We start from the raw sequence: 57,406 nt of genomic DNA, 5'->3' as shown, positions 1-57,406 counted from the left end.
CTGCTGCCAACGTTGAGGCATGGGCCGGCGTGGTCGTCGACGGCGTCGGCGATGCCGCTGACGCCATGTCCGACTTCGTCGCCAGCGGCATGCGCGACTTCGACAACCTGTGGGACGACCTGAAAGATACCGCCAAGCGCGGGCTGCGTGACCTGACCCGCGAGTTCCTGCAGCAGAAGATCGTGATCCCGATCCAGACGCAGATCCTCAACGGAATGAACGGGCAGGGCGGTGGCTTGAACCTGCAGAGTCTGATGGGGTTGTTCGGCGGCAATGGCTCTGCGGCCGGCGGCCAGAACGTGAGCACGGTGGCCGGGCTGCTTTCCAAGGGCCAGGGCCTGTTCGGGTTCGGCCGTTCCGCCGGGGCCGCAGCGGGAACCCTGACAGGCTTCGGCGACGTGACCAGCATGGCCGGGATGACCGGTTCCAGCTTCTCCGGGTTGATCGGTGGTGGCAGTGCAGGAGCCGGCGCAGGTGCGGCGGGTGCAGGCGCTGCTGGCTCGGCAGCGGCGGCGGTCCCCATCATCGGCTGGATTGTCGCCGGCATGATGAAGAACGCCCAGTTGTTCGACCAGGGCTGGAACATCGCCAATGGTGAGAGCTGGGCCGGCAAAATCGCCACCGCCGGGGCTGTCGGCTTGGCCGACAAGGGGTTCCGCGCCTTGGGCTTCAACGACAAAGTCGCGTCGATCCTGTCCGGCTCCAGCATCCACGCGAAGCTGTTCGGTCGGCAGGCTCCCAAGGTCACCGGGCAGGGCATCACGGGTAGCTATGGCTTCGGCGGATTCGATGGTCAGAGCTATGCCGATATCAAGGCCAAGGGCGGTCTGTTCCGCAGCGACAAGAAGTGGACGCAGTTCGGCGCGCTGGACCCCGGCATCGATCGCACGTTCGATATGGCCGCGCGCCAGGTCCGGGGCGCTGCAACCGATCTGGCCAAGCAGCTGGGTGTGGATCTGACCCAGAAGCTCGGCAGCGTGAAGGTGGACCTGGGGAAGCTCCAGTTGTCGGCCGACTCCACTGAGGCCAAGGCGCAGCTGGAGGCATACCTCAGCGACATGACCAATCGGTTGTACACCGAGGCGGTCAAGGCGGCGGGGTTCGGTGGCCAACTCGACGGCTACTTCGAATCGGCGGACGTCTTCACCGCGCTCAGTGCGTCGATCGCGCTGGCCGTTGGCAACGCCGATGAGTTGGGCCGGGCGCTCAATGGCCTGGAGGTCGACAAGGTCAACAAGGCGGTCGACTACTTCCAGGATCTAGCCGCCGTTGCCGGCACGGACCTGGCCACCCAGGTGCAGAAGGTGACCGGGCTGCTCGGGAACTACGCCAGCCTCATGGCCGACGTGAGCACTCAGCTGATGACGGCCAACCTGACGCAGTACCAGTCGCAGGCACTGTCGATCGAGCGCACGTATCGCCAGCAGGTGAAATCGGCGAACGACTACGCCAAGGCGCTCGGCTTGTCTGGCGCTCGGGCGGAGGACCTGGCCAAGATCGAGGCGCTGCGTGCCACCAACATGGGCAAGCTGCAGGCGCAGATCGACAAGGACAAGAAGGCCATGCAGTACGGCCTGTCGATCAGTGACCTGTCGCCGCTGACGGACCAGGAGAAGCTGGGCGAAGCGATGAAGGAGCTGGAGCGGGCGGTGTCCGGTGGCGACACCAGCGCCGCGCAGGCGGCCGCTCAGGCCGCACTGGGCTTCGGACGGAACCTGTACGCCAGCGGGCAGGACTACAACAGCCTGTATGGCCGGGTCACCGGCCTCATCAATGGCATGAAGGTCGGAGATCTCAATCAGCCTGACGGAACCAGCATGGGTGCGCTGGCCGACGCCATCGAGGCGTTGCCGGACAACTTCAGCCGGGCCGTGTTCGACCTGGTCGTGAACAACGACGCTCAGACGCAAACCACCGCCGCCATACAGCAGAGCAACGCTCTGCTCGCCGAACAGAACCAGCTGCTACGCCAGCTCGTGTCTACCACTACCCAGGGCGTACGCAACGCGAGCAGTTCAGCGCTGCGCGAAGCACTCAACGCGAGGTAATCAGCAATGCAAGCAAGGAAACTCACGCTGGTAGAAATCGGCGTGGGCGGGCTGCCGTCCGCGTCTCCGGTGGCGCCGCGCTTTTCCACCTGGTTCCCGGTGCCCTTCAAGGCGCCGGACGTGCCGCCGGCGAACGGGGTCAATCCCACGCCGGTAGCCGACGGCGTCGTGCTCGAATGGGACGCCGTTGATCTGGAGGGTGTGATCTACGTCATCTCGCGCAGCGAGAGCCAGGACGGTCCTTGGACGGAGATCCACCGCACCACCGAGACGCGGTACGTCTACAGCGACGGCAGCGGGAAGACGTGGTGGTTCCAGATCACCCCGACCGTACGCGGCAAGACAGGCACCGGAACCGTAGTGGGCGTTGTTCCGCCGACTACGTCCAAGGACCTGGCCGAACAGCAGGCCAAGCTGGCGGCGGAGATCAGTGCCCGCATCCAAACGATCGCGGACGAGGCGGCGGCTCGCGCCGCCGGCCTGGCACAGGCCGCACAGGACTTGGTCGCCGAGGCGCTGCTGCGGCAGCAGGGCGTGACTGAAGCCATGCAGGCGATCAGTGCCGAGGCCCAGGCGCGGATTGATGCGCTCCTGAACGAGAAGATGGCGCGCGAGGCGGCGATCAGCCGCGAGGAGCAGCTGCGGCAGAGCGCCGACGAATCGTTGGCGCGCGCGGTGTCGGAGGTTGCGGCCGGCAGCGGGACGCAGTTCGACAGCATCAAGCTCTGGCCGTTCAATCAGACCATTGAAGGGTGGACGGGCAACGGCGCGCCAACCCTCGTGGATGGCTGGCTGCGGCCCGCCAACCACGCCACCGCGCCCTGGGTGCAGTCGCCGGTGGCCTTGGCCGTAGACGGCAGCGCGTACCGCTTCGTGAAGCTGCGCGTGAAGCGCGTTGGCTCGCCGACGTGGAACGGATTCCTCCAGTGGATCACCACCACGGACCAGGCATGGAACACGCAGAAGCGTGTGGCCATCCCGGAACCGGCGTGGGACGTGAACGGCGTGGCCACCGTCGACGTGCAGGACATTGCGTGGTGGCCGGCCACGGTGGATGCGATTCGCCTGCAGCTGGGGGCGGCGCAGACCGTCGCCAACTACTACCTGATCGACTACATCGCCGTCGGTCGCCCGCAGCCCGGCGCGTCGGTGGCGTTGGTACAGGAAGAAACCCAGGCGCGTATCACCGCAGATGCCGCCGAGGCTCTCCAGCGCAACACGCTGGCCGTTCAGATGCGTGGCAACTACACCGGAACGGATCCGCTTCAGCTGACTGCAGGGCTGGCCTACGAGGAGCTGAAGGCCCGTGTGGCTGCGGACTCGGCGCAGGTGCAGCGCATCAGCACGATGGAGGCCCGCATGCCGGCCGGTGCCGGTTCGCTGGCAACTGCTGCATCGGTTACGGCGCTGCAGGAGGCGACCGCCACCACCACGAGCGCGCTGGCTCAGTCGATCACGACGATCAACGCCACATTGCCGGCGCTGATCTCGCAGGGCAGCAACATGGTCCTGAACGGCAGCTGGGATCAGGGTAATACCGTGGGCTGGTCGTACAGCAACATGGGCGGCGTCAGCATTGTGGCTGAAGGTCGAAACGGTAAGTGCCTGAAGGTCACCGCACCCAGCGGTAGCCGCAGCATGACCGCAAACGGTGCCACGGACCGCAACATCCCGGTCGTAATGGGAAAGAAATACCGTATCAGCGCCTATTACAAGACCGATGCGGCGTACAACGGGACCAGCGGCAACGGCAAGATTCGTATCGCCAATCAGGATGATGGGCTGATCGCAGGGCTGGCGTTCGCTGCCAATCGTACCGAGTGGACGCGTCTGGAATCCACCGTCACCGCAACCACCATCAGCGCACTGCGCGTGTACGTCAACAGCGATCACACAGCTGGTACGTTATGGGTTGACGACGTTGTGCTGGAGGAAGTGACCGAGCTGCTGGCGAATGCCCAAGCGATCTCGGACCTCAGCACCAGCGTGACGCAGCTGGGTGACACGCTCACCTCCCAGGCTGGGCAGCTGACTTCGCTTCGCAGCGACCTGACCAGCGTTTCCGGCAAGGCGGACGCCAACGCATCGGCGTTGCAGAACCTGACCACCCGGGTGACTACCGCCGAGGGCAAGATCGATTCCACCTCGACCAGCATCACCAAGCTGCAGAGTGACCTGTCTACGTCGATCCTCAGCGGCGCTAACCTGATTCAGGACGGAAGCTTTGAGACGCGTAAGGCGGGTGACGCCTATGGCATAGGGCGCATCACGGACACGTTCGCGCGTTCCGGGACCAAGGCTCTAAGCCTGACCGCCACGGGGGCGATCCGTGACGTGTCCCTGATCGAGTTCCGTACGAACGGCAGCCGCGTGTTCTACGCGGAAGTCTGGGTCCGCAACGATCCTGCGAACCCACTGACCACCGGATCGGGTGACGGCACCGTCGGACTGCAGGCTACCGTGCGCCGCAACAATGGCACGGTGGCCTATCCGAACGTCCAGGTGATTCCTGCAAAGAACGTCGGGTCGGAATGGACCAAGCTATCTGGGTACGTGCCCGTGGGGGACGACGTTTGGAGCTTCATCGTCCGTGCCACAATCCGCGGCGGGGTGACCAGCGGCGACGTGATCTACGACGACGCGTTCGTCATCGACGTAACCGACGCGTACACCGCCCAGCAGGGGGTCAACGCCAATGCCGATGCCGTGACCGGCCTGACCACCCGTGTTACGGGCGCAGAGAACAAGGCGGCGGCGCAGGCGGAGCAGCTTACCGTCCTGTCCAGCACCCTTAATGCATCCTTCAACCGAGGCGAGAACCTCAACGTCAACGCGATGTTCGACGGTGACATGGCGCCGTTCGTCAAGGGGAACAGCAATCAGCAGAACGGTGATGTGACTTGGGTCTCTGGTGGCGGACAGCAGGGCAGCGCAATTCAGATAGTGCACAAGGCAGGTGCAGCCGGCTCGCCGTTCGTTTACGCCAACGGCGGTCGCTGGGTTCCACTGAAGACGGGGCGCACCGGTCGCAAGCTGCGCACGGTGATCGTCGCCAAGGTTGTGTCCGGTGGTGCAACGCTGACCGCGCGCTGCCGGGCTCGGGATACCACAGGCGAGGGCAACAACGACCAGACCACACCGAACCTCACGAGTTCCTGGCAGCGTTTTGTGCTGGAGCACCCAGTGGGCGACGCCCGCACTGAGGTAATGAGCCAGGTGTGGATCACCAACCGCGGAACTGGCGACGCAACGGTCCTTGTCGATCGCATTGAGTTCTACGACGTGACCGACGAGCTACTGATCAGCGCCAATGCTTCGGCAACGGCAGGGCTGACCACGGCGGTGAACCAGCAGGGCAGCAAGCTGGACGCAACCGCGCAGGACCTGGTGAGTCTGAAAACGCAGGTGGGGGACGTCAACGCCACGGCCTTCAGTCAGATGCAGTCGACCGTGCAGCAGCACGACGGGAAGATCAACGCCAATGCAATCGCGATCCAAGGGGTGCAGGCGGGACTCGGTGAAAAGGCTGACGCTGCCGTGGTGCAGACCATGGAAGTCCAGGTTCGGAACCAGGGTTCGGGCGGCAACCTCTTGTCCAATTCCACGTTCCCGAACTGGACGGCGACGCCGTGGGCATGGCTGGCACCGGGGGGGTTTGGCAACTTCGGAAACACTTCCGGCAACGCGAACTACATTCCGCAGGGGATGACCAGCGCGCTGTCGGCGATGCGGCCCGGGATGTGGGCAAATGGTTCGAACGCCTTTGCCACCGCTGGAGATACCCTGCCGGCAGAGGCGGGAAAGACCTACTGCATTTCGGCGGTGGTCAACTCGCACCGTTGCCGGGTGCTGTTCTATGCCGAGTTTCTCAACGGATTGGGGCAGATCATCGGCAGCGTCGGCACGCCGAATATGGAACCTGCAGGCTTGACCAGCGGGCCTATCTCGACCTTCCCGCGCGGGTTCGGCATCGCCAAGGCACCATCGGGAACCGTGTCAATGGTGGTGCGCCTGCGCATCCAGGGAATGGGGCAGGCAGACCCCTATTTCTGGATCATGCGGCCGATGCTGTCCGAAGTGGCCGAGGGTGCAACCCAGCCGCCCACATGGTCACCGGGCGGCAACGAAGCCAGCGCCCGCTGGGGCGTGGACGTTCGAGCGGACAAGAAGATCGCAGGCATCGCCTTGGCAGCAACGGGAGAGATCAGCTCGTTCGATGTGCTGGCAGATATGTTCCGCGTCTCGTCTTCTTCGGGTGGCCAGCGCACGGAGTACAGCGACGGGCACTGGCGCACCTACTACCCGAACGGGCAGCTCGCCACGCGCATGGGCTGGTGGCAGTAGCAAAGGGCGGGAGGCGCCAAGGCCCTCCCGCCAATCATTAGGGAGCATCGCATGCCGGCAGGCATCCAGACCTTCAATCTCGACGGGTCGCTGGAGATCGACTACACGACCCGCTTGGGGCTTTTCATCGGCACGATTCAGACCGACTCCGTGCACGGTAATTCGACGTGGGTAGGGCCGCTACCACCTGGGGATTTCCTCTTCTACGTGGTGCCTCCGCCTGCGCAGCCTGGCCGCACGCCAACCGTCTGGTACTCGGATGGCCGGGTCTACTGGGGAACGGATGTGGATGCCAACGGGCAACCAGTCTTCTCCCTGGTCCCTGCAACTGTGCTGTACGGAGTGCACTGATATGCCAGCAGGCTTTGAGGCGTACACCCCATCTGGAACAGTGCAGGTCCGCAGCGACCTGCTCAACTTCCACCTGCGCCACAAGTTCGATATCAACGAGGCGGGCGCCGTTGCCTACCAGGTGTCGGGGATCGTAGTAACCCGGTACGTCACGCGTGACTTCCAGGCCAAGAGCCCGGTGGTCGCGGTCACGGGTCCGAACAACAACTTCGGGCTCAGCGTGATTCTGACCAATATCGGCGGCAACAACTGGCGCGTGTCAGCCTACACAGGTTCATCGTTGGTGTTCGGCACGGTGTGGGTATACGACTCGGTTGTGACTGGAACGCCGGGCAAGACCGGCATCGAGGTCTACCGAGAGCACACCGGCGAGCTGGCTTTCGCTTCTTGGGCAAAGCCCCTTCGTATCGTAGGCGTGACAACCGCCCCGTTCGGGGCGGCAGAGGGGGCCTACATGCAGGTCCCGGCTGGTCGGCGCTACGCTGTGATCTCGTCTCGTTCGTGCCAGCGGATCGAGCGTGGTGTGGGGTTCCGGTTGACCGGGCCGCAGGGGGATGGAACGGGCGCAGCGGGGTCGGGACGCTTCTACTATGCCGGCGCGACTGCCCTGATACCGCAGTCAGACAACGCCACGCAGTTCAGTGCATCCGGCCACTTCGTGCTGATCGACGTGACCGGGCATTGACTTCGTAAAGGCAGCGTCCAGCCGCAGGTTCCGTCGTGCTTCGGTTGAACGCTATGCCACGGGTTGTAGTAGATCCTCGCGGTTGTTCCGCGGCGTGTTCACCGCGCGGGTCACCCGATAGGCTTCCATCGCCGGCGGCTCGCTGGCCAGCAGCATCGCCATCGCATCGTCTGGACTAGCGGCCATCCACTCATCGATCTGGCCGGCATGCAGCCACACCGGCATGCGGTCGTGAATGTCGGCCGAGACGCCGCTGCTGTCGCCGGTGATGATGGTGAAGGTGCCCAGGTTGCCGTCGGGCAGCAGGGGGCTGGTGTCCTCCCACAGGCCGGCGGCCAGCAGCGGCCCGGTCGCGTGGATGAACCACTGGTCTTTCTTCCCGTCCTCGGGGCTGACCGACCATTCGTAGTACCCGGCCATGGGGATCACGCAGCGGCGCTTCTTGAACGCCGACCGGAAGGCGGGCTTGGTGTCCACCGTCTCGATCCGCGCGTTGATGGTTGAACCCTGGAGTCCCTTGGCCTTGGCCCAGAAAGGCAGCAGGCCCCACGCCAGCCGGGTGACCTGCCGGCCTTCGCCCCGGTCCAGGATCACCGAGGCGCGCTGCGTAGGCGCGAGGTTGTAGCTGGGCTGGATCTCGGCCAGGCCGGGGGCAAGGTCAGCCAGCCCCGGCTGGCCGAAGTCGATCACGGGGAGCTGGACGAATCGGCCGCACATGGCCGGAGGGTAGCCCGGCCGGCCGTGCCCGGGGCGTGTAGGGACAGCCCGACCCGACAAGGCGAGGTTGCCCGATGGTGTCGGCGGGGCAGGGCGGGCATCCTGACTTCGCCGGATCCGGGGCCGCAGGCAGCTCAACCCGGGGGCGCGTGAGCAGCGCCGCGCCGGCACCGGGGCTAGTTGGAAGAACCATATGCTGTTTCCGCGTAGTTGGTGCCAAGTGGGCTCCATGGCGCTAGCATGGCCCTAGAGCACCTGACCGAGATGGCCGGACTGGATCATGGAAGAGTTGCCAAAGCGCAATAAGAAGCCCCGCCGTAAAGACGGCTTCCCTTGGAAGAGCTTCATCGCCGTGGTGGTGATCGTCAGCGTTGTCCTTGCCGTAGCCGAAATGGCACGGATTGACCGCGAGTATCGATTGCAAGCGAATCGCCAAGCAATTGAGGCCCTAGAAGGCGTGACCCAAGATCCGGCGTTTCAGGTAAGACAGGCGCTGGAACGGGCTCAGGCCAGCGACGCGGCCTTGAGAGAGCAGGTCAAGGAAGAGTCGCGAGCTACGACCGAAAAGAATTGAAGGGCCGTGTTGCATCAGGCCGGAAGCGCCTGAGCCTCGCCGCGCCGGCACAGAGTCGAGTCAGGCTCGACCCTCCGATTCGGGCAAATTGACGATTTCGTCAAATCGCCGGTGCGTGGCTTAACAATTGCCCTTCCGCAATAGAGCTGAGCCCAGGCTCGGCTCTGCCCGAACGATTCAGGCAGGTCGCCGCCGCGTTCGCAGGATCTGCGACTGCCGGCCGTATCCTTCCGGCCATGCATTCCTCCCACGGCTTCCGCACCGCCCCAATTCCATCTGGCTGGGTCCAGACGGGTGAGCGCTGGGCGCTTTGGTACAACGGCCGGGAGACAGCCAGCGTCACGCCCGACGGCGGTCCCGGGGTGCGGCTATGGATGGAAGGCCAGAAGATGTGGCATGTGAAGCAAGTCCGCGCCGCCAACGTCCGGCAGGCGAAGCGCTACGCCGAGCGCTGGTGTGCCGCCAGGCTGTATCCCGAGCTGCCTCTGCGTGAGGCGGTCGCCCGGCTGACCGACAGCACCCCGATCCAGCCGGAGCCGCCATTGCCCGGCCTGCCTCCGACCCGCGAGCAGCGGCAACAGGCCAGGCGTCTGGCCGAGGCCGGGGCAAGGGAAATCGAGCGGATCAAGGCAGCGCTCGAACCGCGTAAGCCGCCGGCAGAGACGAAACCCCGAGCGAGGGACGTCCGCACCAAGGCGTGGCTGAGGGCAGGACTGGAGCAGCTTCGGCGGAGCGTCTGAGAGGTTCGGGCGCGCTCCGCAATTGCTGCGGATGTTGTGTTTCTCTCGGTAAAAATGACCCTGCAACTGGGCGCATTGCGGAGCGGAAATCAGGAATAACCCATTGAAGCGCATGTATTCCTGACGAGCTTCCCAAGCTACTGACGTGGGTTCGATTCCCATCGCCCGCTCCAATCAACACCGAGATCCGCGCTAAGTGTCTGGAGGCGCGAGGGTTTTTGGATTGGATAACGGCCTCTCAAACGACCTTCCTGGGTATCGTTTGAGGTATCGCCAAACATGCCAAAGCCATTGCTTTTGGCCAGACCAAGCGGGGTCTATGCCCGTTTTCTCGTCCCGAAAGACTTGCGAGCATTGGTTGGCTCGCGCTTCCTCGTTCGTCCGTTGCACGCTCCCTTCGGAGACGTGGCCAGGCTGGTCGCTGCCCGCATGGGCATGGCACTCTCTCAGGCATTCCAAGCATTGAGACAGGGGCAGGCGGTGGACATCGACGAGGTGTTACGCAGGGTGCGGCGGAATGGCGTTCAACAGCTGATCTTGAAAGGGATCACGTTCCCCAACGGCGCGGGCGTGACCGAGGTGTAGATCAAAACGCCGGAAGACATGGCGTTCTGGCGCGAGACCCTCGAAAAGATGGCCAGCGCCGATCCAGTAGAAAGCATCGGCCTGCTTCCTGAGCATTTTCTGCTCAAGCAGCAGGAGACGCATGCGAAGAGGGAGGCGACAGGTCGTTCGGTTGGACTGTCACTGTCTAAGGCCATCGAAAACCACCTGACGGATCTGACCAACGCGAAGTTGCAGCCAAAGACGATTCTGGAGAGCCGTCACACGTTGCGGTTGTTTGCTGGCGCGGTAGGGGAAGATCTGCCTGTGTCCGAGCTTGCGCAAGATCACGTGCGCGAGTTCTTCAGCGCAATTCGATGGTGGCCTTCGAATGCATCCAAGCGGCCTGCTTACCGAGGAATGCCGGTGCTGGAGGTGATGGCCTTGGCAAAGGCCAACGATGAGCCCGAGCCGGCCGCCTGGACCATCAAAAAGCACCGCCAGCGTCTGTCGGTGTTCTTTATCTCCTTGGTCGAGGCCAAGCGAGTGGAGGTCAATCCATTGGCAGGCGTTCGAGCGGTGGCGACCCCAGACGAAGAAGACAGGGGATCTCCCTTCACCGACAGCGAGTTGGGCGCCATTTTTGGAAGCGCGTTTGTTCCCTGGGCGTCGAAGTATCCGCATCGGTGGTTTGGTCCGATGCTCGGGCTCTACAGCGGTGCTCGGGTCAACGAAGTGGCTCAGTTGCAAGTGGATGACATCGCAACGGTCGATGGCGTTCCCGGATTCTACGTCCGGGTGGTGGCCAGGGGCCAACGGATCAAGGGCAAGCATTCGCGCCGTTTTATTCCCTTGGCGCAACCCGTGCTGGAGGCCGGGTTCCTGGACTACGTGCAGGAGGCCAAGGCCGCAGGCCATGTGCAGTTGTTCCCCAATCTCCCGAACAGCACCGGTCTGGGATTTGGCAGGCAGCTGTCACGCCAGTTTTCCACCTACATCAAGCGGCAAGGCGTCGAGGAAAAGGGGCAGGGCTTTCACGGTTTTCGCCACACCTTGGCCGATCGCCTCGACGCCGCAGGTGCGTCGCCAGCGGCCATCGGCGCGGTCACCGGACATGCTGCGGGGCAGACGGTTTTGGAGAAGCACTACATTCACCGCTCCACCCTGCCGGACCGCGTGGCGACGTTGGGCAGGTTCTCGCCTCCGGTTGTGTTGCCGCGCTATCAACCGGGGCAGTTTGACTTGGCGTTGCGCTCGGCCGAGCAGAAGCTGCGGGAAGTTGGTCGGCGTGGAGGAAAGAAAAAGGCCCCCAGCTGAGCGGGGGCCTTCCTGAAGCTGAACTGGAACTTCTACTCACTTGCTGGCGCTGGCGCTGGCGTTGAGCAGAGCGGTTACCGCTCTACAAGCCCATGCTTACTCCAGCGGGCGAGGAGAGCGCTCCACGCCGCCTGAGAACGTCTCCAGCAGCCCTGCCGCTCGCTTGTCTGCTGACAACAGTTCAGCGGTGCCAAGTTTCGGACGATCCAGCAGTTCCGAGGCCCTTGAGTCACCCAGCAGGTAGGCAACCTTGAGATACGCGGCGCTATCCACCAAGGAGCCGTGGCTGGGGTCGTCATAGTAGATCTTGGAAAGCCCGTAGTAGGCGAACAGGTTGCCTGATTTGGCTTGCTCATAGAGAAGCACGGAGCCTTCCGTGAACTTCCCGGCTTCCAGAGCAATTCTCTCCGCGTAGACAACGGCGGCCGGCCTATTGCCGGACGCTGCCATCTCTTGGAGGGATTGCAGGCTGGCGGCATGCAACTTGGCGTTCTCCTGTTCAGAGGGATAGCCATGCTGAATCAACCACTGGGCCTCGGCTGGAGAGCGGGCGCTCAGTGGGCCGGCGCTCGCACAGGACGGATCCACCGCAGGGCACAGCCTCTGCTGAATTTCGGCAGATCGATCGGCCGCGTTTACGCCGGCGTTGGAGGATGGCGTGGGCCGTGACGTCTCGCCTTTTGGTGTCTGGTCGCCCTGCTGGGCTTTCTGTTCAGTCGTTTGAACGTCCGCTGCGGGGGAGGACTTGTCCGCGCAAGCGGAAAGTGCGCAGGCAAGCATGGCCACGATTGCGAAGTTTTTCATGCGCTCACCTGTCAAGGAATTGAACATTGCTGTTGGTCCAGTTGCGTCCACCATGTTGAGCACTGGGCATCTTCAGAGACATATTTCCATTTCTCTTTCAGGGATTTCTCCAGCTCAACCGCACCTGCCCCTTGCGGCGTGATGTATTCCTCCACGGGCACGCCGTAGCGACGTGCCCACTCTACGAAGGTCTCAACGAGACCGGGAGCCCCCACCTCATCGTCTATCGCCTTAAGGATGCTGAGACAGTATGACTCAGGAATGGTGATGTTGATGCCAGCCCTGGTCGCACTCGATGCTTGAAGCTGCTGTTCGCATGCATGCATAACCGCGTAGCGAAACTCCCCGGTCGCGCTGTCGAAGTCCTTTGTCAGGTTGGCGTAATTCTGGGTCTGGCGTTCCAGGGCGTCCTTCATAGAAGCCTGAGCGTTCGGATCAGGCGGCACGGTTCGACCAAACCCGTGCGTTCGGCCTTCGCTGAAGGAAATCGCCATCAGGACAGTGGACTTTGCCCCCCAAGAAGCGCCAGGCAAGCGATCTTTTGCGTAGCTGGCCCCCGATGGGAACGGGATGCGCGCAGGGCAGGAGGCGGGCTTCCTGGCAATGTGTTCTGCACAAACCCGCTGTTTCCAAGTGTCTGCTGAGGGGGGAGAAGAGTTGCCCCCACCACCACCTCCTTCGCCTGGGTCGTAGCCCCCAACTCCGGGAAGTGAGGGGGGATCCATGGGGGGGATGTAAGGAGGCGGTATCGCATCAACCGGAGGAAGGTTGGTCGTTCCTCGATCGTTGGTGGTGTCGGCCATGCCTGATTGGGCTGCGAGCAACGACCCGCCCACGATCAGCGATATGCGAAGAATGTCGCGGATCTGGCGTTTGAGGTTCTGCGATGTGGAGATGTCTTCGGGAGTTAACGTCGGTTTGTTCTTCATGAATCACCATCAGTCCTTGGGGGCTTCAAAGCGGGCGATGCGAGCTTCTTGCACGTTCCAATGCATGTTTGAATGGCTTCTTCGAGGTCTCTTTGGGAGGGGAGGGAGGATGCGGCGTAGGTCGAGGCAATTCGCCGGGCCAGCGGTGGGGAACAGTTCTCGCTGACGGCCCGCACGGCGTCTTCGGTCACGGCTCCTGTGAACAGCAGGGCGTCAGTTGCCCTGACGTCTAATTCTTTTCGTGCTTCTTGCCACACGGAGACTAGGGCGCGCGCCGCTGCCAGCCACCGCTCCATCCTTGCGGGCTCGGGCGTGTGCTGCCCGGTGAGGGAGGCGTCGTTCCACGAAGCAACGGTTGCCAACTTGTCAAACATCAGCAGCCAGCAAATGTAGAGCGGGAACAAACTGCGTTTGCGAGCGGCGAGCTTGATCAGCAAGGAACGTGTGATCCGTCCGTTTCCATCGGCCAATGGGTGGATCGTCAGCAGTTGGTGCGCCAGCGCCTCGTCGAGGTGCTCATTGCAGTTGGATTGGTGCTGGGAGAGGGTGGTCAGGAGATTGGCGAGCAGTGGATCGACGACCGCGACCGGTGGCAGCACGAGCACCGCCTCCTTGGGGCCTCGTCCTGCCACCCATGCGCGATCTGATCGAAGCGAGGGTGCCTGGAGGCCTGCTGCGGACGTCAGTGAGGCGATCAAGGCGTCGGTTGTGCGCAGATCCGCTGGGCTCAGGGGCGCGATTGCCTTGTGGGCTTTTTCAACGGCGCTGACGGGCAGCAGGAAGTCCCCGTTGTAAGCTTGGGAGTGAACCCGATTTAGTCGTGACGAAAGCAGCAGGAGCGGGTGAAGGTCCGGCTCCAGGAGCTTGGGCTCGTAAGCCTGCCTCAGCTCAAATGCTTCGGAGCGCAGTGGTTGGGGTTGCGAGACCACGACGCCGTGGGTGCCCCAGATCTGTGCTTCGCCCGCTGATCGGATCAGGGGAGGAGGAATGTAGTGCAGTGTCACGGCGCGTTCCAGGCGAGTGAGGTCCAGCGCGTGAGCGTGCACTGCCGTTCGTTACAGTCGTCACCGTCTTGGCTGAGGTGTCAGTGGTTTGCTTCTCCGCGCAAGAGATCGCAGGCCACGCTCAGCCGAGCTGCATGGCTCAAGGGGCGGGCGGGTGAAAGCGGAACTTGGGGAGAAATTTCGCCCGATCTGCTTTTCGAAAACGGGAAAAGCGTGCACAAGCTTTTCCTTAAACCCCAATAGCTTTGCCAAAGCCCCCCCTGCTTTGCCCTTCGGCTGTCGGGTCCCCTCCGGGTCCCCTCCAGCCGAAGGGCAAAGTCTCCCCTGACCCCGCTGACTAAAGCGGTGGGGTGACTTGGCCCGTGCGTCGGTCCCGTGGCGGCGACCCCCAGCACTTCAGGGCGCGGTGATTCCCTAATCTGCACCGCTTCGACAGGTTCACGCGATCAGTCGCGCCGGGTCCGGGTCCTGTCACCCCCATGCGAGGGCGTCTCTCCGGTGTTGCTTTACTTTTCCCGTGCCCAGGCGCGTTTTTCCTGGGGCTTCTCCTAGCAACGAACCATTGGTAACGGGACCGCGAATGGGAGACGCTGCTGGGGCCAGATTGAGCACTCCCCAGTTACCATCGACATCTGCGTTACCTGGCTGGCGCGAGTTGCCAGGCCATACCGCGCCCTGTGTCCCCTCGCATTAAAACCGGTGCACGCTGGTGATGGTCAGTCCAAGCCCGCACTGGGCTCCCAGGATTGCGTTGTGCACCGCCGGTCACTCCACCGGCACCGTGATACGGCTACCAACGGCCTTTGAGCTGGACAGACTGTGAGGAGAGAAGGAGGAGAGGCTTGCGGTCCATCCAAGGCTTGCTAATGTGTGCTCAAGGGGCACTGCCTGGGCATGTCGTAGAGCTACCTACCTTGCTCGCCTCCGAGTCGATCAAACTCGGGGGCCGTGAACTCAAAGTAAAACGCCCCGGAGCTTTGTCAAGTCCGGGGCGTTTTCTTAGAAGATTACTCAGCTGCTTCTACGGCCCCCTCAGGCAAGCTAGCCGAATTCTTTGATCTTCTACCAGCTTTCAGGTTGATCTTCGCAAAGGTCGTTCCTAGATCTGGAACCTTGTCTAGCGCGGCCTTAAAGGCATCAGAGTTGATGAGCTCATGCCATGGGCTTCCATGGGTTACATCTTCAACCAATCGCAAGGGCGCTTCCTCCAAGCGAGTTAGAGCGGAATTGAACAGCCTATTCTCGAAGTCCTCGTCGATGCGAGCTGCTTCCTTGCGATATCCTTCGTAAGCCTTCGCAACGGAGGATTTGTATCCGTAATCTTCTGCGATTCGGAAACGCTGACCGATCTGCTTTGTTGCGAGCCAAGCAAACCATAGTGGCGCTCCAACACTGACGACAGAAAGAATTATGTGAATCCAAACAATTCCCCAGTTGGGTGAACTGGAGCTCAGCGCATCGGTCAATACCCTTACCCGACTTGCACCAATTGCGGTGCCGCCGCCGAGCGCAACCAACAGGCCGACTACCCAGAACCTCATCGACCAAGCCATTGATTTGGATCGCTGGTCGAAAGCCCCTGCAAGTCCAATCGAGGTTGCGACGCGATAAGCCTCCTCCGTCTGCTTGACCAACTTATCTGCCTCAACAGATTTTTCGCTCATCGTCAGTAGCAACTTCTCTATCTCGTCCCATCTCTGCTGGATCTTTCCTTGCGTTGTGGCTGATTCCGTTGATAGCTTTTCGATCTGACTGCGCGCTTTGCGGAGTTCTTCCAGGTCTGTCGGCAAGGCGTCGGCTGCGTCTGACGCTTCATTGATTAGCGATATCTTTTTCTGAATTGACTCCATTTCTGGTGTCACCTCATCAAGACGCGCTTGCATTGCGCGCACGCGGCGCGCAATTTTTGGAGGCATTAGGCTTGGATCCGTAGCCTCCTGCCAAGAGAGCACAGGCTCCAGCGCCGTTTCAAGCCACGCAAGAGCAAGCGAGCTGTGGGGAACGTTGAGAAGCAAAAACTGAAGTTGGAGCGGATGATCGGAGCGCTGGCCAAGGAGCAAGCCAAGCTGCTGCTCGTCGAACGCGAAGAGCAACGCAAGCGCCGACGTGCAGAACTGAAGCAACGCGAAGCGGATCGCCGTGCTGATGCTCACCGGAAGATCGAACTGGGTGGTCTGGTTATCGCTGCCGGGGTGGACAGTTGGGATCCGGCAGAAGTTGTCGGAGGATTGTTGGTTGTAAGCGAGCAGCTGTTGCTACAACCGACCCGACGCAACGCTCTGCGCGAAAAAGGCATCGCCCATTTGGAGGCGAGGGCTGCCACTCGAAGGGCAGGGCAATCATGACTTGGACGCCATTACACGAGGCCGTGGTCATCGGCGATGTTGCCGCGCTCAACGCTGCACTGGCCGCGACCATCTTTCCTGATCCGCGCGATCGCCACGGTCAGACACCGCTCCACTTCGCCGCCCATCTGGGAAACGTTGAGGCAGTGTCCGCGCTGTTGCTGGCCGGTGCTTCCCCGAATGCACGTGATCGCCATGCCCAGACCCCGCTTCACTTGGCAGCACGCTCAGATCATGTTGGGTCTTCCGGACCCGCCGCGGCGGCTCTGGCGGCGCTGGCCGATGGGCGCCCCTGGACGTCCGTTCACGCCACTAGGTTCCTGGAGGCGTGGGAACGGCGTGACCCTGCCGCCACGTGTGCGACGCTCCTTGCCGTAGGCGCCGAGCCAAACGCTCCAAATTGCCGACACGAGACACCGATCGGTCTTGCTTATCCGCGGGCCATGAAGGCCTTCGTTCCCCGAGCCAACGGCAGTCCATTGGATCCCGCTTAGATGAGGTCATCCCGTGCGCTTCCGGCGATGCTCATAACGGCTTTGACAGCCCTGCAAGCCAGAGCGATGGCCGCTGAGAACGTCTCAGCGACCATTGTGCCGACGGCCCCGCAGGAGGTGGTCGCTACGGAGAAAGGGCTTCCTTTGCTATGGAGAGCTCAACGCTGCCGTCGCAATCGATGAGGGCAATGTATTCTTTTCCGTTCGCTTGGAAGTTCCATCCCCACAAGCGGCTGTCCGCGTTGTAACGACGGGTGCCGTCGAGGAACGTTATGTCGCTGCGTGCTACGTCTTTGAGGGGAGGGAAAGTGTTGCCAAGAACGTAGTGGACGACCTGCTCTCTCTGCTCTTCACTGCTCATGTTGGGACAGTCTGCACGTGAGCAACCGGCTAACGCGCCTGCCAGGAGAGTGAGGAGAAGGAGCGGGGTCTTCACGGTCGGATGCCTTGGAAGTGCACGGTATTGCGACCCGTGAAGTTGATCTGATAGTTGGTCGTGCCAATCACATTGCTGATGGCTTGCAGGAACGAGGTGAGTGCTTCCTGGTAATGCGGGCGATTTGCTGGGTTTGCGTCGTAGGTATCTGGGTTGAGGCCGTAGTTTCCATCGAACGTGTAGGACCCGCCGTTGATGGTCAGCGTTCCCGTTAGTGTTCCTGAAACCCGACCAATCAAGCCTGCTGCATGGACATTGTTCGTGACGTGGTCAAAGGTGTTGTATATAAAGGGCGCCTCACTGAATTGATAAGTTCCGTCGCCCTTGCTGTGATCACGCAGGATATCCATGATCGGTGAGAAATCCGTGACTTGATTGAACAGGCCAAGGTTCTCAAGAGACACGGTCATTGGCTCCCCCTTACCGAAGATCCAGTGCGCTACGCCTTGGACGGCAAGAAATTGCGTGTCGAAGAGGTTGCCGCGCCAAGCCGGAGGCCAGCGCATCCCGTCCTCTACCCACGCCTGAACGGGATCAAGGAGGGGAACGCCGTTCTGCGACGTGGGAGTAGAGCCAGGCAATGCCCATTCTCTGTTTTCGCCAAGCCATCCACAGTAGGCACCGTAGCGGAAAATCTGCGCCCGCACGAAGTCTCCCGGCCGGTTGCTCATCACCTTGCAGAGCTCGTTCAACTGATCCGTGCCTTCGGTTGCCCAGATTCCATCGGAGTTGGCGAAGTGTGCTCGGATGATGATGGGCGGGGGAGTGCCTTCCTGCAAAATTGGGGAGCTTAAGGCGATCTCGTATTGGATGCCGCCAAAGCCGTAATAAGGGTCTGGCTGCGGGGGCGCAAACACGGGAACGGTCGGAAGGGTAGGAATGTTTGACACGTCACAAGTCCATTTGGGAATGAGTCGCAATCGTATATCGGCGGGTGTTAATGGGATGTTGCAACGATTTAACGATCTCCTGCGTGCTCTTGCGAACTTGGTGCGTCATGCACAAGTGACCGGCCACTCGAACACGCTCACTTTGGCGGTGTCGGCGGTTCTGGCACACGGGGAGGGGGCTAGGCGTTCGCTACGTCAGAGGATCGGTTGCTGCTACGGACCGCTCGGAATCGAGACGCATTACGTCGACACTTGATAGCCCTTCTGCAACCCTGCTAGCCTTTCAGGTATCGTTTGAGGTATCGTTTTTTCAGTCGATTGTTTCATGGATTTCCTTTTGAAACAGTCGGTTGGGTGGGTTTGGGTTCGATTCCCATCGCCCGCTCCATGTCTCCAGGGTATTCACCCACGGCAGACGCGGCGTACTCGATGCACCACACCCAGCTCGAGCGTGTGGCAGCAGCGCCGCAATCTCCTCCTCAGTGTTGGGCTGTGGCCCCTTCGAACCATAGCTCGAGTGGCTTATGCGCCCGCTTGCGGCCGGGCGAAGTCCACCAGGTCGGAAGGATAGTGCGGGCAGGTGCGCGGCGCGGCATCGTCGCCGCCATACAGCACCACCAGCGCTGCTACCTCCAGCGCCCAGTAACCCCATGCATGCGGTCCGGTCAGCCGTCGGGTCCGCTTCTGAGCCTGGGGCGACAGTAGAAAGAAGTCACGGTAGTGCACCTGCAGGTAGCCGGTCAGCAGGGATGGAACGAACGCTTCACCGTCGCGCAACGGCGCGAACAGCTCGGCGAACGGGCGCGGATGGAATATCGCATCGCTGGCTTCGGCAAGGCCCAGTGCCGGTGCGCTGAGGTAGTCCAGCACGCGGTCGGTGTCGAAGCAGAGCACCTTCTCCACCAACGCTGGAAGACGGTCCTGCGCATCCAGCAGCACGCCCAGTGACAACAGCTGCAGGGCGTACTCGTAGTGCTGCGTTGTGCGCGGTTGCAACGGCGCGGCCAGCGCGATGTCGTGGCCCTGCTGTTGCAGGCTGTTCCGGGCAATGGCCAGCAAACGTGCATGCTCGAGCCAGAGTTCTGCAACGTCGGCATGCATCTGCTGCAATGCCGTGGGGGCGAATCCACGGTCGATGCCTTTCAGCAGCAGGTTGCTGCCGGTCTGGGCAACCGCTTCCCAGCCGTACGCATGTTCCAGCGCCGCATGCCCCTGCAGCGGTTCCTCCGCAGGGTCACCGCCCTTGCGCGCATGACGCGCAAGCAGGGCCATGCCCGCGTTCCAGTCTGCCTGCCAGTCCGGCAGGCGAAGCATGCGGCGCGGTACTCCCGGATCCTTGGCCAGTGCTCTCCATCGCGGTAGTACGTCCAGCAGCAGATTCCGGCGGTTCACGTCAGTCATCGTTCCATCATCAGGGAAAGTCTAGCGGAAATGCCGGTTCGACCCCCATTGCCTGGCACCGCGTTGAAGGTTTGAATGGTGCGCAATCGCAGTCACCATGCCCGCATGACCGTTGATCGAATCGCCCTCCGCCGTTTCACCCAGTGGCTGCCGTTCCTGGTCCTGGTCGCCATCTGCGTGGCCTGGTGGTCGCCGCTGGGCGTGGTTGTCGCCCTGGCCGCGTGCCTTGCAGTGGGTGGTGTGCTGCAGCGCCTTGATCTGGTCGGCGATACCGTAGGCGGCGCACTGCTGCGCTCGCGGGCGACGCTGCCCTTTGCTACCCGGCCGCCCTCGCATGATGTCCTGTTGGATTGGGGCGAACTGGGCATGGGAGGTCCGGCCTACAGCACCCAGATGCTGCGCGATGGCGCCATTGTCGAGGGCGTATCCACTGGAGGCAGTCACGACGCCAGTGGCGAGTGGCAGGCGTTGGCGGGAAGCGGGCTGCGTGTGGCCAGTGGCTACATTGATCGCAGCGAAGCGGTGATCGTCTACGACGAAGCGGACAAGCGGGTGATGCACCTGCAGGCGATTGTTCCCAGCCTGTTCTGGCAGGAACTGCACGAGCGCCGGCAGCTTGGCGGGGATGCCGAAGCCGCAATGTGGTTGCGGGATATCCCCTGTCGATCGACCACGCTGCGGCCCTGCCGGGGTCTATGGCTGGAACCGGAGCATCCCGCGCTGGCCGCCGGGTTGCCGCAGGCATTGCGGCATGTCCTGCCGGATGCCCGGGTGCTGCAGGCCATACCGCTGCTGCCCGACGATCTGCGCCTGACCGCGCATCCGACGCTGTTCGCGCGCGTCTGCCCGTACGCGCTCTGTCTTGATGGCGAGCCCAGTGACCGTCACGCCTGCGATCTGGAAACGGTGATCACCAGCCCGTCCGGACGGTGCGTGGCGGTGGCGGGCAGCGTGCTTGATGGGGATCTGCGTCCCATCGAGGGCGTATGGCTCGTCCACTGGCAGGGGTGTTGGCAGGCCATTGGCCGCCGTGCGACGGGCGGCAGCGGCAAGGCCCGCAGTGGTGCCTGGATCGATGTGATCGAGGCCGGCGATGACGGTTCGCTTCGCTGCGAAGCCTATGAGGAACACTGGACGTTCGAAGCGATCACACGCATCCCCACGCCACACACGGCGCTCGCCCTGCCTGTGGAATGGCGGGAAACCGCGCTGGCCGTGCGTGTCCGCGATGGGCACTTCTCGCTGCGCCTGCCCCCGCGCTGATCAGCGGCGGCAGGCATCCCTTGGATGAGCCATGAGGATGTCCCCGGCGACGGTGCGGTCATCGCCGGAGACGGTGCGGCGACTATCGGCTGTCAGTCTGAGTAGAAGCCGTTGCCAAGGGTGCCGGGCAGGCTGGGTTCCGGCCACGGCATCAGTGATGTGCAGGCGTCATACAGCGTGCAGAAGTCCTGCCGCAGTTGCGCAGGCACCCAGCTGCCGTAGGAAACGTCGGTCGAGTCGCCCTGGCAGGCGTAGGAAACATCGATCCAGCGGGTATTGGCGTGTGAGGCAACGCCTTGGTGCTGTGCCTTGCCCGTGCAGTAGCGCAGGCCCTGGCCGATCAGGGTGTTGGTGGCATCGAAGTAGAGCCGGGAGACTGCGTGGGTCGGCGCAGCCCGTACGTCTGCGGCGCCTCCCACCAGGCCAAACAGCAACAACAGCGGAATTCCCATTCGCATCTGTGGTTCTCCTTGGATTGTGCAAGCCGGCCGTTTATGTCCATCAGCCGGCAACGGCATATTCGCACAGCCCCGGCAGGCATGCAGATGCGGTGGCCTGCGGGGCATCATCCACCCGCCACACGCCCGCGCTATGCTGCGCGCCTGCCGCCCGATCCTGCCGCGATGAAGCTCGCCATCCTGTCCCGCAACAGTTCGCTGTATTCCACCCGCCGGCTGGTCGAGGCGGCACGCACGCGTGGCCATACCGTTCGCATCCTCGACCCGCTGCGCTGCTACATGCGCATCGCCGCCGATGGTTTTTCGATGCACTACAAGGGCCGGCCGATGACCGGCGTGGACATGGTCATCCCGCGCATCGGTGCCTCGATCACCCGCTATGGCACCGCCGTGCTGCGGCAGTTCGAGCTGATGGGCGCACGCACCCCAAACCCCTCCGACGCGATCCTGCGTTCGCGCGACAAACTGCGTGCGCACCAGCTGCTGGCCGCCAAGGGCATCGACATGCCTGTCACCGTGTTCGGTGACAACCCGGATGACACCGTCGACCTGTTGTCCATGCTCGGCCCGCCGCCCCACGTGGTGAAGCTCAACGAGGGCACCCAGGGGCGGGGCGTGATCCTCACCGAAAAGGCCAGCGCATCGCGCGGCATCGTCGAGGCCCTGCGCGGGCTGTATGCCAATTTCCTGATGCAGGAGTTCATCGGTGAGGCCAAGGGCGCCGACCTGCGCTGCTTCGTGGTGGGCGACCAGGTGGTGGCCTCGATGCAACGCCAGGCGCCGGAAGGCGACTTCCGCTCCAACCTGCATGCCGGTGGCACTGCGGTGGCGGCCAAGGCCAGCCGCGCCGAACAGCAGGTGGCGGTGCGTTCGGCCAGGGCGCTGGGCCTGTCGGTGTGCGGGGTGGATCTGATCCGCTCCGCGCGCGGCCCGCTGGTGCTGGAGGTCAACTCCACGCCGGGGCTGGAGGGGATCGAAGCCGCCTGCGGGGTAGATGTGGCCACGCGCATCATCGAGCACGTCGAGAAGCTGAAAAAGCCATGACAAATCAATAGATTGAGATTCTCATGGGCAAATGAGGCCGGCTTTAACATGCCTTTAATCGGCGCCGGCGTAGCCTTCAGCGAACCGCAGCTCTGCCTCTCAGCAGGATCGGTATCGGGATACGACTTCAGACCCAGGCGGGCCACCGCCTGGGTCTTTTTTATACCTGCCGGAAGTCCCTTGTGGAGGCCGCGTGACGGCCGTAGAGTGGCCATCGTTCCTGGATGGATCCGGAGGCTGGCGATGTACCGCATCACGATGATCGCGTTGTTGCTGGGGTTGTCTGGCACTGTCTCCGCCAAGCCGGAGAAGACCGCCATACAGATGGACGGGCAGGCACCGGTGGCCGAGCAGGTCCGGCGGGTTGAAAGGGCCCTTGATGACGGCGAATACAGCGAGATTTCCGCTGAAGACCGCGCCCAGGTGCAGCAGGCCCTGGCGCGCATCACCCAGCGCATGGGGGACCACAGCACGCTTCAGGAGCTCCCGCCGCAGGTCCAGGCAGAGGTCTTCAACGACCAGGAGCGGATCAACACCGTTCTTGTCCGCGCCCACGAAGACAGCCGCCAGATCTGCCAGCACACCCGCACCACGGGCAGCAACATGCCCAAGAGCCGCTGCCTGACGGTGGCCGAGCGCCGCCGGATCGAGGAAAAGGGCAAGGCCCTGCTCAACGACCAGCGCACCTTCAACAATCTCACGCCTCCCAGTAACCGCTAGCCGGGCCGATTGCCGCCCGAGCGACCGGCACTTGCTCGCGTGAAGGCGGTGCGAATACAGTCAACCCTCAACTCAAACAAGGATTCGTTTGTCATGAAGTCCCTCCTGATGTCGGCGGTCCTGGTCTCGGGCCTGACCCTGGCCACCGCCGCCTCCGCATCCAACCAGGCCGGTGAGGTCTTTATTCCGGGCAAGCCGCTGCAGCAGCAGATCGAGCGCATCGAAATCGAACTCAACGATGGCGAGACCTACAGCGAGCTGAAACAGGCCGACCGCAGCCGCGTGCGCGAGGCGCTGGTGCGCATGCGTACGGCCGTCGAGCAGCATCCCGACCGCGATTCCATGCCTGAACAGGTACGAACCGATGTCTTCAACGATCAGCAGATCGTGAACACGGTTTTGACACAGGCCCGTGAAGATAGTCGTCTAATATGCCAACGTGAAAAGGCCACGGGTTCGAACCGGTCCACGACGCAGTGCACGACCGTAGCCGAGCGCGCGCGACGGAAGGACAAGGCACAGCGTGATATGGGCCAGGCCCAGCGCGTCGGCAAATTCGTCAATTAGAGGTGACAGTGAGAATCCTGGTAATCGAAGACAACAGCGACATTGCGGCCAACCTGGGCGACTACCTGGAGGACCGGGGCCACACCGTGGACTTCGCGGCTGACGGGGTTACCGGTCTGCATCTGGCCGTGGTGCACGAGTTCGACGCGATCGTGCTGGATCTCAACCTGCCAGGCATGGACGGCATCGAGGTCTGCCGCAAGCTGCGCAACGAAGCGCGCAAGCAGACCCCGGTACTGATGCTCACCGCCCGCGACTCGCTGGACAACAAGCTGGCCGGCTTCGATTCCGGCGCGGACGACTACCTGATCAAGCCGTTCGCGCTGCAGGAAGTGGAAGTGCGTCTGAACGCCCTGTCGCGACGCGGCAAGGGCGTGCAGACCCGCGTGCTGGAAACCGGCGATCTGGAATACAACCTGGATACGCTGGAAGTGCGCCGCCAGGGCAAGCTGCTGCAGCTCAACCCGACTGCACTGAAGATCCTGCAGGCGCTGATGGAAGCGGCCCCGGCCGTGGTGACCCGCCAGGAACTGGAAACCCGCGTATGGGGCGAAGAACTGCCCGATTCGGATTCCCTGCGCGTGCACATCCACGGCCTGCGTGCGGTGGTCGACAAGCCGTTTGAAGTGCCGCTGATCCAGACCCGCCATGGCATCGGATACCGCATCGCCACCCCGGAAGCCTGATTCGGTGGCAAGCAAGGGGGAGCGCCGGCGCACGCCGTATCGGCGGCGCCTGCGCAGCCGCATCATCGTTTCGTTCGTGTTGTTGGGCTTCTGCCTGACAACACTGTTCGCGTTCGCCACCAACTGGGCCCGCCTGCGCGTGGAAAACCAGCTGGTGGAAGAGCTGATGAACCGCAACATCGACGAGTATGCGCGCCGCTATTACGAGCACCCCGGGCATAACCCGGATGCACCGGTGCTGCAGATCAGGGCTTATGCCTATTCGAAGGACAAGTTCGACCGGGTGCGCGAAGAACGCGCGCAGTGGGCGGGCTTCTCCGATGGCATCCACAGCGTCAGCGGTGATGAGCACGGCGAGCCGTACTCCTACAAGCTGGCCGTGCGCAAGACGCCGGACGCCTGGTTCTTCCTCGCCTATGACATGACCGACAGCGTGCGCGGCGGCAAGCAGCTCAACCGCGCGCTGGTGCTGTCGGTGCTGGTGTTCAGTTTGCTGTCACTGGTGCTGGGCTGGTGGTCGGCCTCGAAGGTGATGAAGCCGGTATCGGACCTGGCCGCACGGTTGCGCGCCTACCGTGGTGGTACCAGTGACCCTGAGCCGCTGGCGCCGCGTTTCCCCGATGACGAAGTGGGGCAGCTGGCACAGGCACTGGACGACTATTCCTCGCGGCTGACCGAAGTTGTGCAGCGCGACCGTGAGTTCAATGCCGACGTCAGCCATGAGCTGCGCACGCCGCTGGCAGTGATCCGTGGCGCCACCGAACTGCTGCTGACCCGGCCCGGCCTGGACGAGAAGGTGCTGCAGCGCCTGCAGCGCATCCAGCGTGCCGAACAGCAGTGCAGCGATCTGATCGGCGCGTTGCTGCTGCTGTCGCGCAACGAACGCGGTCAGGGCACCAGCAACGTGGCCCGCGTAGCCGAGCAGCTGCTGGATGCGCACCGTGCGCAGTTGGGCGGCAAGCCGCTGGAGCTGGTGCTCGAAGGTGAGCGCAACCTGGTGGTCGACGCGCCCGAGGCAGCGCTGTCGGTGGCACTGGGCAACCTGATCGGCAATGCGGTGAAGTACTCGCAGGACGGCGAGGTGCGCGTGTTCGTCGGCGCCAATTCGGTCTCGGTGACCGACAGTGGCCCGGGCCTGAGCGAGGAAGATGCCGCCAAGCTGTTCCAGCGTGGCTACCGCGGCACGCATGCCGGCCATTCGCAGGGCGGCGGCATCGGCTTGTCGATCGTCAGCCGCCTGTGCGATCTGTACGGCTGGCAGGTGAGCGTGCGCCCCGGTGGCGAGCGTGGCGTGATCGCCACCCTGACGTTCTCGCCGAAGCCGTTGTAAGGGCCCCTGCTTTGGTGGGTGCCGACCTTGGTCGGCACGGACCCTGCCGACCTTGCATCGCGCTCTGTGTCGCTTGTGCCACTGAATTACCCTCGCGCGATGATCAGGCATCAGGCCCAACGCGACCCCACCGTGATCGCTGCCGCGCCCTGCGCGTGTTCCAGTGCACGCATTGGCAAGCCCGCACCGCACTTGAGAATTTCCTTACAGATCGTCGCGTGCGGCGATGGCCTGATGACCTGGCCGGGGCAGGTGCCTTGGCCGGGATTGGCGTCCTGAAAAAAACCAACATTCAGCAAACTTCCGGCTGGCGTCGGCCTGTCGTGGAAAATGCACCGCGTGCCTTGTTTCGGCGGGCGGTGCGTGGGGATTCGTCAGAATCCGCTGGAGTCTTTTTGCTGATTGTTGGGTCTCCGGTACGCCAACCCGCACCGTCCGCCACCTTGCATCTGCAGGTGGCCTGCCGACTGCGAGGAGCTCCACCATGTCCACCCGCCCGCTGTTCCCCCAGCTGCACGCCCTGATCGGCGACGCCGCCCACCTGCTGCCTGCCGACGTCGCCGAGCGCGTCGAGGTTCTGCTGGATGACCCCAAGGACCTGCTGCCCGCGCTGCTGGCGCGCATGGATGGCCGCGACGCCGCCGACGGCCAGCCGCTGGACGTGCAGGGGGCCAGCCCGGCGCAGGCAGCCATGATGGCCGGCCTCAGCCGCACGCTTGCCGGTCTGCATACCCTGATCCAGCTGCTGCACGCCGCCGAAACCGCGCGAGAGCAGGGCGGTGTGCACCAGCAACTCAATCCCGATGTGGTCGATGGCCTGCTGCTCGGCGCCCGCGAACTCGCCCGCTACGCCCGCCTGCAGCTGGAGTAGATCCACGCCACGCGTGGATACGCTTCGGTAGTGCCGGCCGCTGGCCGGCAACCTGGTCGTCCAGTAGATCCACGCCGCGCATGGATACGCTTTGGTAGTGCCGGCCGCTGGCCGGCAACCGAGTCGTCCAGTAGATCCACGCCATGCGTGGATACGCTTTGGTAGTGCCGGCCGCTGGCCGGCAACCCGGCCTCATCCCCCGGCCAACCCCAGATACCGCGCGTGCAGCTGTTCCACCTGCACCTGCAGGTCCTCCGGCTGCCCATCATTGACCACCACGTCATCGGCCAGCGCCAACCGCTGCGCGCGGCTGGCCTGCGCAGCAATCATCCGGTCGGCCAGCGCAGCATCAATGCCATCGCGCTGCATCAGCCGGGCGTGCTGCGCGACTTCGGGCGCATCCACCAGCAACACCCGGTCCAGCCATGGGTAGGCCTTCCGCCCACCCACCTCGGTCAGCAGCGGAATGGCCGCAATCGCATAGGCGCTGGTGGCCTGCTCGCACTGCTGCTGCATCAGCAGGCGGATGGCCGGGTGGGTGATCGCTTCCAGCGCCGTCCGCTCGGCCGGGTCGGCGAACACGTGAGCGCGCAGGCGGGCCCGGTCCAGGCTGCCATCGGCCAGCAGCATGTCGGCGCCGAAACGCTCGGCAATATGGGCCAGGGCCGGGCTGCCGGCAGCCACCACGGCCCGTGCGGCCAGATCGGCGTCGGCCACCACGATCCCCAGCGCCTCGAAGCGCCGGGTCACTTCGGTCTTGCCGGAGGCGATGCCCCCGGTCAGGCCAACCACATAGCGGCTCATGGGGACTCCCCTCAGCGCAGCCCGCTCATCACCAGGTACTGATCCACCAGCGGTGCGCCCCACATGAAGTACAGCCAGCCGGCGATGGCCAGATACGGCCCGAAGGGAATGGGCGTGGCGCGGTCACGGCCCCGGCTGTACAGCCAGATCGAGCCGATGATGGCGCCCAGCACCGACGACAGCAGGATGATCGGCAGGATGCCCTTCAGCCCGCACCAGGCGCCGAGCGCGGCCAGCAGCTTGAAATCACCGTGGCCCATGCCTTCCTTGCCGGTCAGCTGCTTGAACAGCCACCAGACCATCCACAGCGACAGGTAGCCCACCGCCGCGCCGACCAATGCAGGCTTTGCCGGCATGTACAGGTTGTCGATGTTGCCTATCAGGCCCAACCACATCAGGGGCAGGGTCAACTGGTCGGGCAGCAGCTGGGTGCGCAGGTCGATGCCGGACAGGGCAATCAGGAAGCAGGTCAGCACGATGGCGCCAAAGCCCTGCCAGCCGAAGCCGAACTGCCAGACGCAAGCCAGCACCAGCACCGAGGTCAGCGCCTCCACCAGCGGGTACTGCAGCGAGATCGGCGCCTTGCAGTGGCGGCACTTGCCGCCCTGGATGATCCAGCTGAACAGCGGGATGTTCTCGTACCAGCTCAGCTTGTGCTTGCAGTGCGGGCAGTGCGACGGCTCCACCACGATCCCCGGTGGGGGTGGCTCATAGAAGTCCGGTTCCTCCAGGACTTCGCGCGCATCGCGCTTCCACTGCCACTCCAGCCGCTTGGGCAGCCGCAGGATGACCACGTTCAGGAAACTGCCCAGCAGCAGTCCCAGGGCGGCCGCGGCGGGGTAGCCGAGGCCGGGGTGCTGGTCGAGAAATGCCATTGATACCTTTAGCCGACGACGGCGCCGAGTTTGAAGATGGGCAGGTACATGCCGATGACCATACCGCCAACGACGACACCGATGAAGACCATGATCATCGGTTCGAGCAGGCTGCTCAAGGCGTCAACGGCATTGTTGACCTCCTGCTCATAATACTCGGCCACCTTGAACAGCATCGAATCCAGTGCGCCCGCTTCTTCACCGATACCGGTCATCTGGATGACCATGTGCGGGAACAGGTTGAGCTGCTTCATGGCCATGTTGACCGGGTAGCCTACGGAGACGTCATCCCTCATGCGGAGGACAGCTTCCTCGTAAATCTTGTTGCCGGTGGCTCCAGCGACGATACCCAGCGCTTCCACCAGTGGGACGCCGGCCTTGAAAGTCACTGCCGTAGTCCGGGCGAACCGGGCAATCGAGCTGTTGTGCATGATCTGGCCGATCACCGGCACCCTCAGGATCAGTCGGTCCATGGTGTGCTGCATCTTGGGTGATCGTTTGTAGGCCATGATGAACGCCGCGCCAGTGCCAACTACCACGATAGCCATCAACCACCACCAGGAGACCATGAAGCGCGAAAGGTTCACGATCATCTGGGTGAACGCAGGCAGGTCTGCGCCGAAACCGCGGAAGACTTCCTCAAACTGCGGTACGACAAAGATCAGCATGATGGCACTGACCAGCAGCGCCACCACCACAACCATGGCCGGGTAGAACAGCGCCTTCTTGATCTTGCCCTTCAGCGCTTCGATGTTTTCCTTGTAGGTGGCAACGGTGTCGAGCACCGTTTCCAGTACGCCGGCACCCTCACCGGCCCGGACCAGGTTCCGGTAGAGTTCGTCGAACTGGACCGGATGCTTGCTAACTGCTTCGTACAACGAGGAGCCGCCTTCGATATCGGTCCTGATGCCATCCACCATCTTCTTCATCCGCGGGTTCTTGTGCCCGCTGCCGATGATGTCCAGTGCCGAAACGATCGGCACGCCGGACTTCATCATCGTCGCCATCTGACGGCTGAAGAATGCGATGTCTTTGGCGCCTACCGCTTTGCCGGCTGCCCCGAACAGTGGTTTTGGCTTGGGCTTCACCTGCCCGGGATTGATTCCTTGTCGACGCAGTTCTGCGCGCAGCAGATTGGCGTTCTTTGCCAACTGCTCGCCCTTCATTTTAACGCCCCGCTTGTCGGTCCCCTCCCAGACAAACGGTTGCAACTCCATCGTGGCACGGGCCACGGGCTCCTTCTTGATCGCACTGCGGCTAACGGACATGTTGGCTCCCCAAGACCCGCCATCCCCAGGCGGGCAACTAGCGGTTGATGGTAGCGGGTTCATGGCCGTATGGGCAGTTCGAAGGCCTCCCAGGTTGCGATTTCGTGCCAGGAGGCGGCCAAAGGTGACGCACTGCGTCACATTGCCGCGTCCATCGCAGATTCGCATGCCAGGGGTTCCCATCCGCGAAATTGCTGCCATCATGGGCGCGGGGAAATCTAGGGGGAGGCGTGCCTGGTTGGCACGCAACCTGCGTTGATCCACCCGCAGGGTGCAGGACCCGCTCAACCGGCCGATGGCCGGCCGATCCTGTGCGCTGACTCAACCACCACTTATCTTGGGGATGTATCAAATGAAGAACCAGAAGGGCTTCACCCTTATCGAACTGATGATCGTCGTTGCGATCATCGCTATCTTGGCCGCCATTGCTCTGCCGGCTTACCAGGACTACACTGTTCGTTCGCGTGTCTCGGAAGGCGCCGTGCTGGCTTCCGGAGCCAAGGCCACCGTCGGTGAGAATATCGCTAATGCCGGCGGCACTATCGATGACACCGCCTGCAACGGCGTTGCCACGTTCACGACCCCGACTAAGAACACCGCAAAGCTGGAATGCGCCAATGGCACCATCACAGTGACCGGCACTGCGGCGGCCAAGAATGTCGCTCTGCAGTTTGAGCCGAAGAGCGCCAGCGCTGGTATCACTTGGACTTGCACCTCAACCGCCGATAACAAGTATCTGCCGGCCGAGTGCCGTAAGGCTGCCCCGTAATCGACCTGTTGGACTGATTGCCCAGGCATCTGTGCCTTAGGATCAGTGAAAGAGGGGCCCTGTATGCAGGGCCCTTTTTTTGTCAAGAGTGAGGTAGGGGATGAGAGGGATCGCCGTGCGCCAGTATGTGGCGGCCGCGCTCATGGGACTGACCCTGCTAGGGCAGCAGGTTTATCAGATCGCGGGTCGTTTCGGCAACGAGGGCAAGCACGCCCGTACCGATCTCATGCAGCAGTTCGCGATTGAGCTGTTGGGGGAGCCGATATTCACTGGCAAGATCATACTGTTCGTACTGTTCGCAATTGGCAGCCATCTTTTGCTGACCGTTGGCGGTATGTGGGTCTATCGTCGGGCCTGCAGCCAACTACTGCCTAAACAGCGGGACGCGTTCTGGCGCAGCATACTGTTTGTCACTTCGGTCGTCTTGCTGGCGATGTTCGCCAACCGATGGCTGTATCCACAATCGGCCTCCTTCATGGATGCCGAATTGTTGATGATCCAGTGGTTATCACCATTGTTTGTGGGTGCCTGCATCACCGTAGTAGCGATCGGAGTGCTGACCGCGCTTTACTCCCTGTTGCGCTGCCGACGCAACCTGTTCGTCGTTGGATCCTTATTTGCCTTAGCTTTTTGCCTCGGGGCATGGGGATGGAATGGCAACGTTCGTGAGCGCGTGGATGAGGACAGGCCTGATGTGGTCATCTTGGGGGTGGATTCACTTCGCCCAGACTATCTGGCTTCCTATGGCGAATTTCCCGGCGGACTGGCCCCTGCCATTGAGCGGACGCTGGCCAGCTCGGTAGTTATGGAAGATGTCCGTACCCCGCTAGCCCGCACCTTTGTTTCCTACAACAGTACCTTGACCGGAATGAATCCGCTCAAGCACGGCGCGCGATTCAATTTGTATCCACGATCGGAATTCTCCCGCGATCAGAATCTTGCTTGGGAACTGAAGCGGCACGGCTACTTCACCTTGCTGGCCATGGATGAATCGCGCTTCGCCAATTTTGACCAGAGTTTTGGCTTTGATAAAACAGTTACTCCCACTGTGGGTGGGCTTGATTTCATCGTTGGTGGAAGTTTTGACTTCTTTGCAACCAACCTGCTGTTGGCAATGCTGCCCGCTTCAGAGTCGATGAGTGTGATCCAAGGCAACCGTGCTGCGTACCGTAGCTATCGCACCGTGGATCATCCCGAACGCCTGGTGGCAGAGCTGCGGCGTGCACCGGCTGACATGCCGCTGTTTCTTGTTAGCCACCTCTGCCTTCCGCATTGGCCATATCTTCCAGGTGATCTCCGTGAAGACAACTCCCTCGAATGGGTAGGCAAGATCAAGGGATACGAAGATTCGCAGCGTCAGTATTTGAACGCGATCAGGGCAGTCGATAATCAGTATGAGACGCTGGTTGATGAGTTGCGTCGCTTGAAGCGTTTGGACAATGCGGTCCTGGTTGTCATGTCGGACCATGGTGAAGACTTCGCAATGCGCCGCGACAAGTTCAACGACAGCGACACCAGACAAACGGTAGGGGCATACGGCCATGGCAGCTTCGCACTATCGGACGTGCAGAATCATGTCGTGATGGCAGTGCAACAGTTTAGGCATGGCCAACCCGTTTGGGCTCACCGCCGAGTTGCGGGAGCTGGTTCGGTGATTGATGTTGCGCCCACCGTTGCGGAATTGGTCGGTTTGAGACGTGATCGTTATGAAGGGATTTCGTGGCTGACAGCGATACGTCAGAACAAGGAGCTTCCAGGCAATCGCGTTCGCTTTATGGAGAACGGTCTACGTTCCACTGGCGTGGAGCGGGCTCACATCAATGAGGGCCAGGTGGCAACGGAAATGTCCTATCTGTATCGCCTGACTGAGGACGGGCGGTTTGAGGTCCGTCCAGACCTGTTGCCCGAGAAACTCCGGGAGAAGCAGCGAGGCGCAATGCTTGGGCGATGGGGCGTGATGACTGATCCCGCGTCCAGCAATGCTCCGGGAGCCAAGCAATGCTGGAGGGTAGTCGACTACGAACGGCGGACGATCGCCTGCACGCCATATCCTTCGTCTGAACCTGCCGTTGCCAATCTGCAGCAAGAAGTGTGCGAGTACTATCGCGAGGACGGAGATTTCCACGCCGCGTGGTGTGCTTCAGGAACTCGTGCGGATCGACGCCCGTCTGCCGGTTTATCAGGAAGAATGGAACGGCAAGACGGTAAGATGCAGTCGGCTCTTTGCGACGGGCGTCGATGCTCAGCGCTGGCGGCAGAATGACTAAGAGGGCACTATGAATACCGCTATCACCGCCAACCTCGTCGGCATCACCGGCCTGGCCCGCCGCCTGGTCCAAGACGGCGCCCTGGACGAGGCCTCCGCCCGCGACGCCATGGCCAAGGCCACGGCCGCCCGCCAGCCGCTGCCTACCTGGTTCGCGCAGAACAAGCTGGTCAGTGCCTCTCAGCTCGCCGCCGCCAACGCGGTCGAGTTCGGCATGCCGCTGTTCGACGTGTCCACGTTCGACGCCAGCCAGAACGCCATGAGCCTGGTCAGCGAGGAGCTGCTGCGCAAGCACAACGTGCTGCCGCTGTTCAAACGCGGCGGCAAGCTGTTCGTGGGTACCAGCAATCCGACCCATGCGCTGGACGAGATCAAGTTCCATACCAACCTGGTGGTGGAGCCGATCCTGGTCGATGAGGACCAGATCCGCCGCACGCTGGAACAGTGGCACGCCAGCCATGACACCATCGGCGACGCGCTGGGCGGCGACGACGAGGGCATGGCCAACCTCGATGTCGGCTTGGGCGACGACGATGGTGCGGGCACTGACTCCGGCATCGATGCCAAGGGCGACGACACCCCGGTAGTGAAGTTCGTCAACAAGGTACTGGTCGATGCGATCCGCAAGGGGGCCTCGGACATCCACTTCGAGCCCTACGAAGACGATTACCGCGTGCGCCTGCGCATCGACGGGCTGTTGAAGATGGTCGCCCGCGCGCCGGTTAAGTTGAACCAGCGCATTGCCGCGCGCCTGAAGGTGATGGCGCAGCTGGACATCGCCGAAAAGCGCGTGCCGCAGGACGGGCGCATCAAGCTCAACCTGTCCAAGACCAAGCAGATCGACTTCCGCGTCAGCACGCTGCCGACCCTGTTCGGTGAAAAGGTGGTGCTGCGTATCCTGGATGGCAGCGCGGCCAAGCTGGGCATCGACAAACTGGGCTACGAGCCGGACCAGCAGAAGCTGTTCCTGGATGCGATCCACAAGCCTTACGGGATGGTGCTGGTGACCGGCCCGACCGGTTCGGGCAAGACCGTTTCGCTGTATACCGCGCTGGGCATCCTCAACGACGAGACGCGCAACATTTCCACCGCCGAAGACCCGGTGGAAATCCGCCTGCCCGGCGTCAACCAGGTGCAGCAGAACAACAAGCGTGGCATGACCTTCGCTGCGGCGCTGCGCTCGTTCCTGCGACAGGATCCGGACATCATCATGGTCGGCGAAATCCGCGACCTGGAGACGGCCGAGATTGCGATCAAGGCGGCGCAGACCGGTCACATGGTGCTGTCCACGCTGCATACCAACGATGCGCCGCAGACCATCGCGCGCCTGATGAACATGGGCATCGCGCCGTACAACATCACCAGCTCGGTGACACTGGTGATCGCGCAGCGCCTGGCACGCCGGTTGTGCCCGAACTGCAAGCGCCCGGCGAACCTGCCGGAGCACGCACTGCTGGCCGAGGGCTTCACCCAGGCGCAGCTGGATGCGGGCATCCAGTTGTATGAGGCGGTGGGCTGCGATGAGTGTACCGAGGGCTACAAGGGCCGAACGGGTATCTATCAGGTGATGCCGATGACCGATGAGATCGCCACCATCGTGCTGGCCGGTGGCAATGCACTGCAGATTGCAGAGGCGGCGCAGCAGATCGGGGTGAACGACCTGCGGCAGTCTGCGTTGATGAAAGCCGCGGCCGGGATCACCAGCCTGGCGGAGATCAATCGCGTTACCAAGGACTGAGGTAGAACCGAGCCCATGCTCGGCTGAGGTACCGAAGAGCAGCCGAGCGTGGGCTCGGCTCTACAGTAGATCCACGCCATGCGTGGATGATCGGCCACGGATCCCATAGTAGTTCCACGCCATGCGTGGATGGCGCGGTCCCGACCACCGCGCAGCCGGGCATGGGCTCGGCTCTACTCCATCCCCAGCTTCTTCAGCTTGTAGCGCAGCGCGCGGAAGGTAATCCCCAACTGCGCGGCCGTGCGGGTCTTGTTCCAGCGGTTCTCTTCCAGTGCGCGCTGGATGGCGCTGCGCTCCAGCTGTTCGATATAGGAGGGCAGGGCGGCACCGCCCGGCTGCAGGTCGGCCACGGCTTCGGCGGGAGCCGCGCCGCCAGGCGCACGTGGGGCGTGCTGCGGCAGGCGCAGGTCGTCGGCACCGATGCGGTCTTCTTCGGCCAGTGCCAGCGCACGTTCCAGAATGTTCTCCAGCTCGCGCACATTGCCCGGGAACGCATAGTGGGCCAGCGCCTCCAGCGCCGACGGCGCCAGCAGCGGGGTGGCGCGGCCGTGGCTGCGGGCCAGCCGCGCCAGCACGGCAGCGGCCAGTTCCGGCAGGTCCTGGCGGCGCTCGCGCAGTGGCGGCACCTTCAACTCGATCACGTTGATGCGGTAGTACAGATCGTGGCGGAAGCGCCCGTCCTCGACCAGCTCGGCCAGGTCCTTGTGGGTGGCCGAGAGAATGCGTACGTCCACCGGCTCTTCGTTGGCCGCACCGACCGCGCGCACCGACTTTTCCTGGATGGCGCGCAGCAGTTTCACCTGCATCTGCAGCGGCAGCTCGGCTACTTCGTCCAGGAACAGGGTGCCGCCGTGCGCGGCCTGGAACAGGCCGGGCTTGTCGGCATGGGCGCCGCTGAAGCTGCCTTTGCGGTGACCGAAGAATTCGCTTTCCATCAGCTCGCCGGGAATGGCGCCGCAGTTGACCGGCACGAACGGCCCGGCCGCGCGCGCGCCCTGGGCGTGGATGGTGCGAGCAACCAGTTCCTTGCCAACTCCGGATTCACCGAGGATGTAGACCGGCGCCTGGCTGCGCGCGACCTTGCTGATGGTGGTGCGCAGTACGTCCATGGCCGGCGAAGCGCCGAGCAGGCGTGCTGCCTGTTCGGTGGCGGGGCCGGGCGCAGGGCGTTCGCTGTTGTTGAGTTCCAGCGCGTGCTTGACCAGGCCACGCAGTACCGAGATGTCCACCGGCTTGCTGACGAAGTCGAAGGCACCGGCCTTCAGCGCTTCCACGGCCAGGTCCATGCTGCCGAACGCGGTGATCATCGCCACCGGCGTGCGCGGGTAGTGCTGGGCGATCTCGCTGACCAGCTCGATACCGTTGCCATCCGGAAGGCGCATGTCGGTGATGCACAGATCGTACGGATTGCTGGCCAGCAGCTCGCGTGCTTCGGCCAGGTTGGCGGCGGTACTGATGCGCAGGCCCATGCGGCCAAGGGTCAGTACCAGCAGTTCGCGGATGTCGCGTTCATCGTCGACGACGAGGGCGCTGCGGGTTTCGTTCATGGGCGTGAAAGATAAACGAGGGGGCTGGAAGCGACAAATGTTTGACGCACAGATCTGCAATCAGGTGGGCAGCAGCGTGTGGGGGCCGGGCAGCACCAAACGGAAGCAGGAGCCGCCGGCGGGCACGGGAATGTAGTCCAGGCGTGCCTGGTTGGCCCGGCACAACTCGCGGGCGATGTACAGGCCCAGCCCGGTGCCGTGCTCGGAGGTGGTGAAGAACGGACGGAACAGCTGTGCGGCCACGCTCTCGGGAATGCCCGGGCCACGGTCCATCACGTCGATCACCGCGCTGCGCTCGTGCTGGGCCACGCGCAGGCGCACCCGGGCCGGCTGCTGGCCGATACGGCCGTACTTCAATGCGTTGTGCACCAGTACGGTGAGCACCTGGTACAGGTGCTTGGTATCGACCTGCGCCATCACCGCCGTATCGCTGATGATCGGTTCGATGCTGTCGGTTTCCAGCGTCTGGCCCTGCTTGTACTCCAGCACGAAGCGGCGCACGAAGGCGACCAGATCGACGTTCTCGGGCGTGGCGCGTTCGCGCCGTGCCAGCCCCAGCACGCTTTCGACGATGCCATTGGTGCGCTGGCATTGCTGGCGGATGATCTGCAGCAGGCGGCGGTCGCTTTCGTTGAAGCCGGTGCCTTCTTCCAGCAGCTGCACGGCATAGTTGATCGCCGCCAGTGGGTTGCGGATTTCATGGGCGAGGCTGGCCGAGAAGCGGCCCATCGCCGACAGGGTGAGCGATTCGGCGCGCCGCGAGACCACGCTGGAATCGTCCAGGAACACCAGGGCCAGCTCGCTGCCGGCCAGCAGGCGGGCGAAGCGCGGTTGCACTTCCGGCTGGTCGGGGTTGAGCTGCAGCGGCAGTTCGTCCTGCGCCCAGCCGTTGCGCCAGCGCTGCAGGCGGCGCGCCAGTTCCGGCGCGGCACTGGCCAGATCCAGGCGTCCTGTCTCACCGATGCCGTCATTGTCACCGAGCAGCATCGAGGCCGCTTCATTGGCCAGGGTGATGCGGTTGTCGGCGTCTACCACCAGCACGCCAGTGCGCATGCGGCGGATGATCAGTTCGTTGATCTGGAACAGGTTGGCTACTTCGTCGCCGCGCTGGTTGGCCAGCTGCTGGTTGCGGCGTGCGCGGCTGCCCACCTGGTAGCTGATGAAGGCCAGCGCCAGGTAGCTGGTGGCGAACATGGCCAGCTCGGCCAGCGTGCGGGTGGGATCGCCGCCTTCCAGCACTTTCCACAGGTATTCGGTACCGGTGGCCAGGCTGGCCGCGACTGCCAGGCCCAGCCCCCAGCTCAGCGGCAGCAGGGTGGCGGCCGCGGCGATGTTGAACAGCAGCGACATCGAGATGCCGGCGCTGGCGCCGGGCAGGGCGTGCGCCAGCAGGGTGGCGGCGATGATATCCACCAGCACGCTGGTGACCACGATGGGGCGCAGCCAGCGTTCGTTGCGGCCGATCGCCAGGGCCAGCAGCGACAGCACCAGATAGATGGCCGCAACGGTATCGGCCAGGCGCGGGTGGTGGGCCTCGCCGACCATGCCGGACAGGGGGCTGTAGAGCAGGCCGGCGATGACTGCGGCGATCAGCACCCGGTACAGCGCGAAGAAGTACAGCTCACGCCGCGGAATCGATTCGATGCGGTCGATCAATGAAGCACTGGGTGACACGCCGGAACTCCCCTTCTGGCTGCCTGGGTCTGGAATCTGCGGCGGGCCTGCCTGGCATCCCCTGAGGCCGGGCGGGCACGTCGCGTCGATGTAGTGTCGAGCGTGCTCGAGAGGGCCAGTATAGGGCCCCTGCGCTGGCGCCGCGGGACCGCCCCGCATCGCGCATTTGGCCCGCCGCGGAGACCGGTGGCCAGCGCCAGGGCGGGCGCAACTGCCTGAATGACCGCGAAAATCCGCCCGCGTCTGGCGTTTTGTACAGACTTCTTTGCGCCCCGGCGCCGGCTCGGCCACAATAGTGGGCCCGCCGCGGTCCGTGCCGGTGCCTCTTCCAGGGGCCCTGAGGAATTGCGTGCGGTCGTTCCTATTCCCACGGTGACGCATGAATTTCCACGAATACCAGGCAAAACAACTGCTTGCCGAATACGGCATCCCGGTCCCGGCCGGCAAGGTCGCGGCGACCCCGGACGAGGCGGTTGAAGTCGCCCAGTCGCTGGGCCAGGGCCCCTGGATGGTCAAGGCGCAGATCCACGCTGGCGGCCGCGGCAAGGCTGGCGGCGTCAAGTTCTGCAAGACCGTCGATGATGTGAAGGCCGCAGCGGCCAAGATGCTCGGCACCAAGATGGCCACCTACCAGACCGCCGGCGTCGAGCTGCCGATCAACCTGGTGCTGGTGACCACCGCCGGTGAGATCGTCAAGGAGCTGTACCTGTCGGTCCTGGTGGATCGCGGCACCCGCACCATCAGCTACATCGCCTCTTCCGAAGGCGGCATGGAAATCGAGCAGGTCGCTGCCGAGACCCCGGACAAGATCCACACCCTGAACGTGGACTTCGTCGAGGGCGTGCAGGGTTACCACGGCCGTGACATCGGCTTCAAGATGGGCCTGACCGCCAAGCAGGCCGGCCAGTTCGCCAACATCATGGTGAACCTGTACCGCATCTTCAACGAAAAGGACCTGGCGCTGGTTGAGATCAACCCGCTGGCCATCCTGGACGATGGCAACCTGTACGCGCTGGACGGCAAGTTCAACAGCGACGACAACGCCAACTTCCGCCACAAGGAACTGGTCGCGATGCGCGACAAGTCCCAGGAAGATGAAACCGAAGTGACCGCTTCGGAGCTGGACATCAACTACGTCACCATGGACGGCAACATCGGCTGCATGGTGAACGGTGCCGGCCTGGCCATGGCCACCATGGACGTCATCAAGCTCAACGGCGGCGAGCCGGCGAACTTCCTGGACGTAGGCGGCGGTGCCAACAAGCAGCGCGTCATCGAAGCGTTCAAGCTGATCCTGTCCTCGGACAAGGTTGAAGGCATCTTCGTCAACATCTTCGGCGGCATCGTCCGCTGCGACATGATTGCCGAAGGCATCATCGCCGCCGTGAAGGAAGTGGGCGTCAAGGTTCCGGTCGTGGTGCGCCTGGAAGGCACCAACGTGGAAGAAGGCAAGCAGCTGCTGCGTGACAGCGGCATGGCCATCATCCCGGCTGACAACATCAACGACGGCGCCAAGAAGGTCGTTGAAGCGGTCAAGAACGCCGCCTGATCCACGACACCGAAGGAAATTCCCATGTCTGTTTTGATTAACAAGAACACCAAGGTGATCGTGCAGGGCTTCACCGGCCAGCAGGGCACCTTCCACGCCACTCAGATGATCGAGTACGGCACCCAGGTTGTTGGCGGCGTGACCCCGGGCAAGGGTGGCACCACCCACATCGACCTGCCGGTCTTCAACACCGTTGCCGACGCCGTGCAGAGCACCGGCGCCAACGCGTCGGTCATCTACGTGCCGCCGCCGTTCGCGGCCGATGCGATCCTGGAAGCCGCTGCTGCCGGCATCAAGGTCATCGTCTGCATCACCGAAGGCATCCCGGTGCTGGACATGCTGCGCGTCAAGAACGTGCTGACCCGTTCCTACCCGGACACCGTCCTGATCGGTCCGAACTGCCCGGGTGTCATCACCCCGGGTGAGTGCAAGATCGGCATCATGCCGGGCCACATCCACAAGCCGGGCAAGATCGGCATCGTGTCGCGTTCGGGCACCCTGACCTATGAAGCGGTCAAGCAGACCACCGAAGTCGGTCTGGGCCAGTCCACCTGCATCGGCATCGGTGGCGACCCGATCAATGGCCTGAACTTCGTCGACTGCCTGAAGCTGTTCAACGAAGACCCGCAGACCGAAGGCATCATCATGGTCGGCGAAATCGGCGGTGACGCCGAGGAAGCCGGTGCCGAGTACATCAAGAACCACGTGAAGAAGCCGGTCGTCGGTTTCATCGCCGGTGCGTCGGCTCCGGCCGGCAAGCGCATGGGCCACGCCGGTGCGATCGCCTCGGGCGGCAAGGGCACTGCCGAAGGCAAGTTCGCCGCCATGGAAGCTGCTGGCGTCGTCACCGTCCGTTCGCCGGGCGACCTGGGCGCTGCCATCGCCAAGCTGGTCAAGTAAGACCGCTGGGCGGGGGATTGTAGAGTCGACTGTTAGTCGACTGCTCTTCCCACCGGCTGCTGCTAAACAGAAAGGCCGCCTCCGGGCGGCCTTTCTGCGTCTGGCGCCCTGACGATTCGGGTAACCCCATCCACGCATGGCGTGGATCTACTGAGCCGGGGCTGTCCACGCAGTGAACGCCCCCGGCGCGCGCACGACGCGGCGCTACAATGGGCGCATTGCAACCACAGGCTGGATTCCCATGGCTTCGATCCGCATCGCGATGGCGCAATTCGATTTTCCGGTCGGCGATGTCGCCGGCAACACCGAGCGCATCATCGAGATGATCGGACAGGCGCGCGACGAGTATGGCGCCGAGCTGGTGATGTTCCCCGAGCTGGCAGTGAGCGGTTATCCGCCGGAGGACCTGCTGCTGCGTCCCGGCTTCCTGTACGAATGCGAGCAGGCGATGGGCCGTATCGCTGCTGCCTGCCGTGGCATCACCGCCGTGGTCGGCTGGCCGCAGGCGGCTGGTGCGGTGGTCTACAACGCCGCCAGCGTGCTGCGCGATGGCCTGCTGGAGCAGACCTACCGCAAGCGCGAGCTGCCCAACTACGCGGTGTTCGACGAGCGTCGCTACTTCGATGTCGATCCGGACGGCGGGAGCTGTGTGTTCGAGGTCAATGGCATTCCGGTGGGTTTGCTGATCTGCGAAGACCTTTGGTTCGCCGAGCCGCTGGCCGACACCGTGCGCGCGGGGGCGCAACTGGTGGTAGTGCCCAATGCCTCGCCGTACGAGCGGGGCAAGCACGCCCAGCGCGACGCGGTGCTGGCCGCACGCACCCGCGAGAGCGGGGCGGCCATCGCCTATCTCAACGTGGTCGGTGGCCAGGATGCGCTGGTGTTCGACGGCGCGTCGGTGGTGGCCGATGGTGACGGCACGGTACACCCGGCTGCCGCTGCCTTCGTCGACCAGTGGCTGGTGGTGGAGTACGACGGTGAGACCCGCCGCTTCATGCCGCACGTGTGGATGGACGATGGCGACGAGAGCATGGACGCGCTGGCCTGGCGTGCCGTGACCCGTGGCATCCAGGACTACTGCCGCAAGAACGGCTTCAAGAAGGTGTGGCTGGGGCTGTCCGGTGGCATTGATTCGGCGCTGGTACTGGCGCTGGCGGTCGACGCGCTCGGCGCTGAGAACGTTACCGCCGTGCGCCTGCCGTCGCGCTATACCGCCGGCATGTCCAACGACCTGGCCGCCGAGCAGTGCCAGGCGCTGGGCGTAAAGCTGGAAGCGGTCTCGATCGAGCCGGCGTTCAAGGGCCTGATGGAATCGCTGGCGCCGATGTTCGAAGGCACCGCGCCGGACGTGACCGAAGAGAACCTGCAGTCGCGCAGCCGCGGGGTGATCCTGATGGCACTGGCCAACAAGTTCGGCGGCCTGTTGCTGACCACCGGCAACAAGAGCGAGTACGCCGTCGGCTACGCCACCATCTACGGCGACATGTGCGGTGGCTATGCGCCGTTGAAGGACCTGTACAAGACCGAGGTGTTCGGCCTGTCCAAATGGCGCAATACCGTGGGCGGCGCGCCGGTGATTCCGCCGGCGGTGATCAGCCGCCCGCCATCGGCCGAGCTGCGCGAAAACCAGCTGGACCAGGATTCGCTGCCGGCCTATGACGTGCTGGACGGCATCCTGTACCGCTACATCGATCAGGAACAGTCGCGCACGGAGATCGTGGCCGCCGGCTACGACGCGGCCGTGGTTGACCGCGTGCTGCGCCTGGTACGCATCAGCGAGTGGAAGCGGCACCAGGCCGCGCCGGGGCCGAAGGTGTCGCGCCGGGCGTTCGGTCGCGAGCGTCGCTACCCGATCAGCAACGGCTACAGGGGCTGAGGCAACGGTGGGTGGGCAGTGCCGGCCGCTGGCCGGCAACCCGTCGGCCCTCTCCGGTGGGTGCGGACCTTGGTCCGCACGGTGGTCGAAGATCATCCACGCGTGGCATGTATCTACGGGACTTCGTCGAGCAGCTGTTCGATGCCGGCAGTTTCCGCAGCGTCGCTGAAGTGGCCATCCTCAAACCGCGCACGTACGAACGCCAGGCCATCCGCCGCCGCCGCGTCCAGCGTGCCGCGGTGATCGACCGGATAGCGCCGGAACGCGACCGGCTCGCCTCGCAGGGCCAGGCCTGCGGCATACAGCAGGGTGGTCAGATAGGGCACATCGCGGTCCTCGCTGCCGTGGCCCAGCATCAGCGGTTGGCTGAAGCCGCGGCGCGGTACGCCAAGGTAGTCGTACAGCACGGCCCAGATGCCCGGCACGTGGGTCAGCGGTGCAGTGAACATGCTGCCGGTGTCCGCGCCGTCCAGGGTGACGGCCAGCTCGCCCAGGCACTGCTCGCGTGCCACCGCCACCCGCGCGCGGCCTTCATCGCTGAGGACGCGGTCGATCTGCGGCGCGGCCTGCAGCAGGCCATCGAGCAGATACGCGTGATACGCGTTGAGCGCGCCCGGATTGGCGGCGCGGTTGTCCGGCTTCATCACCAACGCAGTCAGTTCGACTGCGGTGGGCGTGCCGGTGGTGAAGCTGCCGCGGTACTGCAACGACGGTCCACCATAGGAGGAGGCGATGTGGCCCGCCGTGAGCGCGGCGGCACCGCCCTGCGAATGGCCGACCGAGACCCAGCGCGGCGACAGCGTCCCGTTGCCGAGGTACTGGCGGCTGGCCTTGATCATGTCGATGGCGTTGCGCGCGGCAGTTCGCACATGCAGATAGGCATGGCTGCCTGGACTGCCCAACCCCTGGTAATCCGCCGCGACCACGGCGTAGCCCTGCGCCAGGAACTGATCGAGGAAGCGCCCGTCGCGCGCGGGCTGGTACGGGCCGGAGACCGAAGGCGCACAGCGATCGGCGATGCCCTGGGTGCCATGCGCCCAGGACACGACCGGCCAGCCGCCTGCCGGCGCCGTGCCGGCGGGCAGGTACAGCAGGCCGGTGCCTTCGGCCAGCTGGCCGCGATGATCCGGGGTACGGTAGTACAGCTTGTAGGCGTGCGCGGCCTTGGAGGGCACCCACGACGCGCGATAGGGGGCTGCAGACAGCAGATCGCCCGGTGCTGCCGGTGCGGCAGCCAGGGAGGCCGAGGACAGCGCCAGCAGGGCAGTGGCGAGGAGGCAGGCGCGGGGACGGAAATGGCGTGGCGGTGGGGTCATGAGGCGCTCCTTCACGGCCGGGATGGCCGTTGGGCCGCAGTGTGGAGGGGCTCGCCCGCGCCGATTGGGACCGGCGTCGCATCCGCCGGGGATTCGTAGAATTCCTAGTGCCGTGGTCCATGGGCGCACGAACCATCCACGCATGGCGTGGATAACCGACAAAGAAAAGGCCCCTTGCGGGGCCTTTTTCTTATTTCTTTTCCAGTCGCGCGTTGCGCTGGCCGGTGCTGGCGGACTTCTCGCCAGCGAACGGGTTCAGCTTGCGGATCATCCACGGGTACTTCGGCCACTTGCCTTCCAGCCACGGGTGGTCCGGCTGGTTCAACTGCAGGACGCGGCGCGCATCATCGGCCAGGGTCTTGTTGCCCAGGTGGGTGTAGGAATCGGCCAGGACAGCGACGGCGTCGTACTGGAACGCGCTCTGCGGATAGGTTTCCAGCAGGTAGTTGGCGCGGCCGGCGGCCGAGACCCAGGCGCCGCGGCGCATGTAGTACAGGGCGTTGTCCAGTTCGTGCTGGGCGAACACGTCACGCAGTTCCAGCATGCGCTGGCGCGCATCGGCGGCGTAGCGGCTGTTCGGATAGCGGTCCACCACGATGTTGAAGTCCGAATACGCCTGGTGCGGCGTGGACAGGTCGCGGCGGCTGGCATCCAGCGACCATACGCGACGCAGGAAAACCGTACTGCGGTTGGAGTTGGCCAGGCCGCGCAGGTAGTACAGGTACGCGATGTTGCGGTGGGTCGGGTAGGTACGGATGAAGCGGTCGATGCTGGACACCGCGTCATCGTGCTTGCCGGCCTTGTACTGGGCGTAGGCGGTCTCGATCATCGCCTGCTCGGTGTACGGACCGTACGGATACTGGGCCACCAGGCGGCGGAAGCTGGCCTCGGCGCCGCTCCAGTTGCCGCCCTGCATCAGCTTGTGGCTTTTCTCGTACAGCTGTTCGACCGGCACGCCTTCATCGGGGCGATCACCCTTCTTGGCGCCGCGATGGCAGCCGGTGGCGGCGATGACCAGCACCAGCAGCAGGGCGGTGAGGCGGACGGGCGCGGAGAGCATGGCGGAGCGTCGGATCATGGGGTCGAGGCGGGACGCGGCTGGAATACGAAGGGTCGATGATAGCCTAGTGTCCTGTCCAGCGACTGAAACCGGCCGCCGGGACCCCAAAATTTCAAAGAATGCCCCCTGCCATGTCTGAACAACCCTCTGAATCGGCCCGCCAGGCCATCGTCCCCGACACCGCTGCCGGGCGCCGTTTCGACGCCGTCGTGGCCGAACTGTTCCCCGAATACTCGCGTTCGCGCCTGACCGAATGGATCAAGGCCGGGGAGGTGCTGCTGGACGGTGCCCAGGTGCGCCCGCGCGATCCGCTGCGCGGCGGCGAGGTGGTGACCCTCAACGTGGTACTGGAAACCCAGACCGACGCCCAGCCGGAGGACATTCCGCTGGACGTGCTGTTCGAGGACGAGCACCTGCTGGTGATCAACAAGCCGGTCGGCCTGGTGGTACACCCGGGTGCGGGCAACCACAGCGGCACCCTGGTCAACGCCCTGCTGTTCCGCGACCCGTCGGTGGCGGTGCTGCCGCGCGCGGGCATCGTGCACCGCCTGGACAAGGACACCAGCGGCGTGATGGTGGTGGCCAGGACCCTGGAAGCGCAGACCGCGCTGGTCGAGCAGCTGGCCGCACGCGACGTGCACCGCCAGTACCTGGCCATCGTGATGGGCGCGCTGGTGGCCGGTGGTACTGCCGATGCCCCGATCGACCGCCACCCGCGCGATCGCCTGAAGATGGCGGTGCGTGAGGACGGCAAGGAAGCGGTGACCCACTACCGCCTGCGCGAGCGCTTCCGGGCACACACCGCGCTGGAGTGCCGCCTGGAAACCGGCCGTACCCACCAGATCCGCGTGCACATGGCGCACGTGCGCCATCCGATCATCGGCGACCCGCTGTATGGCGGCGCGCTGAAGCTGCCCAAGGGTGCCAGCGACGAGCTGGTGGCCGCGCTGCGCGGCTTCAAGCGCCAGGCCCTGCACGCCGAGACCCTGGAGTTCATGCACCCGATCACCGGTGAACCGGTGCGCAACACCGCGCCGGTGCCGGAGGACATGCTGCACCTGATGAAGGTGCTGCGCGAAGACAGCGAAGCCTTCGCCGCACGCGAGCGGGACCGCTGGTGATGGCCGCCGCGCTGCCGTTGCTGCAGGCCGACTGGCCGGCGCCCGCAGGCGTCCACGCGCTGACCACGCGCAGGCACGGCGCGGGCATCTCGCCGGCGCCGTTCGCGCAGTTCAACCTGGGCAACCGGCACGCGGCAGATGGTGATACCCCGGCCAACGTGGAGCACAACCGCCAGCTGCTGCAACAGGGGCTGGCGCTGCCGTCGGCGCCGCACTGGCTGCGCCAGGTGCACAGCAGCACCGTGCTGCGATTCGATGCACCGCCGGTGCCCGGCGCGAGCGAGCCGGTGGCCGACGCGGCGGTAACCTCGGTGCCGGGCGTGGTGCTGGCGATCCTGACCGCCGACTGCCTGCCGGTGGTGTTTGCCGCCGCAGACGGCAGCGAGGTGGGCGCGGCCCACGCAGGCTGGCGTGGCCTGGCCGACGGCATGCTGGAAGCCACGGTGGCCGCCATGCAGACGCCGCCGGCGCAGCTGCGAGCCTGGCTGGGCCCGGCGGCAGGGCCGGCCGACTACGAAATCGGCGAGGAGGTCTACCACGCCTTCGTCGGTCACGATCCGGCGGCCGAAGCAGCGTTCGTGGCGACGCGCCCCGGTCACTGGAAGGTCGACCTGTTCGCGCTGGCCCGCCAGCGCCTGCAGGCGGCGGGCATGGACCCGGCGCAGGTCCATGGCGGCACAGTGTCGACCATGGCCGATCCGGACCTGTATTCGCACCGGCGCGACCGTCGCACCGGGCGCATGGCAACCCTGGCCTGGATCGCGCCCTGACTCCGCCGCTGTTCGCGCGTGTGCTGGGGCCGGCCTTCGCCACCCTGGCAGGACCGGTGCAGGCGCTGCATGCCGCGCCGTTGCCGTGCCGCTATGTGGGGCAGGCGCGCATCGTGAGGGGGAGGCACTGGCTGGTGCCGCTGCTGGCTGCGTTGGCGCGGTTGCCAAACGACGGTGAAGCCCTCCCAACCGAAGTGGCGTTCAGTGCACACGGGCAGGGCGAGCAATGGGCGCGGCGTTTTGGCCGTTGGCCGATGGTGTCGCGGCTGTGGGTGTACGAGGGATGCCTGCGCGAGCAGTTGGGCGCGGTGCGCTTCGAATTTGATCTGCAGGCCCGCGAGGGTGGCATCGACTGGTCGGTGCGGCGGGTCTGGGCGTTCGGGCTGCTGCCGCTGCCGACGCGTTGGTTTGGCGGTGTGCGCTGCCGTGAAGCCTGGCAGGGCGAGCGCTACACTTTCCTGGTCGATGTGACGCTGCCCTGGGCCGGAGTCCTGATCCGCTATGAAGGCTGGCTCGAACCACAGTGACGGCGCCGCCGAGACTGGCAGCGCGGTGATCGTGTTCGACGGCGTGTGCGCCCTGTGCAACCGCTGGGTGCGCTTCCTGCTGCGCTTCGACCGCAGGGGGCGCTATCGCTTTGCGGCGATGCAGGGCGCACAGGGCAGCGCGATGCTGCGCGCGCACGGGCTGGATCCGCAGGACCCGATGTCGTTCCTGCTGCTGGACGCGCAGGGTGCCTGGACCGATACCGATGCGATCCTGCGCGTACTGGCCGGGCTGGGCGGCGCATGGCGCTTGGCCGGCGTGCTGCGGATGGTGCCGCGTGGCTGGCGTGATGCGGCGTATCGCGCGCTGGCACGCAACCGCTACCGCTGGTTCGGGCGGCATGACACCTGCCATCTACCAGCACCGGAGCAGGCCGCGCGGTTCCTGGATTGATCGCCTGTCTTTTGTAGAGTCGAGCCATGCTCGACTTGCTTTTTCTCCTGCCAATAGCAGTCGAGCATGGCCCGGCTCTACAGGAACGCGTGCTTCAACCCTCCAGCGCGTCCAGGTAGCTGCGGCGCCAGTGGTTGATGTCGTAGGTGCGCAGGTGCTCCATCATCGCGTGCCAGCGCTCCTTGCGCCTGCTCAGCGGCATCGTCGCTGCGGTGGCGATGGCATCGGCCACGCCGTCCAGATCGTGCGGGTTCACCAGCAGTGCCTGCTTCAGTTCGTCGGCGGCGCCAGCCAGCAGTGACAGCACCAGCACGCCCGGATCCTCCGGGTCCTGCGAGGCCACGTATTCCTTGGCCACCAGGTTCATGCCATCGCGCAGCGGCGTGACCAGGCCGACCGCCGCCGCCCGGTAGAAGCCGGTGAGCGTGGCATGGGTGAAGTTCTGGTTGACGTACCGCAGCGGCGTCCAGTCCGGCTCGGCATGGCCGCCGTTGATGTGGCCAGCGATCTGCTCCAGCTGGCTGCGCAGCTGCCGGTACTCGGTGACATCACCGCGCGAGACCGGGGCGATCTGCAGGTAGGTCAACGAGCCGCGCTGGTCAGGGTGGCGCTGCAGGTAGCGCTCGAAGCCAAGGAAGCGCTCGGGGAGGCCCTTGGAATAGTCCAGGCGATCCACGCCGATTGCCAGCTGGCGGTCGCGCAGGCTGGCGCGAAGATTCTTCACGGCGGTCTTGGTGGCGGCTGTGCCGGCCTGGCGTGCGATCAGCTCGGTGTCGATGCCGATCGGGAAGGCTGCTGCACGGAAGCGGCGCCCGCCCGGCGCTTCCAGCTCGCCGTTGTCGAGCACGCGCCCGCCGCCGAACAGGCGCAGGTAAGTCTGGAAGCGATCGGCATCGCGCTGGGTCTGGAAGCCGACCAGGTCGTAGGCGTACAGCGCGGAGAACAACCGCAGGTGATCGGGCATCGCCTGCAGCAGGTCGGCCGACGGCATCGGGATATGCAGGAAGAAGCCAATGCGGCAGCCGATGCCGCGCTCGCGCAGCAGTGCGCCGAGCGGGATCAGGTGATAGTCATGGATCCAGACGATGTCATCCTCGCGCAGCAATGGCGCGAGCTTGTCGGCGAACAGCGCATTGACCTTGTGGTAGGTCTCGCGGGTACCGCGGTCGTAGTCGACCAGATCCAGGCGGAAGTGCAGCAGTGGCCACAGCGTGCGGTTGGCAAAGCCGTTGTAGTAGCCATCGACCTCGCGCTTGCTCAGGTCCATGGTGACGTAGTCGATGTCACCGTCCTTCTGCCGGTGCAGCGTGCCGCTGCCTTCCTTTACGGTCTTGCCGCTCCAGCCGAACCACAGGCCGCCGCGCTCCTTCAGGGCGGCCAGCAGGCCGACCGCCAGGCCGCCTGCGCGGTTCTCGCCGGGCACGGCCACACGGTTTGATACCACGACCAGACGACTCACGATGCCTCCTGCCAGGACCGCGACAGGCGCATCGCGGCGGTGATCAGGCCGACATGCGAATAGGTCTGCGGGAAATTGCCCCAGGCCTCGCCGCTGTCGAAGGCCAGATCCTCCGACAGCAGGCCCAGGTGGTTGCGCTGCTTCAGCAGCAGCTCGAACATCTCGCGTGCTTCATCCATGCGCCCGATCGCCGCCAGCGCATCGATGTACCAGAACGTACAGATGGTGAAGCTGGTTTCCGGTTCGCCGAAGTCATCCGGCGCGACGTAGCGGTACAGCGAATTGCCGTGCTTGAGGTCGCGGCCGATGGCATCGACGGTGGCAATGAACCGTGCGTCCATTGCGTCGATGAAGCCGATGTCGGCCAGCAGCAGCAGCGAGGCATCCAGGCGATGGCCGCCGAAGGTATCGGTGAAGTGGCCCAGCTCCTCGCTCCAGGATTCGGCCATGATGCGGGCGTGGATGGTGTCGGCGCGCTCGCGCCAATAGTGTGCGCGGTCATCACGCTTCAGGCGCACGGCGATCTTGCACAGGCGGTCGCACGCAGCCCAGCACATCGCGCTGGTGTAGGTGTGCACTTCGGTGCGGCCGCGGAATTCCCACAGGCCGGCATCGGGGACGTCGTGCAGGGCGAAGGCCTGTTCGCCCAGGGGTTCCAGGCGGGCAAACGTGTGCGCGTCGCCGGGATCCTGCAGGCGACGGTCGAAGAACAGCTGCGTGGACGCCAGCACCACGCTGCCGTACACGTCGTGCTGGCGCTGAACCCAGGCCAGGTTGCCGCGGCGCACCGGGCCCATGCCGCGGTAGCCGGACAGGCTGGGCACTTCGTCTTCGTCCAGCTTGGCTTCAAAGCCGATGCCATACAGCGGCTGCAGCGTGCCGTCGGTGGTGGCCAGGTTGAAGATGTAGCCGAGGAACTGTTCCATCGTGCGCGTTGCGCCGAGACGGTTCAGCGCCCGCACCACGAAAGCTGCGTCACGCAGCCAGCAGTAGCGGTAGTCCCAGTTGCGCACGCTGCCGGGTGCTTCCGGAATGGAGGTGGTCATCGCCGCGATGATCGCGCCGCTGTCCTCGTACTGGCACAGCTTCAACGTGATCGCACTGCGGATCACCGCGTCCTGCCATTCCAGTGGAATGGACAGGTAGCGCACCCATTCGCGCCAGTAGTCGCGGGTGCGCTGGAAGGCTTCCTGCACGTAGCCGCTGATCGAGCGGTTGAGCGATTCGTCCACGCCCAGGATCAGGTGGACGGGATGGCTGAGCACGAACGGCAGGCCGTCGCGCACGAAGCGCACCGGCACGTCGGTGGTCAGCCGCAGCACGTGCTCGGGCAGGATCCAGCGCACATGGTTGCTGCCCCAGGTGGACTCCGGCACGCGCGCGCCCCAATCGGCCAGCGGGCGGGCGCGTACGGTGATGCGTGGGCTACCGGCCAGCGGGCGCACCTGGCGGATCAGGCTGACCGGCCGGTAGAAGCGGTCGTTCTGGCGCCAGCGGGGCGCGAAGTCGAGGATCTCCAGTTCGCCGCCGTGCGTGTCGCGCAGGACGGTGCGCAGGATCGCCGTATTGGTCAGGTACTCCTGCTCGCTGCTGGCGAAGTCTTCCAGCTCGATGGCGAAGTCACCACCGGTCTGCTGGTTGGGGCCGAGCAGGGCACAGAAGGTGGGGTCGCCGTCGAAGGTGGGCAGGCAGCTCCAGACAACGCGGGCACGTCTGTCGACCAGGGCGCCGAAGCTGCCGTTGCCGACCACGCCCAGATCAAGATCGGGTTGGGTCATCACGCGGTACATCTCGGTTGCGGCCGTGGGGGGGCCGGGTCAATAGGCATTCTCACGCAGCCAGGCGTGCACGCTGCGTATGTCGGGCAGCGCGAACACGGCCACGCTGGGTTCGCGTTCGCCCACCAGCACGCTCCAGCCATGCTGGCCGTTGGCAGCGTCGAAGCCGAATTCGTCGGTGAGGTCGTCACCGAGGAAGACGGGCAGGCGGCCACGGAAGGGCAGGTACTGCATCATCCTCCGCACCGCACGGCCCTTGTCGCTGCCAACTGGGACGAACTCGACCACGTGGTCGCCGGGTTGTAGGCGGTAACTGGAACGGCCGCGCACGTGGCGGTCGGCGAAGGCGCGCACATCGCTGGCGGCGTGCGGCGCGCCGCGCCAGTGCAAAGCCAGGCCGACACCCTTGTCTTCCACCAGCACGCCGGGGTGGCCATGGGCGAAGCGCATCGCCTGGTGGTGCAGCGCGTGCAGCCACTCGGCGGTGTCGTCGTCGTGCTCCTCGCGCAGCACACGACCGTCCTCGCCGCGCAATTCATGGCCATGCAGGCCCGCGGCAGGCAGTTGCAGGGGAGCGAACAGTTGATCGAGCTGCTCAAGCGGGCGACCACTGACCAGTGCCACGGCACCTTCCAGGCGGTCGCTGATGCGGCCGATGGCGTCGCGCACATCCGGCAGCAGCTGCACGGCATCCGGGCGTGCAGCGAATTCGATCAGGGTGCCATCGACATCGAGGAACAACGCACAGGCGTCGTCCAGCAATGGCGGTGGCGGACGCAGGGGGAGCGGTTCAGCCATGCGGCCCACCTTGCCAGCGTGGGCGTGTACGTGGGGTCGAGGGCAGGCTACGGATCAGCTTCGGTGGGTGCCGACCGTTGGTCGGCTCGGCAGGTCAGCCTGCATCCAGCCCAAACAGCGCGGACCAACGGTCCGCACCCACCCAAAGCAGATCCGCACCCGGATCACGAAGTTGCCGGCCAGCAGCCGGCACTACCGTGTCGTGCGGACCAACGGTCCGCACCCACCCAATGCGATCAGAACGTATAGCGGACGCGGCCGTAGTAGTACGCGCCGTTGCTGCCGATCGGCGACAGCACGTCATACGGCAGGTTGCCGAAGTAGTGGATATCGCTGTTGGATCGATCCGGGTAGTTGTCGGTCAGGTTCTGGCCGCCGATGGCCACGCTCCAGCGCGGAGTGATGCGGTATTCGACCTCCGCGTCCAGCTGCCACTCGGCCTGGTAGGTCTGGCGCGGGATGTAGCCATCACCGAAGTTGAACACGCGGGTGGCGCTGCCGTAGCGGTTCACCCGGCTGCTCAGCGACCAGTGGTCGTTGCTCCAGGCAGCCGAGAAACTGCCACGTGTACGCGGTGTGGCATCGGTCAGCGTGTTGGTCTCTTCAATCCCGAACAGCACATAATCCGGGTCCAGCGCCTGCAGCTGGGCCGGCGTGGCCAGCACGTTCTTCAGCGTGGTCTTGGTATATGCATAGGTGCCGGTCAGCAGCAGCTGGCCATCGCCCAGCGACTGGCGCCAGTTGGTGACCAGCTCGGCGCCGCGGGTGCGGGTATCGGCGGCGTTGACGAAGAAGCTGGCGCTCTGCAGGCCGCTGACGCCGTAGTTGGCGGCCACGTAGTCGGTCAGTGCATCGCCGGTGATGCTCTCCGACAGCGCGATGCGATCGTCGATGTCGATCTGGAAGAAGTCCAGTGACAGGTCGAAGTGCTCGCCAATTCGGCTGGTGAAGCCCAGCGAGGTATTGATCGACTTTTCCGGTTTCAGGTTCTGCGCACCCAGGCCACGTGCGATCGGATTGTTGACCGACAACAGGCGGCCCTGCACCAGCTGGCCGCCAGCGTTGTAGCCGGTGGAAGTGGATTCGTAGCCGATCTGTGCCAGCGACGGCGCACGGAAGTTGTTGGAGATGGCACCGCGCAACGCGAACGCCGGGGTGAATTCGTAGCGCAGGCCGAGCTTGCCGGTCAGTTCGCCACCGAAATCGTCGTTGTGCTCGTAGCGCGCGGCCAGATCGGTGGAGAACTTCTCACCGAACTGGCTGGACAGGCTGGCGTAGGCGCTGGCCACGTCGCGCGACAGGGTGGCGGCGTCCTGTGGGGTCAGGCCGCCACCGGCCTGCGAACCGGTCGGGCGGTCGGTGTACGGGCCCGCCGCATAGCTGGCCGGGTCGCCGGGGCGGGTCTGGTAGCGCTCATGGCGCGCTTCCACGCCCAGGCCCAGCGTGTGGCTGATGCTGTCGCTCTGGGTGAACACGCGGCTCAGGTCGAGGTTGCCCACGGTCTGCGCGTACTCGTAGTCGGCGGTCTTGAAGCGGGTCGGGCTGGTCGGGCCCAGCGACGCGTTGAGCGAATCACGCAGGCGGTAGGTGAAGTCGTTCTGGCCGTAATCCAGGCTGCCGTCGTAGCTCCACTCGCCCCACTGGCCGCGCACGCCGGCCACGGCCTGTACGTCGCGGTTCTCGCCTTCGGAGATCGGTCGGTAGCCGTTCGGATAGACCTGCTTCCAGTTGGCATCGCCATCGGGATAGCGGAAGTAGTTGGCGCCTTCGGTATCGCGCTGGTTGAAGGTACCGAACGCGTAGAACGTCGAGGTCTGGCCCACCGGAATCTCGGTGTTCAGCCACAGGTTGATGTCCTTGCTCTTGCCATCGCCCAGGACGTAGTTGCGCTTGCCCTGCAGTGCCAGGTTGCCCGGGGTCTGGTCCCACGGCGGAATCTGGTCGAAGCCGGCGCGGTTGGTGCCGTTGCGGTGCTTGTATTCCAGGCCGACGCGCAGGAAGCCACCGTCTTCGCCCAGCGAGGTGCCGACCTTGGCGCTGATGTTGCCGGTCTGGCCATCGGTGAGGGTGCGGCCGATCGGCTGGAGGTCGGTGTGGTTGGCACCGTAGCTGGCCTCGATCTCGCCACCGTCGCCGCCGTTGTCGAGGATCACGTTGATCACGCCGGCCACGGCGTCCGATCCGTACAGCGCACCGGCGCCGTCGCGCAGCACTTCGATGCGCTTGATCGCGCTGACCGGGATCGAATTGAAATCGACCGGGGTGGTGCCCTTGCCGATCTTGCTGTCGGTGTTGACCAGCGCGGTGTGGTGGCGGCGCTTGCCGTTGACCAGCACCAGCACCTGGTCCGGCGACAGGCCACGCAGTTGCGCTGCGCGCACATGGTCGGCGCCACCGGAGTTGGACTGGCGCGGGAAGTTGAACGACGGCAGCAGCGCCTGCAGCGCGCTGCCCAGTTCACCGTTGACCACGCCGGCCTTGCGGATGTCCTCGGCGGTGAGCACGTCCACCGGCGAGGTGGATTCAAGCACGGTGCGGTCGGCGGCACGGGTGCCGGTGACGATCACCGTGTCCAGGTTGGTGGCGTCCTGGGCCAGGGCCGGGACGGCGGCGGAGGAAAGCGAGAGGGCGATGGCGAGGCCGAGCGGCGACGCGGGCAGGCGGGCGGACATGGGGTCTCCAGCAACAACGACGGCGGGGAAGGGGGGAGATAGTTTCACTTACATCCATCCGGATGAAGCGATATATTATCTTCGCGTGATGGCCGGTGCCGATGCAAGTCCCTGCCGGTCCGGCATGAGCTGATGCCCAGTTGGCATCAGCACGCCGGGCCAGTGGCGCTGTACGCTGCCGGCTCGCCTTGTCCCCCCTTCCCCGGAGCTGTACCGATGAAACACCTTGGCCTCGTCTTCGCCGTGCTGCTGGCCACCAGTGGCTGCGCCAGCCTCTCTTCGCAGGCGCCCAGCGCCTATGCCACGGCCACTACCGCCGAACTGAAGGGCGATGCTGCACGCCCGTCCGCCGGCCACGGCTGGGTGCGCAGCGAGCTGTACTTCGGCGTGGGCGAGGAGCAGGGCGCCGGCAACCGCCCGCAGGCCGATACCATCAGCAAGGCGCAGTGGCGCACGTTCCTGGACAAGGAAGTAACCCCGCGCTTCCCGGATGGCCTGACCGTGTTCGATGCCTACGGCCAGTGGCTGTTCCGCGGTGATGCCTCGCCCAACCGTCTGCGCACCAAGGTGCTGGTGGTGCTGCACGAGGACACCCCGCAGCGCCGCGCCGACATCGAAGCGATCCGCCTGGCGTGGAAGCAGCAGACCAGGCATCAATCGGTGCTGTGGTCGCGGCAGCCGGTCGAGGTATCGTTCTGAGTTGAAGGTGCCGCCGCGGTGCCGCAGGGAGCAATGATGAATTGCAGGGAATGCGTGCTGGGCCTGGTGCTGGCGGGAGTGCTGGCACCGTCGGCGCAGGCAAGTGGCGACGACGGCGAAACGCTGCGGTTCCAGGTGGCCGCGCACGTGCAGGCGCATGCCGATCCGCAGCAGGACGGCAGCATCGTGGTGCAGCTGTCGCCGTCGGGAAAGCGCCAGACGCTGGCGGGCGCGGCCGATGCCGACGGCAATTCGCGCTGGTCGCTCGAAGATGTCGATTTCGATGGCTACCCGGAACTGGTCGCGCGCGCCTCGGTGGGCATGGTCAACGAAGCGGTGACGGTGTACCGCTTCGATCCGGCCAGTGCAGGGTTCCGCGCGCTGCAGGCCGACACCCACGGCAAGGACAGTTGCGGTGACCTGATGGGGCTGACGGTCGATCGTCCGAGCCGTACCCTGACCAGCAGCTGCCGCAGTGGCCCGATGTGGTACACCGACCAGTACCGGTTTGCAGGCGCGAAGCTCCATCTGTACCGCTCTGAGAGCGTGCTGATGCTGGGCGATACCTTGAACGCCGCGCTGCAGTGGGAACAGACCGATGAGCAGGGCCCGCTGGCGGTCTGGCGCACCTACGATGCCGCCGGCCGTGTGCTGGAAAGTGCCATCGCTGATGGCCTGGGTGCACCGCCGGATGGACCGTTGCGTGGCCAGCAGGCCACCGTGGTACCCGCGCGGCTGTTCCTGTTCGACCGGCCCGGCGCATCCAGCTCCAGGCGTTACCTGGTGCAGGGAGACCGCGTGGAGATGCTGGATGAACAGGAGGGTTGGCTGAAGGTGCGGTATCACAACCCGAAAAGCGGCGCGGTGGAGGGCTGGATCAACGTCAACGATTGACGAGACGTCTACCCGCAGTTTGCACATCGAGGCAATGGGCAACTTGCCCACGGGGGCATCACTTCATCAGGTCTAGCCTCGGACGTTCCCCCGTTCGAGGATGTATCCGATGAGCAAGCGCGTGGCCGAAATCGTGGTGGACGCCCTGCAGCAGGCTGGTGTCCGCCGTTGCTACGGTATCGTGGGCGATACGCTCAACCATGTGACCGATGCGATGCATGGCAGCGAGATCGCTTGGGTGCACGTGCGCCATGAAGAAGTGGCAGCGTTCGCCGCCGGCGCCGATTCGCTGGTGAGCGGCGAGTTGACCGCCTGTGCGGGCTCCTGTGGTCCCGGTGGCCTGCACTTCATCAACGGTGTGTTCGAGACCAACCGCAACCGTGCACCGATGGTGCTGATCGCCAGCCAGGTGGTGACCAGCGAGCTGGGCATGGAATTCCCGCAGGAAGTGGATTTCAAGGCGGTCTATGGCAGCTGCACGGTGTTCTGCGAGCAGGTGCACAGCCCGGAGCAGGCGCGACGCGTGGTGGCCCTGGCCTGCCAGGCGGCGATCAGCCGGCGTGGCGTGGCGGTAGTGATCCTGCCGGCCGACATCAGCCAGGCTGAGGTGAAGCACGATGTGCCGTTCTCGGTGCACTATGCCCAGCCGGTGCTGCGCCCGTCCGACGCCGAACTGCAGCGCATTGCCGAGCTGCTGGGGCAGGGCAAGCGTATCGGCATCTATGCCGGTGCCGGTTGCCAGGGCGCGCACGCGCAGCTGCTGGAACTGGCACGGCGCCTGCAGGCGCCGGTTGCGCATACTTCGCGCGCCAAGGATTTCGTCGAGCCGGACAACCCGTACAACATGGGCATGACCGGCATCTTCGGCATCGAGTCTGGCTTCCACACGCTGATGGAGTGCGACACGCTGCTGCTGCTCGGCGCCGACTTCGCCTGGGGCCAGTTCTACCCGGACAAGGCCACGATCATCCAGGTCGACCGCGATGGCAGCCACCTCGGCCGCCGCCACCCGGTGAACCTGGGCGTGGTCGGTGACATCGCCCCGACGCTGGATGCCTTGCTGCCGATGTTGCCGCCGCGCGAGGACAGCAGTTTCCTGGACGAATGTATCGAACGTCGCGACAAGGCGCTGAAGAAGCGCGAGCAGGAAGAACAGCCGGGCGAGGGCGAGCTGATCCACCCGCAGCATCTGACCGCGCTGCTGTCGAAGTACGCCAGCGACGATGCGCTGTTCACCGCTGACGGCGGCTCGCCGATGGTCTGGGTGCTGCGGCATATCCGCGTCAACGGTCGCCGCCGCACGCTGACCAGCCTGCTGCACGGCACGATGGCCAATGCAATGCCGCAGGCCCTGGGCCTGCAGAAGGCGTTCCCCGGCCGGCAGGTGATTTCGCTGTCCGGCGATGGTGGCCTGGCGATGCTGTTGGGCGACCTGCTGACCGCAGTGCAAGAGAACCTGCCGATCAAGGTGGTGGTGTTCAACAATGGCTCGCTGAACTTCGTCGAGCTGGAGCAGAAGGTGGAAGGCCTGCTGGACAACTACACCGACCTGAAGAACCCGGACTTCGGGCGCCTGGCCGAGGTGATCGGCTTCCACGGCCGCACGGTGACCCGTAGTGAGGATCTGGAGGAAGCGGTGCAGGATTTCCTGGCCCAGCGCGGCCCGGCACTGCTGGACGTGCACACCAGCCGCGCAGAGTTGGTGATGCCGCCGCAGATCGAGGCCAAGCAGGTCGCCGGCACGGCGCTGTACGCGGCCAAGGCGGTGTTGAATGGCCGCTTCGACGACGTGAAGCATCTGCTGGTGGACAATTTCCTGAAGAAGTAGGGGAGGAGTCGATGCAGGGCTGCGCCCTGCACCCGCCGACACCACGGCAACCGCCGATGCAAGGTCAAAAGCAGGTTTGCCGTGAGTAGGCGGGGTGGGTCCGGTTGCGGGGGGCGCTGCAAGTCCCCCTCCGGGGTCCGGCCCAGCCGCTGGCGGCTGTGCGTTCGGGCGCTTGCGAAGCAGTGCTTCGCAAGCAAAGCGCCCTCACCCATGTAAGCTCGGTCGCCGCTTGCTCGTGTGCGCAA

48 protein-coding genes and 1 pseudogene (1 of these 49 cut by a window edge) are annotated in these 57,406 nt (G+C 64.4%); 29 read left to right on the top strand and 20 right to left on the bottom strand.

Features of this window, described 5'->3' with window-relative positions:
• The 4 genes in view from BN1263_RS14135 to BN1263_RS14120 are tightly spaced (at most 51 nt apart) and all read left to right on the top strand, a layout consistent with a single transcriptional unit that may run on beyond the window.
• A protein-coding gene (locus BN1263_RS14135; protein WP_058981987.1) for a tape measure protein crosses the window boundary here: on the top strand, positions 1 to 2,048 show its 3' portion. 2,542 nt of this gene lie to the left of the window's left edge; 2,048 of the gene's 4,590 nt are visible here — the last part of the coding sequence; the start codon falls outside the window, past its left edge; it ends in the stop codon at positions 2,046 to 2,048.
• Positions 2,049 to 2,054: 6 nt separating this feature from the next.
• Positions 2,055 to 6,392: a carbohydrate binding domain-containing protein gene (locus tag BN1263_RS14130; RefSeq protein ID WP_080398829.1), complete on the top strand. Its 4,338-nt coding sequence runs from the start codon at positions 2,055 to 2,057 to the stop codon at positions 6,390 to 6,392.
• A 51-nt stretch (positions 6,393 to 6,443) separates the two neighbouring features.
• On the top strand, positions 6,444 to 6,743 hold the full coding sequence (locus tag BN1263_RS14125) for a hypothetical protein (RefSeq protein WP_058981980.1): 300 nt from the start codon (positions 6,444 to 6,446) through the stop codon (positions 6,741 to 6,743).
• A 1-nt stretch (position 6,744) separates the two neighbouring features.
• Complete coding sequence (locus BN1263_RS14120) at positions 6,745 to 7,428, top strand: hypothetical protein (protein ID WP_058981978.1); 684 nt, start codon at positions 6,745 to 6,747, stop codon at positions 7,426 to 7,428.
• A 51-nt stretch (positions 7,429 to 7,479) separates the two neighbouring features.
• Here BN1263_RS14120 and BN1263_RS14115 read toward each other — a convergent pair whose 3' ends face one another.
• Positions 7,480 to 8,145, bottom strand: coding sequence for an SOS response-associated peptidase (locus BN1263_RS14115; RefSeq protein ID WP_058981976.1), 666 nt, complete (start codon positions 8,143 to 8,145; stop codon positions 7,480 to 7,482).
• A gap of 280 nt (positions 8,146 to 8,425) precedes the next feature.
• Here BN1263_RS14115 and BN1263_RS14110 point away from each other — a divergent pair, with 280 nt between their 5' ends.
• From BN1263_RS14110 to BN1263_RS14100, 3 genes and pseudogenes are all read left to right on the top strand, one after another.
• Positions 8,426 to 8,719 (top strand): hypothetical protein, encoded by a 294-nt coding sequence (locus BN1263_RS14110; RefSeq protein WP_058981974.1) that lies wholly within the window; start codon positions 8,426 to 8,428, stop codon positions 8,717 to 8,719.
• A gap of 236 nt (positions 8,720 to 8,955) precedes the next feature.
• Complete coding sequence (locus BN1263_RS14105; protein ID WP_058981971.1) at positions 8,956 to 9,459, top strand: hypothetical protein; 504 nt, start codon at positions 8,956 to 8,958, stop codon at positions 9,457 to 9,459.
• 279 nt (positions 9,460 to 9,738) lie between these two features.
• Positions 9,739 to 11,319: pseudogene (locus BN1263_RS14100) on the top strand (site-specific integrase).
• A 96-nt stretch (positions 11,320 to 11,415) separates the two neighbouring features.
• Here the strand turns inward: BN1263_RS14100 and BN1263_RS14095 are convergent.
• The 4 genes from BN1263_RS14095 to BN1263_RS20525 form a co-directional block, all read right to left on the bottom strand.
• Positions 11,416 to 12,150: a hypothetical protein gene (locus BN1263_RS14095; protein WP_144435367.1), complete on the bottom strand. Its 735-nt coding sequence runs from the start codon at positions 12,148 to 12,150 to the stop codon at positions 11,416 to 11,418.
• Positions 12,135 to 13,052 (bottom strand): hypothetical protein, encoded by a 918-nt coding sequence (locus BN1263_RS20530; protein WP_144435366.1) that lies wholly within the window; start codon positions 13,050 to 13,052, stop codon positions 12,135 to 12,137. The genes BN1263_RS14095 and BN1263_RS20530 overlap by 16 nt, the downstream gene beginning before the upstream one ends.
• Positions 13,049 to 14,056 carry a Fic family protein gene (locus tag BN1263_RS14085; RefSeq protein WP_058981966.1) on the bottom strand — a complete coding sequence of 336 codons (1,008 nt, stop codon included), beginning with the start codon at positions 14,054 to 14,056 and terminating at the stop codon, positions 13,049 to 13,051. The genes BN1263_RS20530 and BN1263_RS14085 overlap by 4 nt, the downstream gene beginning before the upstream one ends.
• Positions 14,057 to 15,063: 1,007 nt before the next feature.
• Positions 15,064 to 16,209, bottom strand: coding sequence for a hypothetical protein (locus BN1263_RS20525; RefSeq protein ID WP_058981964.1), 1,146 nt, complete (start codon positions 16,207 to 16,209; stop codon positions 15,064 to 15,066).
• Between BN1263_RS20525 and traD the strand changes: the two genes are divergently transcribed.
• A complete protein-coding gene (traD, locus tag BN1263_RS20150) occupies positions 16,090 to 16,401 on the top strand; it encodes a conjugal transfer protein TraD (RefSeq protein WP_144435363.1) in 312 nt (103 codons plus the stop codon). The genes BN1263_RS20525 and traD overlap by 120 nt on opposite strands.
• The gene (locus BN1263_RS21020) at positions 16,398 to 16,895 is read left to right on the top strand and encodes an ankyrin repeat domain-containing protein (RefSeq protein WP_080398827.1); all 498 of its coding nucleotides are present in this window, start codon (positions 16,398 to 16,400) and stop codon (positions 16,893 to 16,895) included. The genes traD and BN1263_RS21020 overlap by 4 nt, the downstream gene beginning before the upstream one ends.
• 124 nt (positions 16,896 to 17,019) lie before the next feature.
• On the opposite strand, the gene BN1263_RS14070 is transcribed toward BN1263_RS21020, so the two are convergent.
• The 3 genes from BN1263_RS14070 to BN1263_RS14060 form a co-directional block, all read right to left on the bottom strand.
• Positions 17,020 to 17,256, bottom strand: a complete 237-nt coding sequence (locus BN1263_RS14070) for a hypothetical protein (protein ID WP_144435362.1) — start codon at positions 17,254 to 17,256, stop codon at positions 17,020 to 17,022.
• Positions 17,257 to 17,327: 71 nt separating this feature from the next.
• The gene (locus BN1263_RS14065; protein ID WP_058981958.1) at positions 17,328 to 18,221 is read right to left on the bottom strand and encodes a lipid II-degrading bacteriocin; all 894 of its coding nucleotides are present in this window, start codon (positions 18,219 to 18,221) and stop codon (positions 17,328 to 17,330) included.
• A 522-nt stretch (positions 18,222 to 18,743) separates the two neighbouring features.
• On the bottom strand, positions 18,744 to 19,613 hold the full coding sequence (locus BN1263_RS14060; protein ID WP_260832962.1) for a PoNe immunity protein domain-containing protein: 870 nt from the start codon (positions 19,611 to 19,613) through the stop codon (positions 18,744 to 18,746).
• A gap of 114 nt (positions 19,614 to 19,727) precedes the next feature.
• Between BN1263_RS14060 and BN1263_RS14055 the strand changes: the two genes are divergently transcribed.
• On the top strand, positions 19,728 to 20,885 hold the full coding sequence (locus tag BN1263_RS14055; RefSeq protein WP_260832961.1) for a hypothetical protein: 1,158 nt from the start codon (positions 19,728 to 19,730) through the stop codon (positions 20,883 to 20,885).
• Positions 20,886 to 20,977: 92 nt separating this feature from the next.
• Here BN1263_RS14055 and BN1263_RS14050 read toward each other — a convergent pair whose 3' ends face one another.
• On the bottom strand, positions 20,978 to 21,343 hold the full coding sequence (locus tag BN1263_RS14050; RefSeq protein WP_260832960.1) for a hypothetical protein: 366 nt from the start codon (positions 21,341 to 21,343) through the stop codon (positions 20,978 to 20,980).
• A gap of 165 nt (positions 21,344 to 21,508) precedes the next feature.
• On the opposite strand from BN1263_RS14050, the gene rimK reads away from it, so the two are divergent.
• From rimK to BN1263_RS14020, 6 genes are all read left to right on the top strand, one after another.
• On the top strand, positions 21,509 to 22,387 hold the full coding sequence (gene rimK / locus BN1263_RS14045; protein ID WP_058982194.1) for a 30S ribosomal protein S6--L-glutamate ligase: 879 nt from the start codon (positions 21,509 to 21,511) through the stop codon (positions 22,385 to 22,387).
• Positions 22,388 to 22,630: 243 nt separating this feature from the next.
• Positions 22,631 to 23,107 (top strand): hypothetical protein, encoded by a 477-nt coding sequence (locus tag BN1263_RS14040; protein WP_058981951.1) that lies wholly within the window; start codon positions 22,631 to 22,633, stop codon positions 23,105 to 23,107.
• 93 nt (positions 23,108 to 23,200) lie between these two features.
• Positions 23,201 to 23,674 (top strand): hypothetical protein, encoded by a 474-nt coding sequence (locus BN1263_RS14035; RefSeq protein ID WP_019660177.1) that lies wholly within the window; start codon positions 23,201 to 23,203, stop codon positions 23,672 to 23,674.
• A gap of 8 nt (positions 23,675 to 23,682) precedes the next feature.
• Positions 23,683 to 24,360 (top strand): response regulator transcription factor, encoded by a 678-nt coding sequence (locus BN1263_RS14030; protein WP_005410804.1) that lies wholly within the window; start codon positions 23,683 to 23,685, stop codon positions 24,358 to 24,360.
• A complete protein-coding gene (locus tag BN1263_RS14025) occupies positions 24,323 to 25,690 on the top strand; it encodes a sensor histidine kinase (protein ID WP_058981949.1) in 1,368 nt (455 codons plus the stop codon). The genes BN1263_RS14030 and BN1263_RS14025 overlap by 38 nt, the downstream gene beginning before the upstream one ends.
• Before the next feature lie 484 nt (positions 25,691 to 26,174).
• Positions 26,175 to 26,561, top strand: a complete 387-nt coding sequence (locus BN1263_RS14020; protein WP_058981947.1) for a hypothetical protein — start codon at positions 26,175 to 26,177, stop codon at positions 26,559 to 26,561.
• A 192-nt stretch (positions 26,562 to 26,753) separates the two neighbouring features.
• Here the strand turns inward: BN1263_RS14020 and coaE are convergent, their stop codons facing one another.
• Genes coaE through BN1263_RS14005 form a run of 3 tightly spaced genes read right to left on the bottom strand, consistent with a single transcriptional unit; the run spans position 26,754 to position 29,508 of the window.
• Positions 26,754 to 27,365 carry a dephospho-CoA kinase gene (coaE, locus tag BN1263_RS14015; protein WP_058981945.1) on the bottom strand — a complete coding sequence of 204 codons (612 nt, stop codon included), beginning with the start codon at positions 27,363 to 27,365 and terminating at the stop codon, positions 26,754 to 26,756.
• 11 nt (positions 27,366 to 27,376) lie between these two features.
• On the bottom strand, positions 27,377 to 28,240 hold the full coding sequence (locus tag BN1263_RS14010; RefSeq protein ID WP_058981943.1) for a prepilin peptidase: 864 nt from the start codon (positions 28,238 to 28,240) through the stop codon (positions 27,377 to 27,379).
• A gap of 8 nt (positions 28,241 to 28,248) precedes the next feature.
• Positions 28,249 to 29,508 carry a type II secretion system F family protein gene (locus BN1263_RS14005; protein ID WP_058981941.1) on the bottom strand — a complete coding sequence of 420 codons (1,260 nt, stop codon included), beginning with the start codon at positions 29,506 to 29,508 and terminating at the stop codon, positions 28,249 to 28,251.
• Positions 29,509 to 29,860: 352 nt separating this feature from the next.
• Here BN1263_RS14005 and BN1263_RS14000 point away from each other — a divergent pair, with 352 nt between their 5' ends.
• The 3 genes from BN1263_RS14000 (at position 29,861) to pilB (ending at position 34,281) form a co-directional block, all read left to right on the top strand.
• Positions 29,861 to 30,277: a pilin gene (locus BN1263_RS14000; RefSeq protein WP_058982192.1), complete on the top strand. Its 417-nt coding sequence runs from the start codon at positions 29,861 to 29,863 to the stop codon at positions 30,275 to 30,277.
• A gap of 100 nt (positions 30,278 to 30,377) precedes the next feature.
• Positions 30,378 to 32,540: a sulfatase-like hydrolase/transferase gene (locus BN1263_RS13995; RefSeq protein WP_058981940.1), complete on the top strand. Its 2,163-nt coding sequence runs from the start codon at positions 30,378 to 30,380 to the stop codon at positions 32,538 to 32,540.
• Positions 32,541 to 32,553: 13 nt separating this feature from the next.
• Entirely contained in the window at positions 32,554 to 34,281 is a 1,728-nt protein-coding gene (pilB, locus tag BN1263_RS13990; RefSeq protein WP_058981938.1) for a type IV-A pilus assembly ATPase PilB, read from the top strand.
• A 173-nt stretch (positions 34,282 to 34,454) separates the two neighbouring features.
• Here pilB and BN1263_RS13985 read toward each other — a convergent pair whose 3' ends face one another.
• Both BN1263_RS13985 and BN1263_RS13980 read right to left on the bottom strand, forming a co-directional pair.
• Positions 34,455 to 35,828 carry a sigma-54-dependent transcriptional regulator gene (locus BN1263_RS13985; RefSeq protein WP_058981936.1) on the bottom strand — a complete coding sequence of 458 codons (1,374 nt, stop codon included), beginning with the start codon at positions 35,826 to 35,828 and terminating at the stop codon, positions 34,455 to 34,457.
• 60 nt (positions 35,829 to 35,888) lie between these two features.
• Entirely contained in the window at positions 35,889 to 37,502 is a 1,614-nt protein-coding gene (locus BN1263_RS13980; protein ID WP_019660167.1) for a sensor histidine kinase, read from the bottom strand.
• 379 nt (positions 37,503 to 37,881) lie between these two features.
• Here BN1263_RS13980 and sucC point away from each other — a divergent pair, with 379 nt between their 5' ends.
• The 3 genes from sucC to BN1263_RS13965 all read left to right on the top strand — a co-directional run bounded on the left by sucC (position 37,882) and on the right by BN1263_RS13965 (position 41,827).
• Positions 37,882 to 39,051, top strand: a complete 1,170-nt coding sequence (sucC, locus tag BN1263_RS13975; RefSeq protein ID WP_005418614.1) for an ADP-forming succinate--CoA ligase subunit beta — start codon at positions 37,882 to 37,884, stop codon at positions 39,049 to 39,051.
• 24 nt (positions 39,052 to 39,075) lie between these two features.
• Positions 39,076 to 39,951 carry a succinate--CoA ligase subunit alpha gene (gene sucD / locus BN1263_RS13970; protein WP_005418610.1) on the top strand — a complete coding sequence of 292 codons (876 nt, stop codon included), beginning with the start codon at positions 39,076 to 39,078 and terminating at the stop codon, positions 39,949 to 39,951.
• Positions 39,952 to 40,192: 241 nt separating this feature from the next.
• Positions 40,193 to 41,827, top strand: coding sequence for an NAD+ synthase (locus BN1263_RS13965; RefSeq protein WP_058981933.1), 1,635 nt, complete (start codon positions 40,193 to 40,195; stop codon positions 41,825 to 41,827).
• Positions 41,828 to 41,940: 113 nt separating this feature from the next.
• Here the strand turns inward: BN1263_RS13965 and BN1263_RS13960 are convergent, their stop codons facing one another.
• Positions 41,941 to 43,143: a lipase family protein gene (locus BN1263_RS13960; RefSeq protein WP_058981931.1), complete on the bottom strand. Its 1,203-nt coding sequence runs from the start codon at positions 43,141 to 43,143 to the stop codon at positions 41,941 to 41,943.
• Between the two features lie 190 nt (positions 43,144 to 43,333).
• A complete protein-coding gene (gene bamD, locus BN1263_RS13955) occupies positions 43,334 to 44,221 on the bottom strand; it encodes an outer membrane protein assembly factor BamD (RefSeq protein ID WP_026347042.1) in 888 nt (295 codons plus the stop codon).
• Between the two features lie 113 nt (positions 44,222 to 44,334).
• Here bamD and rluD point away from each other — a divergent pair, with 113 nt between their 5' ends.
• The 4 genes from rluD to BN1263_RS13935 are packed head-to-tail and all read left to right on the top strand — an operon-like array spanning position 44,335 to position 47,033.
• Positions 44,335 to 45,324, top strand: coding sequence for a 23S rRNA pseudouridine(1911/1915/1917) synthase RluD (gene rluD, locus BN1263_RS13950; protein WP_021204201.1), 990 nt, complete (start codon positions 44,335 to 44,337; stop codon positions 45,322 to 45,324).
• Entirely contained in the window at positions 45,324 to 46,094 is a 771-nt protein-coding gene (gene pgeF / locus BN1263_RS13945; RefSeq protein ID WP_058981929.1) for a peptidoglycan editing factor PgeF, read from the top strand. Before rluD ends, pgeF begins: the two co-directional genes overlap by 1 nt.
• 20 nt (positions 46,095 to 46,114) lie before the next feature.
• Positions 46,115 to 46,621 (top strand): DUF4166 domain-containing protein, encoded by a 507-nt coding sequence (locus BN1263_RS13940; protein ID WP_058981927.1) that lies wholly within the window; start codon positions 46,115 to 46,117, stop codon positions 46,619 to 46,621.
• Entirely contained in the window at positions 46,596 to 47,033 is a 438-nt protein-coding gene (locus BN1263_RS13935; RefSeq protein WP_058981926.1) for a thiol-disulfide oxidoreductase DCC family protein, read from the top strand. The genes BN1263_RS13940 and BN1263_RS13935 overlap by 26 nt, the downstream gene beginning before the upstream one ends.
• A gap of 94 nt (positions 47,034 to 47,127) precedes the next feature.
• On the opposite strand, the gene otsA is transcribed toward BN1263_RS13935, so the two are convergent.
• From otsA to BN1263_RS13915, 4 genes are all read right to left on the bottom strand, one after another.
• Positions 47,128 to 48,492 (bottom strand): alpha,alpha-trehalose-phosphate synthase (UDP-forming), encoded by a 1,365-nt coding sequence (gene otsA / locus BN1263_RS13930; RefSeq protein ID WP_058981924.1) that lies wholly within the window; start codon positions 48,490 to 48,492, stop codon positions 47,128 to 47,130.
• Positions 48,489 to 50,270 carry a glycoside hydrolase family 15 protein gene (locus tag BN1263_RS13925; protein WP_058982190.1) on the bottom strand — a complete coding sequence of 594 codons (1,782 nt, stop codon included), beginning with the start codon at positions 50,268 to 50,270 and terminating at the stop codon, positions 48,489 to 48,491. Before BN1263_RS13925 ends, otsA begins: the two co-directional genes overlap by 4 nt.
• Before the next feature lie 39 nt (positions 50,271 to 50,309).
• Positions 50,310 to 51,068: a trehalose-phosphatase gene (gene otsB, locus BN1263_RS13920; RefSeq protein WP_058981923.1), complete on the bottom strand. Its 759-nt coding sequence runs from the start codon at positions 51,066 to 51,068 to the stop codon at positions 50,310 to 50,312.
• A gap of 236 nt (positions 51,069 to 51,304) precedes the next feature.
• Positions 51,305 to 53,740: a TonB-dependent receptor plug domain-containing protein gene (locus tag BN1263_RS13915; RefSeq protein WP_058981921.1), complete on the bottom strand. Its 2,436-nt coding sequence runs from the start codon at positions 53,738 to 53,740 to the stop codon at positions 51,305 to 51,307.
• A 216-nt stretch (positions 53,741 to 53,956) separates the two neighbouring features.
• On the opposite strand from BN1263_RS13915, the gene BN1263_RS13910 reads away from it, so the two are divergent.
• From BN1263_RS13910 to BN1263_RS13900, 3 genes are all read left to right on the top strand, one after another.
• A complete protein-coding gene (locus BN1263_RS13910; protein WP_058981920.1) occupies positions 53,957 to 54,439 on the top strand; it encodes a DUF3574 domain-containing protein in 483 nt (160 codons plus the stop codon).
• Positions 54,440 to 54,475: 36 nt separating this feature from the next.
• Positions 54,476 to 55,333 carry an SH3 domain-containing protein gene (locus tag BN1263_RS13905; protein WP_058982187.1) on the top strand — a complete coding sequence of 286 codons (858 nt, stop codon included), beginning with the start codon at positions 54,476 to 54,478 and terminating at the stop codon, positions 55,331 to 55,333.
• Positions 55,334 to 55,442: 109 nt separating this feature from the next.
• Positions 55,443 to 57,161: a thiamine pyrophosphate-dependent enzyme gene (locus BN1263_RS13900; RefSeq protein WP_058981918.1), complete on the top strand. Its 1,719-nt coding sequence runs from the start codon at positions 55,443 to 55,445 to the stop codon at positions 57,159 to 57,161.
• Positions 57,162 to 57,406 lie beyond the last annotated feature (245 nt).

Origin of the sequence: Stenotrophomonas thermophila (genome assembly GCF_001499715.1) — a bacterium.
Lineage (GTDB): Bacteria > Pseudomonadota > Gammaproteobacteria > Xanthomonadales > Xanthomonadaceae > Stenotrophomonas > Stenotrophomonas hibiscicola.
This window is presented reverse-complemented; position numbering and strand designations above follow the sequence as displayed.

Coding starts and splice junctions, on each gene's coding strand:
- BN1263_RS14130 (WP_080398829.1), top strand. CDS start 2,055: ATGCAAGCAAGGAAACTCACGCTGGTAGAAATCGGCGTGGGCGGGCTG.
- BN1263_RS14125 (WP_058981980.1), top strand. CDS start 6,444: ATGCCGGCAGGCATCCAGACCTTCAATCTCGACGGGTCGCTGGAGATC.
- BN1263_RS14120 (WP_058981978.1), top strand. CDS start 6,745: ATGCCAGCAGGCTTTGAGGCGTACACCCCATCTGGAACAGTGCAGGTC.
- BN1263_RS14115 (WP_058981976.1), bottom strand. CDS start 8,145: ATGTGCGGCCGATTCGTCCAGCTCCCCGTGATCGACTTCGGCCAGCCG.
- BN1263_RS14110 (WP_058981974.1), top strand. CDS start 8,426: ATGGAAGAGTTGCCAAAGCGCAATAAGAAGCCCCGCCGTAAAGACGGC.
- BN1263_RS14105 (WP_058981971.1), top strand. CDS start 8,956: ATGCATTCCTCCCACGGCTTCCGCACCGCCCCAATTCCATCTGGCTGG.
- BN1263_RS14095 (WP_144435367.1), bottom strand. CDS start 12,150: ATGTTCAATTCCTTGACAGGTGAGCGCATGAAAAACTTCGCAATCGTG.
- BN1263_RS20530 (WP_144435366.1), bottom strand. CDS start 13,052: ATGAAGAACAAACCGACGTTAACTCCCGAAGACATCTCCACATCGCAG.
- traD (WP_144435363.1), top strand. CDS start 16,090: ATGATCGGAGCGCTGGCCAAGGAGCAAGCCAAGCTGCTGCTCGTCGAA.
- BN1263_RS21020 (WP_080398827.1), top strand. CDS start 16,398: ATGACTTGGACGCCATTACACGAGGCCGTGGTCATCGGCGATGTTGCC.
- BN1263_RS14070 (WP_144435362.1), bottom strand. CDS start 17,256: ATGAGCAGTGAAGAGCAGAGAGAGCAGGTCGTCCACTACGTTCTTGGC.
- BN1263_RS14055 (WP_260832961.1), top strand. CDS start 19,728: ATGACCGTTGATCGAATCGCCCTCCGCCGTTTCACCCAGTGGCTGCCG.
- BN1263_RS14050 (WP_260832960.1), bottom strand. CDS start 21,343: ATGCGAATGGGAATTCCGCTGTTGTTGCTGTTTGGCCTGGTGGGAGGC.
- rimK (WP_058982194.1), top strand. CDS start 21,509: ATGAAGCTCGCCATCCTGTCCCGCAACAGTTCGCTGTATTCCACCCGC.
- BN1263_RS14040 (WP_058981951.1), top strand. CDS start 22,631: ATGTACCGCATCACGATGATCGCGTTGTTGCTGGGGTTGTCTGGCACT.
- BN1263_RS14035 (WP_019660177.1), top strand. CDS start 23,201: ATGAAGTCCCTCCTGATGTCGGCGGTCCTGGTCTCGGGCCTGACCCTG.
- BN1263_RS14025 (WP_058981949.1), top strand. CDS start 24,323: ATGGCATCGGATACCGCATCGCCACCCCGGAAGCCTGATTCGGTGGCA.
- BN1263_RS14020 (WP_058981947.1), top strand. CDS start 26,175: ATGTCCACCCGCCCGCTGTTCCCCCAGCTGCACGCCCTGATCGGCGAC.
- coaE (WP_058981945.1), bottom strand. CDS start 27,365: ATGAGCCGCTATGTGGTTGGCCTGACCGGGGGCATCGCCTCCGGCAAG.
- BN1263_RS14010 (WP_058981943.1), bottom strand. CDS start 28,240: ATGGCATTTCTCGACCAGCACCCCGGCCTCGGCTACCCCGCCGCGGCC.
- BN1263_RS14005 (WP_058981941.1), bottom strand. CDS start 29,508: ATGTCCGTTAGCCGCAGTGCGATCAAGAAGGAGCCCGTGGCCCGTGCC.
- BN1263_RS14000 (WP_058982192.1), top strand. CDS start 29,861: ATGAAGAACCAGAAGGGCTTCACCCTTATCGAACTGATGATCGTCGTT.
- BN1263_RS13995 (WP_058981940.1), top strand. CDS start 30,378: ATGAGAGGGATCGCCGTGCGCCAGTATGTGGCGGCCGCGCTCATGGGA.
- pilB (WP_058981938.1), top strand. CDS start 32,554: ATGAATACCGCTATCACCGCCAACCTCGTCGGCATCACCGGCCTGGCC.
- BN1263_RS13985 (WP_058981936.1), bottom strand. CDS start 35,828: ATGAACGAAACCCGCAGCGCCCTCGTCGTCGACGATGAACGCGACATC.
- sucC (WP_005418614.1), top strand. CDS start 37,882: ATGAATTTCCACGAATACCAGGCAAAACAACTGCTTGCCGAATACGGC.
- sucD (WP_005418610.1), top strand. CDS start 39,076: ATGTCTGTTTTGATTAACAAGAACACCAAGGTGATCGTGCAGGGCTTC.
- BN1263_RS13965 (WP_058981933.1), top strand. CDS start 40,193: ATGGCTTCGATCCGCATCGCGATGGCGCAATTCGATTTTCCGGTCGGC.
- BN1263_RS13960 (WP_058981931.1), bottom strand. CDS start 43,143: ATGACCCCACCGCCACGCCATTTCCGTCCCCGCGCCTGCCTCCTCGCC.
- bamD (WP_026347042.1), bottom strand. CDS start 44,221: ATGATCCGACGCTCCGCCATGCTCTCCGCGCCCGTCCGCCTCACCGCC.
- rluD (WP_021204201.1), top strand. CDS start 44,335: ATGTCTGAACAACCCTCTGAATCGGCCCGCCAGGCCATCGTCCCCGAC.
- pgeF (WP_058981929.1), top strand. CDS start 45,324: ATGGCCGCCGCGCTGCCGTTGCTGCAGGCCGACTGGCCGGCGCCCGCA.
- BN1263_RS13935 (WP_058981926.1), top strand. CDS start 46,596: ATGAAGGCTGGCTCGAACCACAGTGACGGCGCCGCCGAGACTGGCAGC.
- BN1263_RS13925 (WP_058982190.1), bottom strand. CDS start 50,270: ATGACCCAACCCGATCTTGATCTGGGCGTGGTCGGCAACGGCAGCTTC.
- otsB (WP_058981923.1), bottom strand. CDS start 51,068: ATGGCTGAACCGCTCCCCCTGCGTCCGCCACCGCCATTGCTGGACGAC.
- BN1263_RS13915 (WP_058981921.1), bottom strand. CDS start 53,740: ATGTCCGCCCGCCTGCCCGCGTCGCCGCTCGGCCTCGCCATCGCCCTC.
- BN1263_RS13910 (WP_058981920.1), top strand. CDS start 53,957: ATGAAACACCTTGGCCTCGTCTTCGCCGTGCTGCTGGCCACCAGTGGC.
- BN1263_RS13905 (WP_058982187.1), top strand. CDS start 54,476: ATGAATTGCAGGGAATGCGTGCTGGGCCTGGTGCTGGCGGGAGTGCTG.
- BN1263_RS13900 (WP_058981918.1), top strand. CDS start 55,443: ATGAGCAAGCGCGTGGCCGAAATCGTGGTGGACGCCCTGCAGCAGGCT.